The 42,258-nt window shown below is 38.3% G+C and carries 36 protein-coding genes and 1 riboswitch; of the genes, 24 read left to right on the top strand and 12 right to left on the bottom strand.

The genetic code is table 11. From position 1 onward, the window contains the following. Positions 1-89: 89 nt before the first annotated feature. Positions 90-581 (bottom strand): hypothetical protein, encoded by a 492-nt coding sequence (locus J2Z81_RS12300; RefSeq protein WP_226371459.1) that lies wholly within the window; start codon positions 579-581, stop codon positions 90-92. Between the two features lie 150 nt (positions 582-731). On the opposite strand from J2Z81_RS12300, the gene cyoE reads away from it, so the two are divergent. Next, complete coding sequence (gene cyoE / locus J2Z81_RS12295) at positions 732-1,664, top strand: heme o synthase (protein WP_029268829.1); 933 nt, start codon at positions 732-734, stop codon at positions 1,662-1,664. Between the two features lie 77 nt (positions 1,665-1,741). Here the strand turns inward: cyoE and J2Z81_RS12290 are convergent, their stop codons facing one another. Together J2Z81_RS12290 and J2Z81_RS12285 are read right to left on the bottom strand one after the other, a co-directional pair. Then, complete coding sequence (locus J2Z81_RS12290; protein ID WP_226371458.1) at positions 1,742-2,953, bottom strand: MFS transporter; 1,212 nt, start codon at positions 2,951-2,953, stop codon at positions 1,742-1,744. After that, complete coding sequence (locus J2Z81_RS12285; protein ID WP_029268833.1) at positions 2,950-3,378, bottom strand: MarR family winged helix-turn-helix transcriptional regulator; 429 nt, start codon at positions 3,376-3,378, stop codon at positions 2,950-2,952. The genes J2Z81_RS12290 and J2Z81_RS12285 overlap by 4 nt, the downstream gene beginning before the upstream one ends. A 181-nt stretch (positions 3,379-3,559) precedes the next feature. On the opposite strand from J2Z81_RS12285, the gene J2Z81_RS12280 reads away from it, so the two are divergent. The 3 genes from J2Z81_RS12280 to J2Z81_RS12270 all read left to right on the top strand — a co-directional run bounded on the left by J2Z81_RS12280 (position 3,560) and on the right by J2Z81_RS12270 (position 7,458). Next, on the top strand, positions 3,560-5,218 hold the full coding sequence (locus J2Z81_RS12280) for an ATP-binding protein (protein ID WP_226371457.1): 1,659 nt from the start codon (positions 3,560-3,562) through the stop codon (positions 5,216-5,218). Beyond that, positions 5,211-5,912: a response regulator gene (locus tag J2Z81_RS12275; RefSeq protein WP_226371456.1), complete on the top strand. Its 702-nt coding sequence runs from the start codon at positions 5,211-5,213 to the stop codon at positions 5,910-5,912. The genes J2Z81_RS12280 and J2Z81_RS12275 overlap by 8 nt, the downstream gene beginning before the upstream one ends. Positions 5,913-6,129: 217 nt before the next feature. Continuing rightward, positions 6,130-7,458, top strand: coding sequence for a CitMHS family transporter (locus J2Z81_RS12270; RefSeq protein ID WP_029268838.1), 1,329 nt, complete (start codon positions 6,130-6,132; stop codon positions 7,456-7,458). Between the two features lie 42 nt (positions 7,459-7,500). Here the strand turns inward: J2Z81_RS12270 and J2Z81_RS12265 are convergent, their stop codons facing one another. Then, positions 7,501-8,055 (bottom strand): thioredoxin family protein, encoded by a 555-nt coding sequence (locus J2Z81_RS12265; protein WP_029268840.1) that lies wholly within the window; start codon positions 8,053-8,055, stop codon positions 7,501-7,503. Between the two features lie 233 nt (positions 8,056-8,288). Here J2Z81_RS12265 and J2Z81_RS12260 point away from each other — a divergent pair, with 233 nt between their 5' ends. Further along, the gene (locus tag J2Z81_RS12260) at positions 8,289-8,852 is read left to right on the top strand and encodes an AarF/UbiB family protein (RefSeq protein WP_226374365.1); all 564 of its coding nucleotides are present in this window, start codon (positions 8,289-8,291) and stop codon (positions 8,850-8,852) included. Between the two features lie 60 nt (positions 8,853-8,912). Here the strand turns inward: J2Z81_RS12260 and J2Z81_RS12255 are convergent, their stop codons facing one another. Then, complete coding sequence (locus J2Z81_RS12255) at positions 8,913-10,052, bottom strand: MFS transporter (protein ID WP_226371455.1); 1,140 nt, start codon at positions 10,050-10,052, stop codon at positions 8,913-8,915. 143 nt (positions 10,053-10,195) lie between these two features. After that, positions 10,196-10,402: an alpha/beta-type small acid-soluble spore protein gene (locus J2Z81_RS12250; RefSeq protein WP_029268847.1), complete on the bottom strand. Its 207-nt coding sequence runs from the start codon at positions 10,400-10,402 to the stop codon at positions 10,196-10,198. Between the two features lie 197 nt (positions 10,403-10,599). On the opposite strand from J2Z81_RS12250, the gene J2Z81_RS12245 reads away from it, so the two are divergent. The 8 genes from J2Z81_RS12245 to J2Z81_RS12210 all read left to right on the top strand — a co-directional run bounded on the left by J2Z81_RS12245 (position 10,600) and on the right by J2Z81_RS12210 (position 19,405). Further along, entirely contained in the window at positions 10,600-11,772 is a 1,173-nt protein-coding gene (locus J2Z81_RS12245) for a pyridoxal phosphate-dependent aminotransferase (protein WP_029268849.1), read from the top strand. Positions 11,773-12,052: 280 nt separating this feature from the next. Further along, positions 12,053-12,157: riboswitch (TPP riboswitch) on the top strand. 104 nt (positions 12,158-12,261) lie between these two features. Then, complete coding sequence (locus J2Z81_RS12240; protein ID WP_029268850.1) at positions 12,262-13,593, top strand: acetylornithine deacetylase; 1,332 nt, start codon at positions 12,262-12,264, stop codon at positions 13,591-13,593. A 30-nt stretch (positions 13,594-13,623) separates the two neighbouring features. After that, positions 13,624-14,394 (top strand): ABC transporter ATP-binding protein, encoded by a 771-nt coding sequence (locus tag J2Z81_RS12235; protein ID WP_226371454.1) that lies wholly within the window; start codon positions 13,624-13,626, stop codon positions 14,392-14,394. After that, the gene (locus J2Z81_RS12230) at positions 14,391-15,128 is read left to right on the top strand and encodes an ABC transporter permease (RefSeq protein WP_029268854.1); all 738 of its coding nucleotides are present in this window, start codon (positions 14,391-14,393) and stop codon (positions 15,126-15,128) included. Before J2Z81_RS12235 ends, J2Z81_RS12230 begins: the two co-directional genes overlap by 4 nt. Positions 15,129-15,130: 2 nt before the next feature. Further along, positions 15,131-16,120, top strand: coding sequence for an ABC transporter substrate-binding protein (locus J2Z81_RS12225; RefSeq protein ID WP_226981349.1), 990 nt, complete (start codon positions 15,131-15,133; stop codon positions 16,118-16,120). A gap of 104 nt (positions 16,121-16,224) precedes the next feature. Continuing rightward, entirely contained in the window at positions 16,225-16,803 is a 579-nt protein-coding gene (locus tag J2Z81_RS12220) for a biotin transporter BioY (RefSeq protein WP_226374367.1), read from the top strand. Then, on the top strand, positions 16,804-18,288 hold the full coding sequence (locus tag J2Z81_RS12215) for an AMP-binding protein (protein WP_029268860.1): 1,485 nt from the start codon (positions 16,804-16,806) through the stop codon (positions 18,286-18,288). It abuts the gene before it with no gap. Then, on the top strand, positions 18,266-19,405 hold the full coding sequence (locus J2Z81_RS12210; protein ID WP_029268862.1) for a thiolase family protein: 1,140 nt from the start codon (positions 18,266-18,268) through the stop codon (positions 19,403-19,405). Before J2Z81_RS12215 ends, J2Z81_RS12210 begins: the two co-directional genes overlap by 23 nt. Positions 19,406-19,479: 74 nt before the next feature. On the opposite strand, the gene J2Z81_RS12205 is transcribed toward J2Z81_RS12210, so the two are convergent. Next, on the bottom strand, positions 19,480-21,660 hold the full coding sequence (locus tag J2Z81_RS12205; protein WP_029268864.1) for a malate synthase G: 2,181 nt from the start codon (positions 21,658-21,660) through the stop codon (positions 19,480-19,482). A 227-nt stretch (positions 21,661-21,887) separates the two neighbouring features. Between J2Z81_RS12205 and J2Z81_RS12200 the strand changes: the two genes are divergently transcribed. Together J2Z81_RS12200 and J2Z81_RS12195 are read left to right on the top strand one after the other, a co-directional pair. Continuing rightward, the gene (locus J2Z81_RS12200; RefSeq protein ID WP_029268866.1) at positions 21,888-22,112 is read left to right on the top strand and encodes a YdbC family protein; all 225 of its coding nucleotides are present in this window, start codon (positions 21,888-21,890) and stop codon (positions 22,110-22,112) included. A 154-nt stretch (positions 22,113-22,266) separates the two neighbouring features. After that, complete coding sequence (locus tag J2Z81_RS12195) at positions 22,267-23,865, top strand: amidohydrolase (RefSeq protein ID WP_029268867.1); 1,599 nt, start codon at positions 22,267-22,269, stop codon at positions 23,863-23,865. A 58-nt stretch (positions 23,866-23,923) separates the two neighbouring features. Here J2Z81_RS12195 and putP read toward each other — a convergent pair whose 3' ends face one another. Next, on the bottom strand, positions 23,924-25,444 hold the full coding sequence (gene putP / locus J2Z81_RS12190; RefSeq protein ID WP_029268869.1) for a sodium/proline symporter PutP: 1,521 nt from the start codon (positions 25,442-25,444) through the stop codon (positions 23,924-23,926). A gap of 333 nt (positions 25,445-25,777) precedes the next feature. Here putP and J2Z81_RS12185 point away from each other — a divergent pair, with 333 nt between their 5' ends. Continuing rightward, entirely contained in the window at positions 25,778-27,172 is a 1,395-nt protein-coding gene (locus tag J2Z81_RS12185) for an amidase (RefSeq protein WP_226371452.1), read from the top strand. 216 nt (positions 27,173-27,388) lie between these two features. Here J2Z81_RS12185 and J2Z81_RS12180 read toward each other — a convergent pair whose 3' ends face one another. Continuing rightward, positions 27,389-27,811: a PaaI family thioesterase gene (locus J2Z81_RS12180; RefSeq protein WP_051681442.1), complete on the bottom strand. Its 423-nt coding sequence runs from the start codon at positions 27,809-27,811 to the stop codon at positions 27,389-27,391. A gap of 74 nt (positions 27,812-27,885) precedes the next feature. Next, positions 27,886-29,211 carry a phenylacetate--CoA ligase family protein gene (locus J2Z81_RS12175; protein WP_226371460.1) on the bottom strand — a complete coding sequence of 442 codons (1,326 nt, stop codon included), beginning with the start codon at positions 29,209-29,211 and terminating at the stop codon, positions 27,886-27,888. A 346-nt stretch (positions 29,212-29,557) separates the two neighbouring features. On the opposite strand from J2Z81_RS12175, the gene J2Z81_RS12170 reads away from it, so the two are divergent. From J2Z81_RS12170 to J2Z81_RS12150, 5 genes are all read left to right on the top strand, one after another. Further along, positions 29,558-30,139: a TetR/AcrR family transcriptional regulator gene (locus J2Z81_RS12170; RefSeq protein ID WP_029268877.1), complete on the top strand. Its 582-nt coding sequence runs from the start codon at positions 29,558-29,560 to the stop codon at positions 30,137-30,139. A gap of 200 nt (positions 30,140-30,339) precedes the next feature. Further along, entirely contained in the window at positions 30,340-31,809 is a 1,470-nt protein-coding gene (locus J2Z81_RS12165) for an aldehyde dehydrogenase family protein (RefSeq protein WP_226371451.1), read from the top strand. 55 nt (positions 31,810-31,864) lie between these two features. Further along, a complete protein-coding gene (locus J2Z81_RS12160; protein WP_226371450.1) occupies positions 31,865-33,232 on the top strand; it encodes an aminotransferase family protein in 1,368 nt (455 codons plus the stop codon). 361 nt (positions 33,233-33,593) lie between these two features. Then, the gene (locus J2Z81_RS12155; protein ID WP_051681443.1) at positions 33,594-34,970 is read left to right on the top strand and encodes an APC family permease; all 1,377 of its coding nucleotides are present in this window, start codon (positions 33,594-33,596) and stop codon (positions 34,968-34,970) included. Positions 34,971-35,425: 455 nt separating this feature from the next. Then, on the top strand, positions 35,426-36,406 hold the full coding sequence (locus tag J2Z81_RS12150; RefSeq protein WP_029268885.1) for an MBL fold metallo-hydrolase: 981 nt from the start codon (positions 35,426-35,428) through the stop codon (positions 36,404-36,406). Between the two features lie 17 nt (positions 36,407-36,423). Here the strand turns inward: J2Z81_RS12150 and J2Z81_RS12145 are convergent, their stop codons facing one another. After that, entirely contained in the window at positions 36,424-38,043 is a 1,620-nt protein-coding gene (locus J2Z81_RS12145) for a M20/M25/M40 family metallo-hydrolase (RefSeq protein ID WP_226371449.1), read from the bottom strand. A 239-nt stretch (positions 38,044-38,282) separates the two neighbouring features. Here J2Z81_RS12145 and J2Z81_RS12140 point away from each other — a divergent pair, with 239 nt between their 5' ends. The 3 genes from J2Z81_RS12140 (at position 38,283) to J2Z81_RS12130 (ending at position 41,190) form a co-directional block, all read left to right on the top strand. Further along, on the top strand, positions 38,283-39,311 hold the full coding sequence (locus J2Z81_RS12140; protein ID WP_029268889.1) for a DctP family TRAP transporter solute-binding subunit: 1,029 nt from the start codon (positions 38,283-38,285) through the stop codon (positions 39,309-39,311). Between the two features lie 106 nt (positions 39,312-39,417). Further along, positions 39,418-39,903, top strand: coding sequence for a TRAP transporter small permease (locus J2Z81_RS12135; RefSeq protein ID WP_226371448.1), 486 nt, complete (start codon positions 39,418-39,420; stop codon positions 39,901-39,903). Between the two features lie 12 nt (positions 39,904-39,915). Further along, a complete protein-coding gene (locus J2Z81_RS12130; protein WP_029268893.1) occupies positions 39,916-41,190 on the top strand; it encodes a TRAP transporter large permease in 1,275 nt (424 codons plus the stop codon). A gap of 584 nt (positions 41,191-41,774) precedes the next feature. On the opposite strand, the gene J2Z81_RS12125 is transcribed toward J2Z81_RS12130, so the two are convergent. Further along, positions 41,775-41,975, bottom strand: coding sequence for a hypothetical protein (locus tag J2Z81_RS12125; protein ID WP_226371447.1), 201 nt, complete (start codon positions 41,973-41,975; stop codon positions 41,775-41,777). Positions 41,976-42,258: the final 283 nt, after the last annotated feature.

Below are 42,258 nucleotides of genomic sequence, written 5' to 3'. Positions count from 1 at the left end.
ACTTTGTATTCGTCGTTGAAAACATTGTATCACAAGGAGTTAATATGACCCTTTTTGTTTATCCTTTTCTTTTACACAATTATATGGACTTAATCTTTCCGGTTGATAATTCCGCGCAGCAGTTGATATATGTTCTTTTCCGGTTGATAATTCCGCGCAGCAGTTGATATATGTTCTTTTCCGGTTGATATCCCCGCGCAGCGGTTGATACATGTTCTTTTCCGGTTGATATCCCCGCGCACCGGTTGATACATGTTCTTTTCCGGTTGATATCCCCGCACACCGGTTGATACATGTTCTTTTCCGGTCGATATCCCCGCGCACCGGTTGATATATGTTCTTTTCCGGTTGCTATCCCCGCGCACCGGTTGATATATGTTCTTTTCCGGTTGATATCCTCGCGCAGCAGTTGATATATGTTCTTTTCCGGTTGATAATTCCGCGCAGCAGTTGATATATGTTCTTTTCCGGTTGCTATCCCCGCGCACCGGTTGATACATGTTCTTTTCTGGTCGATATCCCCGCGCAGCGGTTGATATATATTCTTCCAGTCGGTTCCACCTCTCTGGTTCAATTTTCATCATCTACAATCGATGTATTCAGTCCTTCATCTCCATAAATGACAAAAATTAGTCATAATAAAATTCGAACAAAGTATGTGCACATGTTATAATAGTCCTAAGTATGGTATCCTATCAATATATGGGGTATTTTAAAATGAACTGCACGAGGTGAACAAAGTGAGTAAAACTTCTACCGATATGATTGGAAAAGTTACTGATTCAAATCAACAACATACAACTTCTATCATCTCCGATATAAAATCACTTGTAAAAGGCATTGTGTTAATATCGAATGTTCTGCCGGTACTAACCGGATTGGCATTAGCGCTCTATTTTACCAATGCTTCTCTTGCGGAGAATTGGAATGTGATTCTACTGACATTAATTGGGAGTACCCTTGTTATGGCTGGAGCATTAATGCTTAATAATTGGTATGAAGTTGATCTCGACAAGGAGATGCAGCGGACAGAGAAGCGACCAACTGTTACAGGAAGCATTCCTCTTAAGATGGTTTTAACAATGGGAATCAGCACAACGATTCTTGGATTCATTCTTCTTTTATTTACAACATTTGAAGCGACGGTATATGCATTTATAGGTTGGTTTACTTATGTTGTATTGTATACGTTCTGGTCAAAACGAAAATATACACTCAATACAATCATTGGTAGTGTTTCCGGAGCAGTAACCCCTTTAATAGGGTGGGCTGCAATTGAATCAGCATATCATGTTGTTCCAATTGTACTAGCTTTGATCTTGTTTATCTGGCAAATTCCACATACGTTTGCCATCGCCATAAGAAGATGTGATGAATATAAAGCGGCTGGGGTACCGATGCTTCCAGTCGTATGTGGTGTCGAAGTGACAAAACGTCAAGCGCTTATCTATATAGCCTGCTTGCTTCCATTACCATTGTTTTTAACTTCGCTTGGCACAGCATTCGTCGTTCTTGCTTCGTTGCTGAATGTAGGTTGGCTGGCGCTTGGAATTAGTGGGCTTTTCACAAAAGATAACTTGAAATGGGCGAACAGGAACTTTTTCTATTCATTAAATTATGTGATCATCCTTTTTGGTATGATGATTGTATTTACCGGATTTTAATCTTAACATATGTACAAAAAAGCTATCTCCAAGGGCAGAGGATTTGTTTTATTGCTCGAAGAGGTAGCCTTTTTAGTTTAGCGAGCTTCTGTTGAGACCATCGTTGATTCCTTATGCTGGCTTGCTTTTTTGCCGTGCAAGAAGTAGTAGACACAGCCTCCTACTAAAGTAAGTCCCGCCATTGATATATATAACCCTTTAAAACCGATGACTGGTATTAAAAATCCAAGAAAGAAAGGTCCGATGCCAAGTCCTGTATCAAGGAAAATATAATACGTTGATGTTGCTAATCCAATGCGATGTTTTGGAGATTCTTTAACCGCAATTGCTTGTGCACTGGACAGAAATGTGCCATACCCAAGGCCAACGAAAATACCCGCTAATAAAATCAAATAACCTTGAATATCAGCAAAGCTTAAAATGAGAAAAGCCATTGCGAATAATAGAAAGGCGGGATACATCACAAAATTCTCCCCTTTTGTGTCAAACCAGCGTCCGACAAAAGGTCTTGAAACTAATGTCGCCACGGCGTAAAAAATAAAGAAGAAGCTGGCGATATCTACTACATCGATTGCGATCGCGTAGGAATTGATAAAAGATAAGATACTTGCATATCCAAGCCCCATAAAACCAGCGATAATGGCAATCGGAATCGCTCTTGGTTCAAGAAAACTACTTCGTTTAAATCCTTTTAAATCCTCCAATTGCTCTTTCGTAATTTCAGATTTAGGGACTGTTAAGAAAAAGGAACAAATAAAACTAAAGCCAAGCAGAATGATACATAGAATAAAGTTGATACTAAAATCCGCGTGCTGGTGGATAAACATACCAAGAAAAGGTCCTACAGCTGCAGCGAGTGTAATACTTAAGGCATAATAACCTATGCCCTCTCCATGCCTTTGTTTTGGAATGATAGATGCAACAATGGTTCCAGTGGCAGTGGATGCGATGCCTAAAGCTGCGCCATTCAAAAGGCGGATAAGATAAAGGAACATCAAACTATCGATCGTAAAATAAAGGAAGTTCGTTAATAATGTAAAAATAAAACCGATATAAAGAATCTTTTTTTGCCCAACGGTATCGACTAACCCTCCGGCAAATATCCTAGCAATCAAAATGCCGATGATAAAAATACTGGAAGCTAGACCTGCCTCACTGGGCGTGGCTTGGAATTGATCTACTGCAAAAACGGATATAGTGGCCATTAATAAATAAAAAGTAAAGTATAGAAAAAAATTGGCAGTTGATACAATGAGGAAATCTTTTGTCCACAATTTTGTGCTAGTCATCTATTTTTCCCCCTTTCTTGAAGCAAATTATCACGGATTTGAGGAATAAAATGAAAAGCAGCAAGTAGCTCTTCTTCAGGAATATCCTTTAAAACTTGATTTTCTAATCTCGTAATCCTCTCCCTGCAAGACTGATATACTACCTCTCCCTTTGATGTTAATTGGATGATTTTCTCCCGTCTATTTTTGCCAGGAATTTGTTCCATCAGCTCTTTCTTTTCTAGACGATGGACACTTCTTGTGATCGAAGGTTTCTCGATATGATAATAATTTGAAATGGTTACAAGTGTTGAAGGACCTTTCTTTTTGACGTAAAAAATAATCTGCCACAAGGAATAAGACAGGTCGTATTCCTTCAGCAGGTCATTTAACTTTGATGTGAGCGGCCGGTATAATAATAAATAACGCTGGAAAAAGCCTTGCATGTTATTCGCTCCTATCGTAACCTTAGATAATAGTTAACAAAGGTAACGATACATAAATTTTATGGAGCTGTCAATGTTTCATGGTAAAAATTCTTATTTCGTTTCCTAAATATGATACACTCTAAACGAGCATTTCCCTTGTATTACATAAACAGGAACGAAATATAGGAGCTATGCATACATGGAAAACTTTGAATCGAACAGGAATAAAAGACAGTTGACATGTCCAAACGTTTCCTTTCAATTTAGTTTAAAATTAAAAATGATCTTGCTTTTCAGCTTGCTGATCATCGGTATTTTTATCATTTTCGGATTATTTTTGCGTTCCTTTATTTCGGCTACTATGGAAGACCAAATCGGAAAAAGGGCGTTAGGTGTAGCGAAAAGCGTAGCAAATACACCTGAAATAAGAGAAGCCTTTGAACTTGAAAATCCAGCAAGGGTGATCCAGCAAATTGTTCAGCCTATCCAGGAAGCAACAGATGCGGAGTTTATCGTTGTTGGAAATGAAGAGGGTATTCGCTATTCCCATCCGGATCCTGATCGTTTAGGAGAAAAAATGGTAGGGGGCGATAATGACAGGGCACTAAATAAGGGTGAATCCTATATTTCCAAAAGCACAGGGTCGCTTGGACGATCCATTCGCGGCAAAGTGCCTATATACGATAACCATAACAATGTCATCGGCTTAGTTTCCGTTGGATTTTTAAACAATGATGTCCAAAGTATTATTCAAAATCAAAGCAAATCTTTGTGGTTTACGTTATTGGGGATTGTGCTTCTCGGAATTGTTGGGGCCATTTTCATTTCCCATTACATAAAAAGGCTTTTGTCTAATATGGAACCGGAGGAAATTAATCATTTATTATTGCAAAAAGAAGCGATTTTGCAGTCGACACATGAAGGGATTATAGCAGTGGATCACAATGGACTAATTACAATGATGAATACTGCTGCACAAAAGACGTTATTTGATAAACAAATACAAAATGCTGCCTATATGGGCAAACCAGTTAAGGATTTATTGCCGCATTCTAACATATATGACGTACTGACATACGGGGAAAGGCATTATGACAAAGAAATGATTCTTGGCAATGATGTCGTTCTCGTCAATCGAACGCCGATCTATCACGAACGAGCGATCACTGGGGCGGTGTCCACTTTTCGCAGTAAAACAGAAGTGGAGCATGTCACAAAAGAATTGCTGCAAATTAAGCAATATGCAAATGCACAGCGTGCGCAAACCCATGAATTTTCAAATAAGCTTTACATTATTTTAGGATTGTTGCAGCTTAATCAAATTCAAGAGGCCATTGATTTTATCAAAAAAGAAAATAATATCCAGCAGGAATGGTCGCGCTTTTTGCTTGAAAATGTGTCTGATCCAACGATACATGGTTTACTGCAAGGGAAATTCAATCAGGCAAATGAACTCGGCATTACCATGTTCATTCAGCCAGCTAGCCAACTGACCTACCCACTTACAGGCAGTAAAAAAGATGCTTTATTGACAGGCCTTGGCAATTTACTGGAAAATGCCATTGAGGCTGTGAACGTTCAAAATCGTTCTCAACGAGAAATTTCTATTTTCTTTACGGATATTGGTGAGGATATTGTCATCGAAATTGATGATTCTGGTCCGGGAATGAAAGGTGAGGGAAATATTTTTGAGCAAGGCTATTCTACGAAAATTGGTTTACATCGCGGTACCGGACTCGTCTTAACAAGACTTCAGCTACGAAAAGTTGGCGGCGAAATCATGCTGGAAGACGGGGAGTTAGGTGGAGCCTGTTTTATTATCATCATACCGAAGGAGGCTGAAAATGAAAATGAGTGAAAAATTCCAAGTCCTTATCATTGAAGATGATTTTAGAATCGCTGATATTCATCATCAATTTGTTGAAAAAATGGGAGATTTTATTGTACTGGAAAAAGTGAAAACCGGGAATGAAGCGTTAACCTATCTTCAAAATACGGAATCGATGCCAGATCTCATTTTATTGGATATTTATATTCCGGACGTTGAAGGTCTGGATTTATTATGGGAGCTCCGGACAACATTTCATCATATTGATATCATGATTGTAACCGCTGCAAATGACGTTGAAAAAGTAGAAGAATCGCTTCGGGCAGGTGTTTTTGATTATATTATCAAACCTGTGGATGTAGCACGTTTTGAGGAGACATTAAAACGATACAAACAACAGCGTCAATGGATTGCATCCAAAGAAGTGATGGAGCAGAGAGATATTGATTTTATCAGGAGGGGAGATGCTCTTGCTCCTTCCACTGACAATGGCAATCATAATTTGCCAAAAGGTATTGATCCACTTACATTAAATGAAATTACAAGTTTACTAAAAAATAATGAAGTGCAGGGAGTAACTGCTGTGGAGCTAAGTAAATTAATCGGTACAAGTCGATCAACTGCAAGACGTTATTTAGAATATTTGGTATCCGTTGAAAAAATCCGTACAACTCTGAAATACGGAAGTGTCGGCAGACCAGAGAGGAAATACGTATTAAAATAAATAACTTGTTCTCCTATCTGTGAAACTTATGAACAAAATGAAGAATAAAGAGGTTAAGCCGTTTATGTTTAGAAGGTTCCCCATGCAATGTATTCATGATATTTTTTAATTAATCTAAAAGTAACGGGTTACCCCCTTTTTTGGATGGAATTGCGAACGCTTTCATTGATGGTATGCTTTAATTCCATCATTTATAAGGCGGAAAGGAGAGACAAAATTGGATTTAAGTTTGATTGCATTTATTACGATATTTATTATTGTGTTACTGCTTATAAGCGGAAGAGTGTCACCAATTATTGCCTTGGTGCTTGTACCAATTATCGGTGCATTTTTTGCAGGTTTTGATATTACCCAAATCGGGGATTTCTTTGATGAAGGTATTGCATCCGTTATCAATGTTGTGATTATGTTTATTTTTGCAATCCTTTTCTTTGGGATTATGCAAGATGTCGGTTTGTTTGATCCACTTATCAATAAATTGATTGCTATTTCACGAGGGAACGTTATCGCGGTCAGTGTTGGGAGTGTTCTAATCGCAATGGTTGCACAATTGGATGGCTCTGGGGCTTCCACATTCTTAATTACCATTCCAGCGCTTCTCCCGCTATATAATCGATTGAAGATGAACCCATATTTACTCCTCTTATTGATCGGTGGAAGTGCAAGTGTGATGAACATGCTTCCATGGGCAGGCCCTTTGGGTCGTAGTGCTTCTGTACTAGAGATGGATGTTACCGAACTTTGGAGACCATTAATACCAATCCAAATCATTGGAATGGTACTTATGATCGGTTTAGCTGTTTTCCTTGGGTATTTTGAACAACGCAGAATTCGAAAAAAATATGGTGATGTACAATCTGCTGCTGCGTTAGAAGAAGAGGCAGATGAAGATCAATCCGCAAATGAACCTCAAAATCGTAAATGGCAGCGACCAAAATTACTATGGGTCAACATCATGTTAGCGATAGCCGTTATTGGTGTTCTCGTATGGGGCATCATTCCGGCAGGTTTTGTCTTTATGATTGGTGTCAGTATCGCACTGCCAATTAATTATCCGAAAATGAGCGATCAAATGGAGCGAATCCGTGCACATGCCCCGAACGCATTAATGATGGCAACGATTATTCTTGCGGCAGGTTCGTTCTTGGGAATATTAAATGGCACAGGTATGCTGGATTCAATTGCTGAAGATACTGTCAAAGTCTTGCCTGCTTTTGTCGCCCCTTATGTCCATTTGATTATAGGATTTCTAGGTGTACCATTTGAATTATTACTAAGTACAGATGCATATTATTTCGCACTGCTCCCTGTCGTTGATCAAATTGCAGCAGGTTTTGATATTGCTTCGTTATCGACTGCATATTCCATGATCATCGGAAGTATTGTTGGTACTTTTATTAGTCCGTTCTCCCCAGCGCTTTGGCTCGGGCTAGGCCTTGCAGGACTTGAGATGGGGAAACATATACGTTATTCCATTTTATGGTTGTGGGCCATCAGCATTATTTTATTAATCGTTGCGTGCTTGATGGGGATCATCACCTTATAAGCATAAAAATAAGACTGCAGGAGCGGATGCACTGCAGTCTTATTATATGTTTGCTAATGATTCTTTTATTTCTTCATAGTTGGCATCCCAAAACTTCGAATCATTTTGGAATGATTTTGTCATGAATTTGATAATTTCTTTAAACTTCTCTTGATAGTTTTCTGCATCTTTCGGTGGAATGCTTGCTTTATGTTTATCAACAAACGCTGCGGTATATACTGATTTTGGTCCCCATTTTGCAACTTCATTCCCGTTCGCATCAATAAATATATAAATTGGAACTGTGCGGGATTTTCCATTGGTCAAATACTGATCCATTAATTCTAAGTTTTCATCGCGTAGTAGAACACGGACTGGCATTTCTGTTTTTTCTGCAAAGCGAAATAAAATCGGCAGATCCATCATACAATGACCGCACCAAGGCTCGGCAAGAACAATTACCCTTAAGTTTTTCTCTTTTACAGACTGAAAGAATGCGTTATCCTCTGGTAACGTAAAGTTTTTATAAACATGATGAAAACCATCTTTTAGTTTATCCAATGTTTTTGTATATTCTTCAGATGTTAATCCCTTATTAAACCAACCATTTAAATCCACTTTCGATCGACTCCTTTTATGATGATAACTATTTTCAGTATAAGCGATTGAATTACTAACGTAAATGGAACTGCTTTAAACAGAGGGTTATGCATTGTTGTTCATTTTCATATATAATAAAACAAAAGAAAATTCTTTTGATCAGCGGGCCGAAAGGAGCAGTTCATTTGAAAACGACTGCCGAATTAGCAAACAGCGTCAAAATAAAAGAATACAAAAACGGAGTATCGATCTTGGAAAAAGATGAGCTTCTAGAATTTATCGGGAAAGGTAGAAGTGCGGTTGTTTTTAAAATGAAACATACAAACAAAGCACTTAAAATATTTTTCCCGACATGTGCACAAATTGCTAAAGAAGAAGCTGACATATATAGAGTACTTGAAGGGAACGTATATTTCCCAAGATTATATGAAGCAGGTGATAATTACTTAGTAATGGACTATATTCAAGGGGTAACATTATTTGACTGTCTGGCCCAGGGGATAGAACTTAACGAGTTAGTCATTCAACAAGTGGACAAGGCCTTACTTTCTGCGAAACGGCTCGGACTTAATCCTTCAGACATCCACCTTAAAAATATTATTTTACTGCCCGAAGGAAAAATTAAAATTATTGATGTTGCCAGATTTAGACAAACGAAAGATTGCCGCCAATGGAAAGATTTAAAGAAAGCTTTTTTTAAGTTTTACAAAAAGAATTTCTTTCCGAAAAAAATTCCTGTATTTTTATTAAATTTCATTGCATTTTTATATAAAAAGGTAAGTTTCTCATTGCCTGTTGTATACACTCTTTTTTAAACAAAAAATGCCGTTTGCACGATTGCTTTATCGTCAAACGGCATTTTTTTGAGGTTGTAATTATTTTTTCTGTGATCCTTTCGAAATAACCCATACAATGAGTGCAATCAATAACATAAGGCCAGCACTAACTAAAAATGGAAGCCCTAATACTTCAGCAACGGTTCCTGAAATAAAAGAACCTGCAACTGCCCCTAGCGAAAAGAAGGCATAAAAAATACCATATGCTTTCCCGCGATCGACTTTGGAAGATGTTTCTGCAACAATTTGATTCATCGAAGGAAAGACAAGTGCAAATCCGCCACCATAAACGATCATAGCGAAAATACTGCTAAGGAAACTAGGGATAAAGCTCAGCATTGCAAGTGCGATAGCGATAAATGCAATACCGGTTAAAACAAGTCCCAGAGATGCGTACCTGTCATAAATTTTATTGATTGGTGTTAAAAAGATAATTAAAGCCACGATTCCAAAAATACTTAAAAGCATTCCGGTTGTTTCGGATGTAAGACCTAAATCATCCACTTTTAAAGGAAGTGCAAAGGCCAACGTGCCATTACTTACCATTAATGCAAAAGCAGCGAGGGAAGCTTGCATCAGGAGCGGATGTTTTAGGAGAGGAATAAAATGTTTCAGAGCAACTTTGTTTCTTTCACTGGAAACGAAGGATTCTTTAATAAATCTTGCTATTAATATAGAAGATATGATAAATAAGCCTGAAATCATTAAAAAAACAGATTCGACGGAAGCCCGTGCTGCCATAATTCCGCCGATAGCGGGGCCTATAATAGCGGCAATCCCAATACTCGCTCCGGTAAAGGCCATTGTTTTTCCTCTTGATTTATTGCTAGACATATCACCAACATATGCAAAAGCAGCCGGAATTAATATTCCTCCCGCAAGCCCGTGCAGGAGTCGGAAAATAAAAAGCTGTTCGCCAGTTTGTGCGTACGGATAAAAAAATAAAACAATGGCAACCGTAACCATCCCGGTAAGCAGCATTCGCTTACGTCCAAATCGATCAATCCAATGGCCGCCAACAACATTTCCAAGCATATTTGTAAGGGAATAAACTGCGACAATCGCTCCTGCTAAAATATGAGAAGCCCCTAATCCGAGTGCATAAGGGGTGATGATTGGCAACTGTACGAATGTATCTAAAAATGCAACAATGATAATGAAATAAAGTAGCTTGTTCATGTAATCGACCTTCTCTTTCTCTATACTTCTTTCATTATAACGCTCCATAAGTTGCCTGTCACTTTATGTATGATAAGATTCATTTTTTTGTAATAAGACTGTCTCATAGGAAGATAATCTCCTTAAAGACAGTCTCATTACGGCTACGAATTGTTCCTATTGTTCATACTTTCTTCGGCGATTTGGATCATTCGTTTGACCATTTCGCCACCTACCGATCCATTTTCACGTGCAGTTGTGTCAGCTCCAAGCTTTACATCAAATTCATTTGCAATTTCTTCTTTCATTGCATTTACTGCATTTTCCGCTTCAGGCACTGACAATGCATTTTTGCTTCTGTCATCCGCCATCGGTAATCCCTCCTTGGGATCGTTGAACAATTGGATGAACAGGATCACCTGTTCATCCTTTATTTTAAGCAGAAAACATTCTTTTATCCGTTCCAAAATATGGGGATATAAAGTAATTTTCAATCAAATTTGAATCTTTACAAAATGAATAGAAATCGCTATGATAGTACCAATTATGGACATTGGGAGTGTTTACGATGTGGACATTTGAGCAATCGAAAACGTTAAAACGTTTACCAGAGCAATTTTTTGCAAAACTTGTTCAAAAAGTGCAGCGCCTGAAGGATGAAGGACATGACGTGATTAATCTTGGGCAAGGAAATCCTGATTTGCCGACGCCGCCTTCAATTGTAAAGGCCTTGCAAAAAGCAGCTGAAGATCCGGTCAATCATAAGTATTCACCATTTAGCGGCCATACATATTTTAAAGAAGCAGTAGCAAAATTTTATCAGAGGGAATATGGAGTGGAAGTAGATCCAAAAAGGGAAGTATCCATCCTTTTTGGAGCAAAAACAGGCTTAGTGGAGATTAGCCAATGCTTATTGAATCCAGGTGATTTGGCATTACTGCCTGATCCGGGCTATCCGGATTATTTGTCTGGTATGGCGCTTGCCGATGCAAAACAAATATTGATGCCATTGTTAAAAGAGAATCATTTTTTACCTGATTACCATGCTATTTCTGAAGAAGACGCAGAAAAGGCCAAACTTCTTTTCTTAAATTATCCAAACAATCCTACGTCAGCAACTGCGACAAAGGAGTTTTTTGATGAAACGGTAGCTTTTGCAAAAAAACATCATCTATGTGTCGTTCATGATTTTGCCTATGGGGCGCTCGGTTTTGATGGGGAGAAGCCGCGCAGTTTTCTCCAATCAGAAGGAGCAAAAGAAATTGGAGTCGAAATGTATACGATGTCAAAAACATATAATATGGCAGGATGGCGCGTCGCTTTTGCAGTAGGCAATCCATCTGTAATCGAAAGCATTGATTTAATCCAGGATCACTTGTATGTAAGTTTATTCGGCGCCATTCAGTATGCGGCGGCCCAGGCACTTCTTGGAGATCAGACTGCTGTAAGAGAACTGGTTCAAACTTATGAGCGCCGGCGCAATCGTTTTATCAAAGCAGTGAAGGAAATTGGCTGGAAAGTGGATATGCCAAAGGGGACATTCTTTGCCTGGCTTCCGGTTCCAAGTGGGTATACTTCACAGGAATTTGCTGATTTACTGCTTGAGAAAGCCCATGTTGCTGTGGCTCCTGGAAATGGATTCGGATGTACAGGTGAGGGATATGTACGGGTTGGACTGCTTGATTCAGAAGAAAGATTAGAGGTAGCTGCCAAACGCATAGGAGAATTAGGTTTGTTTTAGGAAATAAAGGACTTGCGTTAAAGCAAGTCCTCCCTGAATTTAAGTCGAAGGTCGATTTGATTTGCTGTATTTCTTCTCATCTTTTGTTTTCATTGCATTTAACTCTTCTTTGCTTTTGTTTTTTGTTTTCGTTTTATCTTTTGCCAATGAAAATGCCTCCTTTATATTTAGTATGGTACACTTCATAAAAAATAATAGGTTAAAAAATTTTTCCCTTGTTTAATCTTGCAATCCATGTATAATTGTTAATGAATTCAAAATAAAATAATCGATTTAAAATGATCACCTCTAGGGGAGCTTTATGAAGCTGAGAAAGACGCAAACAGTCTTGACCCTTGAACTTGAACTAGTTAGTACTAGCGGAAGGAAGCGGTGTGGTATTTTGTATATTTTTGTATTGGCAACAATACAGATATTTGACGTACGATACATGCTAAAGCCACTTTCTTCGTGAAAGGGCTTTTTTTAATGGAAATGGAGGATTATCAAATGGAAAAAGATATCCAATCGATTATGAAGCAGGTAGATGAGAGGCAAGAAGAACTGCTTGATTTATTAAAAACATTAATTCGTTTTAGGACACCTGCACCACCAGCACGAAACACGGAAGAGGTACAAGCATATATTGCATCATTTTTAAAAAACAAAGGTTTTGATATTGACACGTGGGATGTATATCCGAATGACCCGAATGTTGTCGGAGTATTAAAAGGAAAAGAATCGGATGCTTATCAGAGCCTAATGATTAATGGTCATGTTGATGTTGCAGAAATTGGAGAGGATGAACAATGGGAAGTTGATCCGTTTATCCCGGTTGTGAGAGATGACGTGATCATTGGACGCGGAGCAGCAGATATGAAAGGTGGGCTTGCTGGAGCTTTATTTGCGATTCAACTGCTTTTTGAAGCCGGCGTTGAACTGCCGGGAGATCTGACTTTTCAATCGGTAATCGGTGAAGAAGTTGGAGAAGCAGGTACACTGGAATGCTGCAAGCGGGGTTATGAGGCGGACTTTGCCGTTGTTGTGGATACGAGTGATTTAGAGATTCATGGTCAAGGCGGTGTGATAACAGGGTGGATTACGATTAAAAGTGAGAATACGTATCATGATGCGACCAGAAGAAATATGGTCCATGCAGGTGGAAATTTATTCGCAGCAAGTGCCATTAATAAAATGGTGAAAATTTTAAATGGTCTGGAGGACCTGGAGCGCCACTGGGCTGTGACGAAAAGTTACCCTGGTTATCCGCCTGGAACAAATACGATTAATCCCGCTGTAATTGAAGGGGGGCGACACGCAGCATTTATTGCAGATGAATGCCGCCTATGGATTACAGTTCATTATTATCCAAATGAAACACATGAAACGGTGGCTAAAGAAGTAGAAGAGCACATCCTAAACGTCGCTGCAGCAGACCCATGGCTAAAGGAAAATCCCCCTCTTTTTACATGGGGAGGAACGTCTATGATTGAAGATCGCGGCGAAATTTTCCCTTCTTTGGAAGTGGATGAGAATCACGAAGCAGTGAACCTTTTGGCAAATTCACATCAACATGTTACAGGTGCAGAAGTCATTAAAGGTGTTTCTCAATCTGTAACAGATGGTGGCTGGCTTGGAGATGCAGGTATTCCAACAGCTATTTATGGTCCTGGTGATACATTCAATGCACATAGTGTTAATGAACAGCTTTCCATTTCACAATTGATAGACTACACAAAAATAATGATTAAATTTATTTATGAATGGACACATACAGCTAAAACAAAACAAGGAGTGTCAGCCAACCATGATCCATCAGCAGAAAATGCAAGCTCGATGTAAAAATAGCCTTCAGAATGTGAGGGAAATCAGATGAGCAAAGCCGTACTCGAATTTAAAGATGTGTCTTTTCAATATCAGGAAACGGACAAGTCAATAGATCTGCTTGATTCACTTCACTTCCGGGTTTTTGACGGGGAGTTTATCAGTATTATTGGTGCGAGTGGTTCAGGTAAATCAACGTTGTTCCGTCTGATTACTGGCCTAGAGCAGCCTGTGAGTGGATCGATCCATATAAACGGGGAGCAGCGGCCAAATCGACTAGGCAGTGTTGGTTACATGCCCCAGCAAGATTTACTCATGCCATGGCGCACTATCTATGAGAATGCTGTATTGCCGCTCGAGATAAAAGGTGTTAGCAAGCAGGATGCACATCAGCAGGTTGTGAAAGGATTGAAAGAATTTGGGCTAAGTGGGTATGAGCAGAACTATCCAAGCGACTTATCCGGTGGAATGAAACAGCGCGTATCTTTTTTAAGAGCTGTCTTAAGCGGTTCCAATATCTTGCTGCTGGACGAGCCGTTTAGTGCACTGGATGCGATGACAAAACTGTCGATGCAGGAGTGGTTGCTTGCGCAGTGGGAGAAAAGAGGCCAAACCATTTTATTTATTACCCATGATGTAAATGAGGCATTATTTTTATCTGATCGTATTTTTATTTTAACAGAGAGGCCCGTAAAACAGCTCAAAGAAGCAGTTGTCCCAATGAATCGCCCACGAACCTTAAGTGGTCTTCATGCTCCGGAAGTAACAAAAATGAAGGAGCAGCTAATTGAACAACTTCGAGAGAGGATTAGCCTATGAGAAATTATCTCCCCTCGATTTTATTAATTGCTGTTTTCGTCATCGTTTGGGAGGTTGGGGCAAGGATTGTTAATACGGAATTTATTTTACCAGCTCCTTCAGGAATTGGACTCAAACTTTGGGACTTAAAAGGATTGCTCTTGAAAGAACATCTCACGTCCACATTACTGATTATTGTGATTGGGCTTGCCATTTCCATTGTGCTTGGAATTGCTCTAGCGATTACGATGACGCAAAGCAGCGTAATGGAAAAAACATTTTATCCGATTATTATTACATCACAAACAATTCCAATCATCGCACTTGCTCCAATTTTTGTACTGTGGTTCGGGTATTCGATATGGAGTAAAGTCGTTGTGACAATTTTAATCACATTTTTTCCGATAACGGTTAGCACATACGACGGGCTGCGTTCCAGCAGTAAAGAGCTAAAGGAATTGCTGTTAACCATGGGGGCAAGCAAAAAGGATATATTTTTCAAATTAGATGTTCCTTCTGCTATCCCTTACTTTTTTTCTGGCATGAAAGTGGCTGTACCGCTCAGTGTAATCGGCGCTGCTATTGGTGAATGGCTGGGCGCCCAAGAAGGACTTGGCTACTTCAGCAGAAGAATGATGACGCAGTTTGACGGTGCGGGTGTGTTTGCACCGATTGTCATCCTATCATTATTAGGAATTATTTTCTTTTTAATTGTAATTATGTTCGAAAAAAAGGCATTAAAATGGAGGAAATAACATTGAAAAAAGCATTGGTATTATTTATATCTATAGCTCTAGGAGCTACTCTTACGGCATGTGGGGATAAAGAAGCAACAGGAAAAGCAGATGAATTAAAGGAACTGGACGTTATGCTTGATTGGTATCCGAATGCTGTACATAGCTTTTTATATGTAGCAAAAGAAAAAGGATATTTTGAAGAAGAAGGGCTCGACGTATCGATTCAATTTCCGGCAAATCCGACAGACCCGCTCAATTTAGCGGCTTCCGGAAAAATAGATATCGGATTTTATTATCAGCCGGATGTCATTATGGCAAGAGCAAATGAAGACATCCCAGTAAAGTCAACAGGTGTTGTTGTTCGTTCACCACTAAATCATCTTGTGTTTAAAGAAGATAGTCCTGTACAAACACCGAAAGATTTTGAAGGCAAAAAAGTCGGCTACCCAGGTATTCCTTTAAATGAAGCTATCTTAAAAACAATGGTGAAAAGTGACGGCGGGGATCCAGAAGCAGTTGAAATGGTCAATGTAGAATTTGAATTAGGATCTTCACTTATTGCTGACAAAGTAGACGGTGTGATCGGAGCTTATATTAATCACGAAGTTCCGGTGCTTGAAAGTAAAGGGCATGGGATCGCATATAATAATCCTGTTGATTATGGTGTCCCAAGTTACTATGAACTAGTAGGTGTAACAAGTGACCAAACATGGGAAGACGAGCAAAAAAAGATTGAAGCATTTTGGCGTGCAGCAGAAAAAGGATATGATTTTATGGAAAAAAAGCCAGACGAAGCGTTGGATATTCTGTTAGATAATCAGGACGAGGCTAATTTCCCGCTGGATGAGGAAGTGGAGACAAAAAGCATGGAAATTTTACTGCCAAAAATGGAATCTGAACATGGTTTTGGAAGCCAAAGTGAAGATGCATGGCAAGAGACAGCTGATTGGCTGAAGGAAACAGGATTAATTGAAGAAATACCAGAGATGGAAGATTTGTTTGTAGAATAGCGAAGCTTTAAATCTATCGTAAACGAAATAAAATGAATGTTGACAATCAGCCTCTATACTGTATATTATTCTAGTAATAGAATGATAGAGAATAGAGGTTTTTTATGATGAAGTTACGTGATATGATGTACATTTCTTTATTTGCAGCAATTGTTGGTGTATTAGGTTTCTTCCCTCCAATACCACTTCCGTTCAGTCCCGTACCGATTACCGCTCAAACACTTGGAGTGATGCTAGCCGGAGGGATTTTAGGAGCACGTCGGGGCGGTCTAAGTTTACTCTTATTTATCATCCTTGTTGCCATTGGTACGCCACTTTTATCAGGTGGAAGGGGCGGATTAGGTCCATTGCTTGGCCCTGGCGGAGGATATATTATTAGTTGGCCTATAGCTGCATGGACAATCGGTTATCTTGTAGAAAAAAGTTGGAATAAATTATCATTATGGAAGATACTCTTGTACAATGTACTAGGTGGAATTTTATTAATCTATGCTGGTGGCGTTACTTATTTATCCATTGCAGGAAATCTCCCGTGGCTGCCAACAGCTATCAGCGCACTTGCATTTTTGCCTGGTGACTTAACGAAAGCTGTAGTTTCCAGCTATATTACATGGAAAATCAGCAAAGCATACCCGCTGATAACTCCAAAAAAGCACCAACAACCAATAAAAAGGGTGGGATAAATGGGAATTGGGAAACAGATTGAACAGATCGCACAAGAGCATCCAGACAAAGCAGCGCTTATATTCAAAAATAACTTTATAACGTATGATGCATTTTATCAATCCATATGCCATATACAAAAACACCTATTATATATTGGTGATACGAAAAGGCCTCAAAAAGTTGCCGTTCTTATCGGAAACGAGCCGGCATTTCTTGAAGTATTCTTTGCGGTAGTGACACTTGGATGGACCGCAATTCCTTTTGATCCAAAATGGAGTGAAAGGGAAGCAGCACAGGTAATGAGCAAAGCAGAAGCTGATATCTATTTAAAAAGTAAACAATTTACGGAATATGCTCCGTACATGGTTGACGCAGCTTATGATATCGAAGAAATAAAAGCCACTCCTATCATTGGCGATTCGCTGCCTCCATGGAATGTACATACTTCTGAACATTTTTATCTTGGATTTACATCTGGTTCAACAGGATCTCCAAAAGGATTTATTAGAAACCATACGTCTTGGTTAGAAAGCTTTAAAGCAGGTGAGGAAGCATTTCAATATGGAAGGGATGATGTCATTATGGCACCCGGGCCGTTATGTCATTCCTTATCCTTATTTGGAGCGATCCATGCACTCCATATGGGTGCCACTTTTCATTTGACAACAACTTTTTCTGCATCAAGCATTCTCAGTCATTTAAGAAAAGGATGTACAAGTGTCTTATACGCAGTTCCTACAATGCTACAAAGCCTTATGCAACATCTAACAAAACCGATCAAAAGAAAAATCACCTTTCTTTCTTCAGGCGCAAAACTGGATTCCAGATTGAGACATAAACTAGGAAACGCATTTCCAGAAAGTATTATTTATGAATATTACGGTGCTTCTGAATTAAGCTATGTTTCTTTTTCTTCGGAAGAGCTATCTTCCAAATACCCGGGTAGCGTAGGAAAGCCCTTTCCAGGAGTACAAATAACGGTACGAAATAGCAACGGGGAACCAGTACCAAACGGAAATATTGGAAAAATATATATCGAAAGTGATTTTTTATTTGATGGGTATGTCCATGAACCAGAAGAAACGAAAAAAGTATTAACCGATTTTGGTGCGAATATTGAAGATCTTGGATGGATGAATGATGAAGGTGTTCTTACGATCGTTGGCAGAGAAAAGAACATGATGATCAGTGGAGGGCTGAATGTTTTTCCTGAAGAAATAGAAAAAGTAATGAAAGAAAAGGATACAGTAAAAGAAGCAATTGTAATCGGAATACAGGATGAATACTGGGGGCAAAAGGTGATAGCTTTGATTCAATGGAAAGGGAAAGCATATCCGGATTCTCTCCATTTGCATTGCAAACAGCGATTAGCTTCTTATAAAGTACCAAAAGCTTTTTATGAAATAGAAGCGTTTCCTTATACATCCACTGGTAAAATTGCACGGAAGGAAATTGAAATGAAATGGCGTGATTTGATAAATGAATACACCTGTAATTGTTAAAGCAAAACGGACAGCTGTAGGTAAAGTTGGCGGCATATTTAAAAACGTTGCTCCTGAAAAGTTAGGCGCAGCGGTTATTCAAGCATTGATCAAGGAAAGTAAAATGGATCCGGCAGCCATTGATGAAGTGATCCTTGGAAATGTTGTCGGTCCAGGTGGTAATATGGCAAGACTTACAGCACTTTCAGCCGGACTTCCAGCAGATGTTCCGGGTGTTACAGTCGACAGGCAATGTGGATCAGGTCTAGAAGCTATTCAAATGGCGTGTAGACATGTTCAAGCTGGTGCTGGAGAAATTTATATTGCTGGTGGGATTGAAAGCAGTAGCTTGGCGCCTTGGAAATTGGCAAAGCCTGCTTCCCTGTATCAACCACCGACATTATTCACACGTGCACGTTTTTCTCCTGATACGATTGGTGATCCAGAAATGGGAGAAGCGGCTGAAAACGTAGCAAAAGCGTATCAAATTTCCAGAGAAGAGCAGGATTTATTTGCTTATCATAGCCATCAAAAAGCAATTGCTGCCCAAGAGGAAAATAGATTTACGGAAGAAATCACAGTCGTACAGGGGAAAGATCAGGATGAATGTCCCAGGTCTCGATTAACGATGAAACGGCTTGCTAAGCTGCCTGCCCTTTTTAAAGAAAATGGTACGGTAACAGCAGGTAATGCGTGTCCCGTGAATGATGGGGCTGCTGCTGTTTTAGTCATGTCTGAGAAAAAGTGCCAGGAACTTGGCTTAAAACCAATATTAAAATTTATTGATGCGACAAGTGCTGGAGTAGATCCAAATCTTCTTGGTGTAGGACCCATTCCTGCTGTTCATAAACTGCTGAATCGAACAAATTTGTCAATGAAAGATATTGATGTAATCGAATTTAATGAAGCATTTGCTTCCCAAGTATTAGCATCTGCAAAGGAACTTGCTATTGAGTTTGATCGAATGAATGTTGGCGGAGGAGCACTTGCTTTTGGTCACCCGTACGGTGCTTCGGGTGCCATTCTTGTTACACGCTTATGTACAGAAATTCAAAGGCTAAAAGGAAAACGAGCGCTGGCAACACTTGGAATTGGCGGCGGGCTTGGATTAGCAGCGCTATTTGAGAGGTGTGAATAAACTGGAAAAGGTATCCCAATTATAAAAGGGGATTAAACACGAATATATAGGATAAGGGGGACAGCCCCCTTACCCTATATATTTACACCGCTTGCCATTTGTTGCTTAAGCTCCAGTCTTCGTTGATGGAGGATAGGCTCCGTATACCCGCTTGGCTGATCTCTTCCCTTCAACACGAGATCGCAAGCAGCCTGGAAAGCGATTGATTTTTCAAAGTCATTAGACATTGGCATATAGTCTGGATCGTTTGCATTTTGCTCATCTACAATCTTGGCCATACGCTTCATCGTTTCGATTACTTGTTCTTTTGTACATATTCCGTGGTAGAGCCAATTGGCAATGTGCTGGCTTGAAATTCTTAAGGTAGCACGGTCTTCCATTAATCCAACATTATTTATATCCGGCACTTTCGAACAGCCTACACCCTGATTAATCCAGCGAACAACATAACCTAAGATTCCCTGTGCATTATTATTCAATTCTTCTTGAATTTCATCATTGCTCCAATTTGATTCTTCAGCAATTGGTATTGTCAGTAGATCGTTTTGGAGTGTTGTGATTTGTTTTTCTAATTCGATTTGCTTATCTTTTACATTTATTTGATGATAATGGATCGCATGTAATGTCGCTGCTGTAGGTGATGGAACCCACGCAGTATTCGCACCTGCTTTTGGATGTGCTAGTTTTTCATCAAGCATGTTTTTCATTTTATCGGGAGCTGCCCACATGCCTTTTCCGATTTGTGCATGATTCGAAAAACCTGCACCAAGTCCAGTAAATACATTCGATTTTTCATAGGCAGCGATCCAGGTAGATGCTTTCATATCTTGCTTTCTGATCATTGGGCCTGCTTCCATAGATGTATGAATTTCATCTCCCGTACGATCCAGAAAACCAGTATTAATAAATGCGATACGTTCTTTTACTTCTTTAATAGCGGCTTTCAGGTTGAGAGAAATACGGCGCTCCTCATCCATTAAACCAATTTTTAGTGTATTTCTTTCTAGAGATAGCATATCTTCTACACGGTTAAAAAGCTTGTTTGCAAAAGCTGCTTCTTCTGGACTATGCATTTTTGGTTTCACAATATAGATAGAACCCTTACGTGAATTGTCATAAACGCCCTTTTTCAGCAATGAATGTTTTCCTATTAAACTCGTAATCACAGCATCTAACATTCCTTCGTAAACCTCTGCATTATCTTTGTTTAATATAGCACTATTTGTCATTAAATGCCCTACATTACGTACAAACATCAGAGATCTTCCGAATAAGGAAAATTCTTTATGATCAAGAGATTGATAGATTCGATCTGGATTCAGTGTACGTGTTACTTCTTTCCCACCTTTTTTAAATGATGTGGATAAATCGCCCTTCATTAATCCAAGCCAGTTACGATAAACCTCTACTTTATCCTCCGCATCAACTGCTGCAACGGAATCTTCACAGTCAATAATGGTAGAAAGTGCTGCCTCTAATACAATATCTTTGATTCCAGCATCATCTGTTTTTCCGATTGGATCGGAAGGATCAATTTGCATATCAAAGTGTAAACCATTATTTTTAAATAAGATCGACGTAGGGCTATTTGCATTCCCCTGAAAACCAGTTAGCTTTTCATTTTCTTTTAAACTAGTTACGGTACCATCTTTAAGCGTAACAACTAATTCACCATCAACGATCGAATAGTTCCCGACGTTTTTATGTGTACCCTTTTGGAGAGGGATGGTTTCGTCTAAAAATTCTCTTCCGAATTCAATTACTTTTTGACCGCGGATCGGATTATATTCGGCCGTTTTATCTGCTCCATTTTCCTCACTAATGACATCTGTTCCGTAAAGTGCATCATAGAGACTGCCCCAGCGAGAATTGGCAGCATTTAATGCATAACGCGAATTATTGACCGGAACAACGAGCTGAGGTCCAGCTTGTTTCAACTCGTCATCTACATTTTCTGTTTCAATACGAAAATCTTCCGGAATAGGTTGCAGGTACCCTATCTCTTTTAAAAATTGTTTGTACGAGTGGAAATCATTTGACTTATTTTCTTTATGGTACTGATTCATTTTCTCCTGTAAGTCTTTTCTCTTTTCAAGGATAGCGTCATTTTCAGGTGTTAAATCATTAATCAGTTTTTCAAAATCAATCCAAAACTGTTGTGTATCAGTTTCACTTCCAGGGATTGCCTCTTTATTAATGAATTCATAAAGGTTTTTGGCAACTTTCAGTGATCCTACATCTACATATCCATTCATATTTTAACCCTCCATTAAAAATTGCAGCTTTTGTTATATAACAGAACCTTAGTGAGTATTATAGACAGAAATTTCAAGAAAGTCAATCAGATATGGAAAATAATTCAAGGGTTTTTTAGTTGTGGAAGATAGTTATTCATTATATTAACTGTTTTTTTATAATGATAACGTAATGCATACCTAGGAGGTATGTTAAAATATGAATACAATAATAGGAGGTGGACAGTGTGGCTGACATTAAATACGAAATATTAGAGACCATCGGTGTATTATCTGAATCTCCAAAGGGGTGGACAAAGGAATTAAATTTGATTAGCTGGAATGGGCGGAATCCTAAATATGATTTAAGAGATTGGGCTCCAGATAAGGAAAAAATGGGGAAGGGAGTTACATTATCAAAAGAAGAACTGCAGCAATTAAAGGAGATTTTGCTAACAAAAGAAATCTCGTAAAAAGTTGGCCAATCATATCGAATGGAAGCTATTTCCCTACCGGTTATGTGAAGGGGTTTTTTGTTAATGAACGATTCAGAATTTTATTGACTTTTTTCGAAAGATTCATGTATAGTATCCCTACATGTAGCCGTTAAATAAGGAGAAATCAGCTATGAGAAAAATATTTACAGATGGAAAATTTTATACGTTTGATTCAGTTAAGCCTCAAGTAGAAGCTGTCGTAGTGGAAGATAATCGTTTCATTGATATGGGATCATCACACGAAATGATCATGCAGTGGGACAGCCCGGACACTGAAATTATCAAACTGAATGGCAAGACAGTGACACCTGGATTAATCGATAGTCACATGCATCTATCCGGAGTAGCCGGATCGTTTTTAAATTTAGATCTGACCGGACTGACATCGAAACAAAAGATGCTTGAAAAAATCCAAACAAAAGCAAACACCCTTCAAAAAGGGGAATGGCTAATCGGAAGAGGCTGGGATGAAAATCTGTTTACAGACGGAAAGATACCTACGATTGAGGAATTAGATCGCATTGCACCGCACGTTCCGCTTTTTTTACCTAGAGTTTGCAGCCATGCAGCTCTCGTGAATACAAAAGCGTTGGAAACGTGTCATTATCATCCATCGATTACCGTTCCAGAAGGCGGGACAATTGTGCTTGATGAGGATACGAAGCAGCCGACAGGTTTGTTGCTCGAGTCCGCATCAGACCTGATTAGGAATCATATTCCAGAACCTTCCTATGAAACAATAAAACTTGCGATGCGAAAAGGGATCCATTATGCAATGGAAAAAGGTTTGACAAGTGTACATACGAACGATCCGCTTTTTTTAGGCGGGCTTGAATCGACTTATCACGTGTATGATGAATTATTAAATCAGGAACAGTTAGGGTTGCGATGTAATTTATTAATCGATCATGTTTTCCTGAATGATTTGAAAGTAAAAGGAATGTACGCGGGCTATGGAAACGATACGTTACAAATAGGTGCAGTAAAAATCTTTGCAGATGGCGCACTGGGAAGAAGAACAGCTTTATTATCAAAGCCGTATAGTGATGCACCAGGTGTCTGTGGTGAAGCGATGCAGGATCAACAGTCCCTTTATCAGATTGTTCAGGCAGCACGTGATCTATCGATGCCTGTTGCTGTACATACGATTGGAGATCAGGCGCTAGAGAATGTGCTGGATATTTTGGATCAATTTCCAGCGGCCTCACATCGTGATCGTCTCGTTCATATTCAAATTTTAAGGAACGATTTGATAGAACGAATGGTGAACACGAATAGAATTGCAGATATTCAGCCAAGATTTGTAGTTGGTGACTTTCCTTGGGTAGAGGAGCGCCTTGGTGAGGAAAGAATTAAACTTTCCTATGCATGGAAGTCATTAATGCATGCAGGTGTCATCTGTGCTGGCGGTTCAGACGCTCCTGTAGAACCGGTTGATCCGCTACTTGGAATCCATGCAGCTGTCACGAGAAAGATTCCAGGCCAGGCACATGACGGATATATCCCCAAAGAAAAACTATCGATGACGGAAGCTTTTCAATTATTTACAGTGCTCGGTGCATACCCGACTAATGAGGAAATGAAGAAGGGTACAATTTCAAGGGGAAAACTTGCTGATATGACAGTTTACTCGAAAAATCCATTCCATATGGAAGATGCCGATGAATTATTAGAGACCGAAATTGAAATGACTATTATTGGCGGGAATATGATGTATCGGAAAGGATGAATTTGGAAAAAGCCACTTTTTCGTCTTGTTTTCAAGCGAAAAAGTGGCTTTTTACCATTTATTCTTTTGCTTTTAATATTGTTTTATCAAATTCTTCTGCCATTTCAGGAGTAATCTTGCCCATTAAACTTACGATAATGGTAATGATAAGATTGAATAGAAATCCTGGGAGAATTTCATAAAGATCAAATATTCCTCCTGATAAAAATTCACCCCAAATAATAACCGTTAACGCACCAACGATTATTCCCGCTAGTGCACCATTTCGAGTAATTCGCTTCCAGAATAATGATAATAAAATAATCGGACCAAAAGCAGCACCAAACCCAGCCCATGCATAGCTAACAAGATCAAGGACAGAGCTCTCAGGATTTATCGCAATCAGCGCTGCGATAATAGCAATCACGAGTGTGGCGATTCTTCCAACCCATACGAGTTCCCGGTCAGAAGCCTTTTTTCTGAAAATAGCTTTGTAAAAATCCTCAGCTACAGCGGATGATGATACAAGTAGTTGTGAGTCAATTGTACTCATAATCGATGAGAGGATTGCAGCAAGCAGGATCCCAGCTACTACCGGATGAAAGAGGATTTGTGAGAAAGCAATAAAAATTTTCTCGGAATCTGCAAGCATTTGTACACCGTTTTCCGACATAACATTAATCTCAAACGTTTCTAACACGGAAACATCCTGTGTATTTATAAAAGCAAGACCAATAAAACCTGTGAAAATGGCACCATACAGACCTAAAATCATCCAAGTTGTCCCAATAAAGCGAGCTTTTGGTACATCTTTTGGTGAGCGTAAAGCCATGAAGCGGACAATGATATGCGGCTGTCCAAAATAACCAAGCCCCCAGGCTAAAGAAGAAATGATTGCTAATACACCAACACCTTTTATCATATTCAGATGATCCGGATTAATTTGACCAACGGCTTGGACAGCTTCGTTCCAGCCTCCAATTTGGTTTAGCGCTACCAAAGGAACAACAATTAATGCAAGAAACATTAACGTACCTTGGATAAAATCTGTCCAGGCAACAGCAAGGAAACCACCAAGTAATGTATAAGAGACAACGACAATTGTTCCCACCCATAGTGCTGTTTGATACGAAAACCCAAATGATGCTTCAAACAGTTTAGCACCAGCAACCATTCCGGAAGAAGTATAAAAAGTAAAGAATAATAAAATGACTAATGCAGAAATCACACGAAGGATATTGGATTTATCTTTAAAGCGATTTCCTAAGAAGTCCGGAATTGTAATGGAATCACTAGCCACTTCTGTATATACTCTTAATCTTTTAGCAGTAAATTGCCAGTTCAAATATGCACCAGTTGCTAAGCCAATAGCCATCCAAGCTTCTGACAAGCCAAATGCGTAAATGGCTCCAGGAAGACCAAGTAATAACCACCCACTCATATCGGAGGCACCGGCACTTAAAGCGGCGACACCAGGCCCAAGTTTTCTCCCGCCAAGTACATAGTCAGATAAATCATTGGTTCGCCAGTACATAAATAGTCCAATGACGAGCATTCCAATTAAATAAACAAGAAATGTTACGAAGGTTGCAGTCCCCATTTAATGCCCTCCTTTTTCAGTAAATAAAGTAATGATGGAAAGGATAATTAAAATCGGCATCGGCACAAAAAGCCACAAAATGGTTCCTCCTGAAATAGCGTACTCCATATGTTCAGCTCCTTTCTATTATTCGTATTGTTCCCTTTACTTCTTATGAAGATTGTATGCTTCATAAAATGTTCCTATGTTGGGAAAATTTGCATAAGACAACGATATTATAAAAATATTAAATTTACAAATCATTCCCAATATTATTGACCTTCTTATGTGAAAGCGCTATAATACAGGGAACTTGTACCATTTTTAAAATAAAATGACTAGAGAGGGATACCCATGTTCACAATTAATGACTTAATAGAGGGATATGCAAATAAACAATATTCACCAGTTGAAATAACGCGTGCGTATATTGAGCGTGCCAAGCAAAACTCACATCTAAATGCGTATATCACATTAACGGAAGATACAGCAATCGAACAAGCAAAAATCGCTGAAAAGCGCTGGCATTTAGGTGAGGCAGGGCGCTTGGAAGGAATACCACTATCTTATAAGGATAACTATCATACAAAAAATGTAGCGACTACAAGTGGCTCTAAGGTTGATGCAGATTTTGTTCCGGACGAACACTCGAATCTTGTTCAAACTTTAACAAATGAAGGGGCAGTGATGATAGGTAAGAACAACATGCATGAATTTGCTTTCGGAATTACGAATAACAACCCTTTTTACGGGCCGTCTCGTAATCCTTGGAATACGGATTTGATTTCAGGTGGTTCAAGTGGCGGATCTGCTGTATCTGTAGCTACAAATACCAGTATAGCCTCATTGGGAACGGACACAGGGGGATCAATTCGGATACCTTCAGCTTGTTGTGGCTTAGTCGGATTAAAACCTACCAATGACTTGCTTAGCAAATCAGGGATAACCTTATTATCCTGGAGTCTGGACCATGCAGGGCCTATCACACGTAATGTCTCTGATCTCATTGTGATGATGGAAGCGTTAGTCGGTAGAGAAATATCGGAAACGAAAATTCAATCGACAGATTTGCTCGGTTTAAAAGTAGGAGTACCTTCTAATTTCTTTACCGAACAAATTGAACGGGAAGTGTTAGATGCTTATCATCAAACATTGCAAAAGTTAGAGGAATTAGGTGCTGTTTTAGTCGAAGTAAAAGTGCCTGATGCAGAGGAGGCTTTAGCCTTAACATTTACCTTAGCAACCGGCGAAGCAGGATTTTTACACCGAGAACGAATGGAATCCCGCTTGGATAAATATGGAGAAGATGTTCGCCAAATATTACAATCAAGTCCTTCTCTTATTGCGCTAGATTATATGGAAGCATTGCATAGACAACAGGAGATTTCGAATAGTTTTGATGAATTAATGGAAGAAATTGATGTACTTGTTGCACCAACTTTACCTATTGCTCCAAAGCCAATCGGAAAAGAAATAGTTACGATTAACGGAGGAAATGAGCCAATTTTTAATTGCATGATTCGCTATACTTCTTATTTCAATTTAACAGGACATCCTGTTTTAGCTCTGCCGGTAGGGATAACTTCGGATAGCCAATTACCTGTTGGAGTGCAGTTGGCAGGCAATAAAAGAGATGAAGGGCAATTACTTAAAATTGCCAAAATCTTTGAAAGACATTATTTACATGATTTCTATAAACAGCGAGAAAAGGTATGCAATGCTTCAAAAGCAGATGAAGTTAATTCGTAAGCGGAAAATAAAAGAGGTTGCACGCAGCAATAACGAGTTTTCTTTACAGGCGTAAACGAAAAAATGCTAATATATAAAGAATGGAATGAAAATTTGAATGAACAATAGCAGGGAAATTTGCAAATCATTCCCCTGCTATTGTTCTGTGTTTTAGTAGTGAAATATCAAAGGAAAGAGAGACTAATCTCAGTTGGCTAAGAATGAAATGATAAAACTTTATTTCTCCATAAAGTTTTCCTTTTTTCTATAAACCATTCCTTCCATAGTTGCGATAAGATCATCTGAAGCATTATATACCTTCATTTCATAGGTTGCTATTTTAGGTGTTAATTTCGTTTCCTTTGCAATACAAATGATTTCCTCCCCCTTTTTTCCAGGGGCCAGATAAGACATGTTGACATTTAATCCTACAGCTGTTCTCCCGTGTGAATTACTTGCGACTGCAAAAGCATAATCTGCCAATGAGAAAATAGCTCCACCATTAGCAGCACCATTGAAATTCAGTAAATCTTTCGTAATCGGCATCTTTACTTTTGCATACCCTGCTTCACAATGTTCTAACATGATGTTTAAGTGGTTAGCAAATGGGTCCGATGTGAAAAAATCGATCATTTGCTTATCATTTGTTTTCGTTTCCATGTAAATTCTCCTAACGTGATGTAATTCTTGTATTAATAAAGAAGAGAGGGGGGGGGATTCTCTTCTTTATTTGTTTATTGTGTAATATGTTCTGTTCTTTGATCTACGACGCGTACCGCTTTCCCTTCTGATCTTGGTATCGATTTAGGTGGTAGAATCGTAACATCTACACTTACTAGACACTCATCCTTGATTGTAGATTGAATATAGTCTTTGAGATTACCAATATTCTCATGGTTGATATCTTGCTTGTATTGATGGAAAGTAGGTTCAGATAATTCAACCTGCAATTCAACTGCATCCATTGCTCCGTCTTTTTTAAGATGGATCTGGTAGTGTGGAGAAAGTGCTTTCATTTGTAGCAAGGATCTCTCCATTTCAAATGGGAAAACATTAACACCCCGAATAATCAGCATATCATCAATTCGGCCTTTAACACGAGACATGCGCACGGTTGTACGTCCACAATTACATTTTTTACGTGTAATCGTAGCAATATCTCCGGTCCTATACCTTATAACCGGAAAGGCTTCTTTCGTTAAACTTGTAAAAACGAGCTCTCCTTCCTCACCGTCAGGAACTGTTTCTAATGTGTCAGGGTCAATCACTTCAACGAAGAAATGGTCTTCCTGAATATGCAGACCGTTCTGTTCTTCGTGACATTCAATTGCGACACCTGGTCCGACAACTTCACTCAATCCGTAAATATCCACAGCCTTAATATCAAACTTTTCTTCCAATGTATTTCGCATCTCCTCAGACCAAGGTTCAGATCCAAATATACCATATTTTAAATTGGTCTTTCGTGGATCTTTTCCTTGTTCCTCCATTACCTCGGCGATATGAAGTGCATAGGAAGGAGTGGAACATATTACTTGTGGTTTCAAATCTTCTAGGAGCAAAATTTGCCGATTTGTATTTCCTCCTGATACCGGAACGGTAGTAATGCCTAGCTTCTCACCGCCATCATGTAATCCCAGTCCACCTGTGAATAAACCATATCCATAAGCATTGTGCATCACTTCGTTTTGGCTCCCGCCAGCAGCCGTAATGGATCTGGCAACAATCTCTGCCCAGTTGTCAATGTCATTTTCGGTATAGGCAACAACTGTAGGCTTCCCGCTTGTACCGGATGAAGCATGCAAGCGGATAATATCTTCCATCGGAGTGGCAAAGAGACCGTATGGATAATGATCTCTTAAATCCGATTTTACAGTAAAAGGTAGTTTTTTAATATCTTCTATTGATTTAATATCGTTTGGTTTTAGATGTAATTCATCAAATTTTTTTTTATAAAATTCTACATTTTGATAGACTCGTTCCACTGTTTCTTGCAGGCGACTTAACTGTAAAGTAGCCATTTCACTTCTTTCTAGTGTTTCTATTTCTTTATTAAAAATCAAACTGATTCCTCCTTTAGGTTGAAAGAATGATTGACGTAAAAACGTCTACTTCCTGCTATTTATTCTTCCATTATTGGGAATTATATCCATTGTGATTATCTGATTTTGTAGCAAGCATATAATATAACAGATTAATCAATAACGTGATATTTTCGTTATCATTTATAATAGCGCTTACATATCAGAAAGTCAATATAAGTATGAAAATTATAATAATTATCAACTGAGTTCTATGGACAAATGAAAGGTATGAAAACCCATATACTCTATTAAACTGCTTTCGTTGATGCTATACTTTTTGTAGACGCAGAAATATATATCGCAAAAGTTGCAGGAGGATTTCATGGTTAAATTAACGGAGACTAAAATTAAGGAAAGCGCACTAACACTTTTTATAAAGAAAGGCTATGCAGGCACCTCTCTTACGGATATTGGAAAAGAAGTGGGAATAAAGAAGCAATCCATCTATACGCATTTTAAAAGTAAAGAAGATTTATTTTTACAAGTAATGAACCAGGTGATTCAAGAGGAAATAGCCTTTTTAAACGATTATTTTACCAATCAAAAACATGTATCACTTCACGACATTTTATATCATTTTATCAAAAAACTAAAAGAGCGATTCATATCTGATGGAGAAGAAAATATTAAATTTTTACTTCGAATGATGTTCATTCCGCCAAATCGTATTAAGGAAACGGTAATATCTAAAGCTCTTACCTATTACGATCAGTTAAAGAATCACATCGAACATACTTTTCATCTGCATAAAGATGTTATAAACGTTTCTGTTGAAGCTGGGAAAATTTCCTTTTTAAATTTGTTTGATGGGTTACTGGTTGAACTTATATATATCAATATAAGAAATTTTGAGAAAAGGTTTCAAATTTCTTGGAACATTTATTGGCAAGGAATAAAAAAGTAAATTATTACTTGCAAAAGTTCTGATAATTTTGCACAATAACTTACGAACGGTCGGAAGTTATTGTGCAAATAATCTCATTGAGGAGGATTGGTTCTATAAATCATCATTTTATTGAAAGTTAATTTTTTTACAACGATTGTAAGCGGTAACAATAATGTGAATTATTTGGATTAAAAATATTTTCTTAGAAGGTGAATGGAATGGAACAATCATATCAGTTATTTGTCGATGGGGAATGGATGGATTCGATTTCTAAAGAAACGTTTAAATCGTATAATCCTGCTACTGGCGAGGTAAATGCTGTTGTAGCAAAGGGAGGAAAAGAAGATATTGATTTAGCAGTGAAAGCAGCTAGAAAAGCTTTCCAGTCCGGCCCGTGGGCTGAAATGGCCCCTAGTGACAGAGGCCGTCTATTAAATAAGGTAGCACAGGAATTGTGGAAGAAAGCTGACTACTTAGCGGAAGTGGAAACAAAAGACAATGGACTTCCAATTAATGAAAATAAGATGATTGCAATGCCTTCCATGATTGATGTTTTAGAGTTTTACGCTGGGCTTGCAAATAAAGTACAAGGAGAGACGTTAGCGTCACCTCCCGGAAGATTTAATTATACGTTGAAGGAACCACTTGGAGTTGTTGGTGCAATTATTCCTTGGAATTTCCCGTTGATGTTAGCGATGTGGAAGATTGCCCCAGCTTTAGCTGCAGGAAATACGATTGTACTAAAACCTGCTGAACAAACACCGATCAGTCTGTTAGAAATGGTGAAGATTTTCAAGAAAGCAGGGATTCCTGATGGAGTCATTAACGTTGTTCCAGGGTATGGAAGTGACGCGGGGAATGCATTATCTTCGCATCCAGATGTTGATAAAGTTGCATTTACAGGGTCAACATCTACAGGGAAAATTATCATGCAGGCGGCCAGTAAAAATCTAAAACCGGTAAGTTTAGAACTTGGAGGAAAAAATCCGAATATTGTATTTGACGATGCGAATATCGAAAATGCGGTGAATGGCTCGATGTTTGGTATTTACTTTGGTCAGGGGCAAGTCTGTGCATCCGGCTCCAGATTGTATGTACAAGAAAGTATTTATGAACAATTTATGGAAGCTTTTATCGATAAAGCACAGAAAATCAAAGTTGGAAATCCTTTAGATCCTACTACTCATATGGGGCCACAAGTTTCCGAACAGCAGCTAGAGCGAATTGAACATTTCGTAAAAACAGGGGTGGATCAGGGAGCAAAACTTGTCATTGGTGGAGAAAGAGCAAAAGTTGACAATGGAAACTTCTTCACTCCAACTGTTTTTGAAAACGTTTCAAGCGATATGACAATTGCCAAGGAAGAAATTTTTGGGCCTGTATTATCTGTTATCAAATTTAAGGATGAAGAAGATGCATTGCAAAAAGCGAATGATACACTGTACGGCCTAACTTCCGGTATATGGACGGAGAATCTAAAGCGAGCGCACCGAATGGTGAAAGGTTTACAATCAGGCACCGTATATGTCAATACATTCAGTATGCTTGATAGTGTTGCTCCTTTTGGAGGTACAAAGCAAAGTGGATTTGGAAGAGAACTGGGGATCCAGGCATTGGATATGTATACACAAACCAAAAATGTTTGGATGGACCTTAATGATGAACATCTCAATTGGTATGGCGTGTAGTCATTTCTCAAAAAAGAGAAACTTGTTTCTATAATAAAAAATGGAGGTTTTACGCATGGCAGTAAAAGCAAATGTACAGAAATTATCTGAACTGGACAAAAAACACTTTTTACATCCTTTAACACCACCAAAAATGCAATATGAGCAAGGACCACCAATTATTGTATCTGAGGGTAATGGCATTTATATAAAAGATGAGAACGGTGATACGTATATTGATGGAATGTCGATGCTATGGAACGTAAACTTAGGTCATGGTCAGGAAGAATTGGCAGAAGCAGCAAAAGAACAAATGAAAAAATTAGCGTTTAGCTCGTCATTTAATGGTTATTCTCATGAGCCAGTCGTCCGCTTGTCTGAAAAAATTGCTTCGCTTACACCTGGAGATTTGAATGTTGTATTCTATACATCTGGGGGTTCTGAAGCCAATGATACAGCATTTAAACTAGCTAGGTACTACTGGAAATGTAAAGGACAGCCAAATCGTAATAAGGTGATCAGCCTAAAGCGTGGATACCACGGGGTTGCAGTAGGGTCTACAAGTGCTACAGGAATGCCGGAATTTAATAATTTAGTGAGTTCAAAAGCTCCGGATTACATTCACGCTGAGCCGCATCTTTTAGAATGTGAACGTGGAGATAAGAATGCTGAGCATTACGATAAGAGTGTAAGAGGTATTATTGAAAAAGAAGGGGCAGAAAACATAGCGGCAATTATACTAGAGCCAATCATGGGTGCAGGTGGCGTATTTACTCCGCCTGAAGGTTATCTGCAAGCACTTCGTGATCTTTGTGATGAACATGGTATTTTAATGATTACAGATGAAGTCATTTGTGGCTTTGGTCGTACAGGGAAAAAATTTGGCGTAGATAACTGGAATGTTGTACCTGACATGATGACAATTGCAAAAGGAATTACAAGTGGTTATATTCCTTTGGGCGGTGTCGTCATGCGAGAGAAGATTCGTGATGCACTGATTCAAACGGATGACGTTTTCTTCCATGGATTTACTTATAGTGGACATCCAACTTCCTGTGCTGTAGCATTAAAAAATCTTGAAATTATTGAACGTGACAACATTCTCGATAACGTGAAGAATATGGAGCAAGTATTTAAAGCGGAGCTACAGAAACTGGAAGACAAACATCCACATGTAACAAAGACAAGAGCGATGGGTCTGCTTGGCGCGTTTGAATTATACGCAGATCGTGACAAAGAAGAACCTTTTGCACCCGAAATGGGAGCCGCTTTCCAAGTGGTAGATGAGTGTTTCAAACGTAATTTAATTTTACGATTTATTGACTGGGAAGGTTCCAATATTGTAGCTGTAGCACCACCATTAATTATAAATAAACAAGAAATTGAAGAAATTTTTAAAATCATTGATGAGGCACTCACGGCATTTGAAAATAACTTGAACTAAGTTTTTAACGTACATCAACGATATAGCTAGGAAGGTAGACGGTATTCATTTAAAGAAATAAGCATTTCTAAAAACGAATGAATCATACGTTTACTTTCCTGGCTTTTTTGTAGTTAAAGTTCCAATATATTCGTTTGTGTTATTAAAGATCGAAGTGAAAGGAAAATATGCCTATAATTGACGGAATATTGTGAATATAAAGTACTGAAATCTACAGTTGCGATATTTCTATTAATGATAGAAAAGAGAAGCTGTAGGTAGCAATAAGAAATAAAATTATGCTAGATCAGAAAACGAAATTATAAGTGAACTTTTAATTCCCATATTTAGAATAACGATAAATTTTTTTAGGAGGTTTATCATGCAAACTGAAAAAGTTTTATCAGGTGGCATTAACCCTAAATCTAGTAAAACAGGAGGAGAACTTGGAAAGGTATTAAAAACGAAAGACTTAGTCATTTTTGGTTTGGTTTTTATGGCTCCTGTATCAGCGCAAACATTGTTTGGTGAATTATCTGTACTGTCACAAGGTCATGCAGTTTTATCTTATCTGTTTGCTTTAGTTGCTATGCTTTTTACTGCATCAAGTTACGGTGTAATGGCAGGAACATTTCCAAAAGCAGGTTCAACTTATAGTTACACTTCTCAAGCTATCCACCCCTATGTTGGATTTGTTGCTGGTTGGGCAATTCTTTTAGATTATTTAGTGATGCCAATATTACTCACTAAATTAAGTGCAACTTTTCTAATGGAATTACTACCATTTATTCCTTTGTGGTTCATGTTGCTGTTATTTCTTATTCCAATTACGGTTTTTAATTATTATGGAACAAAACTTACTGCCCGTGTTAATTTATTTATGACAGTAGCGATGCTTCTAAGTTTAGTGCTATTTATCGGATTTGCGATTAAAAATTTAGTATCTGATGGTGGCGCAGGTGCAATTTTTTCATTTCAAGGAGTGATTAATTCGAATACATTTTCTTCTGGGGTTGTTTTATCAGGTGCATCCATTGCAGTATTATCCTATCTAGGTTTTGATGCAGTAACGACGATGGCAGAGGATTCAAAAGTAACAGGCAAAATGGTGGGAACTGCAGCTGTTATCTCCCTATTGTTTGCATCATTTTTTTATATCTTACAAGTTTATTTTGCAACTTTAGTAATGCCAGATTTCACTTCATTTGGTTCACAAGATACAGCTTTTTTTGAAATAGCAACACTAGTTGGCGGAAGTGCATTAGCAACGATATGTACGCTAATCATTGCAGTCTCGGGCATTTCAACTGGACTTGCAGGGCAATCTGCCGGTTCTAGAATTTTATTTGGAATGGGACGTGATAAAGTATTACCCAAATTTTTCGCTCACGTACATGAAAAATATAAAACGCCAAGTAATAGTATCATCATTTTGGCTATACTCGGTTATGTTGGAGCATTATTTTTACCATTAGATTTTATATTTAGTATTATGGTTTTTGGGGCGTTAACTGGTTTTATGTGCGTAAACTTATCTGTTGTCGTTGAATTTTTCTTCAAAAGAAAAATAAGGCAAGGGTCTAAGCTGTTTTTACATTTCATATTTCCTGCATTTGGAATTTTAATTTGCGGGTTTATTATGATCAATATGGATGTAATAGGTTTAATTGCTGGGGTCACTTGGATAGCGATTGGTACGACTTTACTAATTGCTAGAATCAAATACTTTAAGGTAAATGAAAATCTAGACTGGAGTTAATTGTTCATAAACACATACACCGATATCAATAGAGGTCTCACCAGATAGCGTGGAATTAGAAAAAAATTTTTCATGTTCGTATAGAGGTTTAATGCAGGTGAAAAGAAAAAACGATATCCTTAGAAGGAAAATTAATGAGATTTGTATGGGATGCAATCGACTCGACCATCTGAAATAATGATAAAATATCGGGGGAAGCAGAAGGTATATTATTGAACACGAAGTAACACTAGTGATGTCAACGAGGTATTCGACAATTTGACTAAATTTAAAATGAAATAGGGATACTGATGTTTTTAAAAGATTAGTATCTCCCTCTTTCTTTATTTTACCCCTCTATCGAATTACTTTTTTAAGAGGTAGATATTTATTGTATTTTTCACTCACCCGGGGAGGAAAAACAAGTGTCTATTGATGTATAATGATAAATAAATTAGAAAAAGGAGAAGTGAGAGATGAAATTGAAAACGCAAACACCAACGGTATACCCAATTATAGTTCCAACTTCATCAAGCTTAAAATCCTTTAACTTTTATCTTGTCAAGACAAAACAAGCTTTGATTCTTGTTGATACTGGTGTAAATGTTGATAAGTGCTGGAATTATCTTATGAATGTTCTTGAGGATAACGGATTTAGCCTAAATGATATTGATAAAATCATACTTACGCATAATCATAATGATCACATTGGTCTGGTTAATCGCATAAGGTCCCACAACCCTATTCCTGTATATGCACATCGGGATGCGATGCTCCGTTTAAAAAGAGATGAGGCTTTCCTGAAGAAGCGTATTGCATTTTTCCAAACGCTTTATAATGAGATGGGATGTGGGGATAGAGGGGAAAAACAAATTGAAAAATTAAACAAGGCACTAAAAAAGAATAAATCTCAAATAATAGAAGGTGAAATTCTTCCATTAGTAGAGGGAGATGAAATAGATGGTTTTCGGGTAATTGAAACTCCAGGGCATGCCCCGGACCACATTGTGCTATTGCACGAAGACAGTGGTTTATTACTTGCAGGGGATCACTTGATTCAGCATGTATCGAGTAATGCGCTGATAGAGCCTGATAAACAAGGTGAGAAAATATCCTCTCTATTGCAATATGAGCATTCGCTCAAGAAACTAAAAGATTACTCTTTGTCAATTGCTTATCCTGGACATGGGGAGATCGTAAAAAATCCACTTCAACTTATTGACAAAAGAATAGAGGGAATAGAGAAAAAATCAGAGAAGCTGAATAACATTGTTACTGATCAATCGTTGACAGCGGCGGAAATCGCCAAAATCTATTATCAGGAAAAATATGGAAGTGAATTTTCACTTGTCATGTCCGAGATAATTGGACATCTTGATCGATTAGAGTCATACAACCGAGTTACGAAGGAAAAGCAAGATGGAATTTTCTACTATTATACGAGAGAAACGAACTGATTCGGAATAATCCCGAATCAGTTCGTTTCTTGCATTTCATACAGCCTCTCGATCAATTCATCCAATATCTCCGGTGTTTCTTCAAAAGCATTTTTGATATGCAATCGTTCCGTCCGTTTGTGTGCATCCTTTCCAAACGGTCCAATATTTAGGACTGGGGCGTTTAGCTGCTTCATTTCTTGAAAAGGGATTGTATAGCTTTCTCCCCATACTGGTGTGTTTTCTTCAAATGAAATCCAGCCCTCATTCAAGTCGCTGTAATTCACATAACTAAGATCACAAATCCCATTGAAATAATGAATTCTTTCAATAGGTAAACGAAATCGGTGCATTGCCATTTCTTTCACAAATTCGATGCATGTTTCAGTCAATTGATTCGTGCTTGAGTTAACAGCTGGATAATATGGTGGTGCATACAATATAATGATGGCTGGTGCTAATTCTTGACATTGAATCATTAATTGATCAGTGATTCGAAGACTTTTCTCCCGCTCATCCCACGTTTTATTAAACTGAATATCTGCTTTGACTGATTCAATATAAGAAGCTCCAAATTTATCTCGCGCATGCTTTAATAAATCTTTATACTGGATGACTTTAACCTTGCTAGTAGGGTCAACTTTATTGTCTAAACAGACCTTCGTATAAGCTTCATTGCATCGATTTGCGGCTTTTTGTGCCGCTTGTTCAAATAGATGAAATACATCTTGAGCTGTTTGTTTCATTAAAAAAACATTATAAAGGGCTGCGGATCGGTATGGCGTTTGTGTAGAATATTCCAGTCTTAAATCTTTTTGCTGTAATGTTACTGGAAGCGGCGTTCTTTCGTTTAAATACGTTTCCTGAAAATGATGATTCCACTCTACCTCCTGCGTTAAAAAGGAAGCGATGTAAGGGGATGTTAGTCCTCTTAATGGTTCTCCAGCGTGTGTTTCTTTCCCGTAAAAAAGTGCTGCAGGCATAATCTTACCAATGGTTCCAGAATAAATATAATGATGATGAGCATTAGGATCTTGAGAAAAAACGGGTTCACTATTTAGAAATAATTGGTAATTGAGACCGTGTTCGTTTTTTAATTCTAGCAATGTTGGCACGGCATGTCGCATCCCTGAAGAATTAACTTCCTCATCAGGAACGGTTAATAATAAAAGGTTAATCGGCCATTCCTCTATGCTCGCCTTTTCAATTAAACGCATATGTAATGCTAATCCCATTTTCATGTCCATGGTTCCTCTGCCAAATAAATAGTTGCCTGTCTTCAAATCGTGAAGTACATCCTGTGGTAATTCATTTTGTCGTTCCGCTAATACCTTTGTTAATTCCTCTGGTAAAGTAGCCAGTGGTTCAAAATCCCCGTATTCCTCTGTACTTACTGTATCGAAGTGGCTTATTAAACAAATTGTTTTCTTAGCGTCCGGATGTTTATATAAGGCGGTTAAAAAATGTCTTCTTAAATCTGCAGGATGTAAACGGAGTAATTCCGGATGCTTTTGAAAATAAGCAAGTCTCTGTAATTTTGCATGTAATTTCATTGGGAATTGGCGTTCCCCCTCAGATAAAGTAATGCTCTTCCAACTGACAAGTTCGCAAAGCAATTTTCGCAGGTCGCTCGGTTTTTCCCATCTTATTTTACTCAATTTAACTACCTCCACTCGCTGATTTACTGAATATCTCTTTCACCATAGAAAAAATATTATCTTCCGGATTTGAAAATTCGAAATTCAATTGACATTCTGAATAGCAATCTATATTATAAGTTTAACCGCTTTCATATTACAAAAATAGGGGGATAGTAAAAAAATCGTTTTATAAGGAACAAGTATCGTGCAATGATATCGATATCTTCACAAAATTATAACACCTAGGGGGTACATGTATGAAACGCAATAAATATATCATAAATTTCATGGTTTTGATTGCATTATCTATTATATTAGCCGCTTGTGGAAATGATTCGGAAAAAACAGAAGGTAAAGCATCAGGCGGAGATGGGGATTCCATTGTTATTAAAGTTGGTCATATTGCACCAGAAGAACATTCTTATACAAAGGGCCTAGAAGAATTTGCTAAACGTGTGGAAGAAAAAACAGATGGACAGGTCACTTTTGATATGCATGGTAATGGGCAACTTGGTGGTGAACGAGAGGTAGTTGAGCAAGTTCAACTTGGTACGCTTGATATGACAATGGTTACAGCAGGTCCTTTAACTAACTTTGTTCCGGAATTCGCTGTACTTGAAATGCCGTTTTTATTTAGAGATATCGATCATGTTTATGCAACGCTTGACGGGGAAGTTGGGGATGAATTGATGGAAAAAATAGATGAGCAGGGTTTTAAAACGCTTGGCCTATGGGAAAATGGATTCCGTCATCTAACAAACGACAAAAAGCCGATTACATCTCCAAAAGATACGAAAGGAATGAAGATCCGTACGATAGAAAACGATCTTTATATTGATACGTATAAGGCAATTGGTGCCGATCCGACACCGATCGCTTTCCCTGAAACATATACATCGCTTCAGCAAGGGGTTGTAGATGGGATGGATGCTTCCTATGGTGTATTCCATTCTACAAAACTTTATGAAGTTCAAGGGCACCTAAGTGAAGTGGACATGCATTATGCAGCAGCACCGGTAATTATAAATCAGGGCGTTTTTGAAGGCTATCCGGAGGATGTGCAGAAAGTTTTAATGGAGACAGGTAAAGAAATGACGGATGTTCAGCGTGAAATTAATCAGGAAATGGAACAAGAACAAAAAGAAGAATTGAAAGAGCAAGGAGTAGAAATTGTCGAAAAGAGCGATGTAGACATGGAAGCATTTGAGAAAACGCTACAGCCAGTTTATGACAAATATGAATCTGAATTCGGCGATCTTGTAGAACGTATTAAAGCTGTTGAGTAAAAATAAATAAGGTTCCATCAACGTGGAACCTTATTAAATTTCCTAAATCAATAGTAACTTAAAATAGCAAAAAACAGAAAGTGTGAGCAGAATGTGGAAAAAATTCATGGATAGGCTCAATATGACAACAGAATGGCTAACAGCTTTATTTCTTGCTGTGATGGTGCTATTAATCTTTATACAAATCGTATCTAGATTATTTTTTTCTGTATCTTTCTCTTGGACAGAGGAAGTCGCTCGTTATTTAATGATCTGGTCAACCTTTCTCGGGGCTTCCTTTGCATTCAAATACGGAGCACATATCGGAGTTGAGGTGTTTGTAAGGAAGATGCCAAGGATCATCAAGAACATTGTCCAGATTATCGCATCCCTTGCTTCTTTAGCGTTTTTCGTTATCCTGATTTCGATGGGGTGGGAGATTATTGGCTTGTCGATGGTGCAAACGTCACCAGCACTAGATATACCGATGGGCTACGTATATATAATTTTTCCAATAAGCGGTGTATTAATGATTCTTAATTTAATTGATGTAACAATCAAATCTATCTTACACAATGAAAATGATGTTACAAATGAAGTGCCGATGGACTAAGGGGGGATTTCAATGGCCACTTTGCTTTTTATTTTGCTACTTGTATTGATCGTCATTAATGTTCCAATTGCAATTGCACTTGGACTGGCAACCATCGTTGTATTTATTGTTGCTGGAAATGTCCCGCTCGTTATTTTACCGCAAAAAATGTTTGCAGCACTTGATTCATTTCCGCTGATGGCTGCTCCGTTTTTTATCTTGGCTGGAAAACTAATGGAACATGGCGGAATTAGTGAACGTCTCATCGGATTTGCGCAAAGTTTAGTCGGCCAGTTTAAAGGCGGTCTGGCCCATGTTTCGATTGTGGCATGCGTATTTTTTGCAGCAATTTCCGGATCTGCCAACGCAACTACTGCAGCCATTGGAAGCATCATGATTCCAGCAATGGTAAAAGCGGGATATGATCGAAACTTTGCTACAGCTATCCAAGCAGCTGGGGGTACCACGGGAATAGTCATTCCTCCAAGTGTACCACTTGTCCTTTACGGTGTGTCTGCAAGTGTTTCCATCAGCAGCCTTTTTATAGCAGGGATCGTACCGGGGATTCTTTTAGGTGTATCCCTTATGATTGTTGCGTATATCGTTTCTTCTGTTAAAGGGTATGGAAAAGGAGCAGAAAAAACAAACATCAAACGTATTGTGAAAGCATTTAAAGAGTCTATTTTAGCTTTATTCATGCCAATTATTATTCTTGGCGGTATTTACGGAGGATTTTTTACACCAACGGAGGCTTCTGTTGTAGCGGTTGTATACGGATTTATTGTTGGTTGGTTTGTTTATAAAAAGATAAATCTAAAAATTTTACGTAAGATCCTTGTGTCTTCATCTGTTACAACTTCGGTTATTTTATTTATTATTGCAACTGCAGCGTTATTTGGGATGCTCTTGACACGAGAAAATGTTCCGCAAAACATTGCCAATATGTTCCTAGAAGCAGATTTATCACCGTTTGTTATTTTACTTTTACTAAACCTATTTCTGCTAGTGGTAGGGACATTTATGGAAACAATTGCGTCGATTATTATTTTAACCCCGATTTTGCTTCCGGTTGCAACCAGCATTGGCGTGGATCCGACCCACTTTGGAATTATTATGATTACAAATCTTGCCATTGGGTTAATTACACCGCCGGTTGGTGTAGCACTATTTGTTGGTGCCCAGGTTGGAAATGCCAGGTATGAAGGAGTTGTCAAGGCAATTCTGCCATTTTTATTTATGATGATTGTCGATGTGCTCTTAATTACATTTATACCAGGCTTAACGTTGGTAAACATTATGGATAAATAGATTGTTATCATGCAAAAGAAGTAGCAGGAGGATTTGGAGGAGCAGTACATTTCAAATAGTCCCTCTGCTATTTTTTTGGCTTTATTAGTGGGCTGTCAAGGGGATGAACGACCAATATTGGAAAAAGGTTTTCATTCTACATCTCAGTACATAAAACAACGATTGATCATACCTGGATCTAGAATGAAAACGAATTTTTAATTGTGTATTGCATACTAGGAGGATTAAGCCTGATGAATCAATAAAAAGTAGCATGCGAAAAACCTTATGCTTTCACACCCTTAAAACAAAATCAAGGTAAGAGAATGACCGCTTTTTTGCCTGTTTTTTATTACCCGGGAAATATATATCGAAATCTGCATTTTTTTGTTTGTTGTTGTTCGTCTAGCTTTTTGCTAATAAAATAATTAATCTACTCGATTTGCATCAACATATTGACTTATTATGTTTCGATCATGTGGTTTGGTTAGATAGCTGAAAGCGACAAATACAATGATATTGGCAATCAAACAAGAATACCTGCATGGATATCAAATGGAGTATTTGGATGAATCAATTGAAGTATATATTTACTAAAAAACTTGTTAATAAGCCAGCAATAACTCCTGCTGATGTAGCTCTTCTCCAGTAAAGAACACGGTAAACTCCAGGGAAAAACTGAACGATTGATCCATAGGCACTGCTAAGAGTGCAATAAGTCCTTTTCCTCCAAACACTGCTACTAGATAAGCTAATGCCCCTATTACAATGACTGCGCCGCACATGGACCATGAAACAATAATCATTAATACCTGTTTATTGTATCTTATTTAGACTATTCTGGAATGGGGAAGAATCACATAAGAGATAAAACTTTAATTATTATAAATAGTTTGACAAATTAACAGATTTACGGGTAAACTATTGGTACGATGATTAAAAGACCTGCGGTAGTATGAATTTATCATTGTGTAAAAACATGGATGGATGAAATCTATAGACACTTGTTGATTCAAGACCAATTCGCAATTCAGTCACGGATTTCCCTTGAGAAACATATAGGATTTCATCTCTTAATGTGGTGGCGCC

The organism is Virgibacillus alimentarius, from assembly GCF_017874635.1.
Classification (GTDB): domain Bacteria; phylum Bacillota; class Bacilli; order Bacillales; family Amphibacillaceae; genus Virgibacillus_B; species Virgibacillus_B alimentarius.
This window is presented reverse-complemented; position numbering and strand designations above follow the sequence as displayed.

Bases quoted from the DNA above. Each gene is read 5' to 3' on its own strand.
- J2Z81_RS12150 (WP_029268885.1), top strand. From the start codon at position 35,426: ATGAAATTGAAAACGCAAACACCAACGGTATACCCAATTATAGTTCCA.
- J2Z81_RS12205 (WP_029268864.1), bottom strand. From the start codon at position 21,660: ATGAATGGATATGTAGATGTAGGATCACTGAAAGTTGCCAAAAACCTT.
- J2Z81_RS12240 (WP_029268850.1), top strand. From the start codon at position 12,262: ATGGAAAAAGATATCCAATCGATTATGAAGCAGGTAGATGAGAGGCAA.
- J2Z81_RS12280 (WP_226371457.1), top strand. From the start codon at position 3,560: ATGGAAAACTTTGAATCGAACAGGAATAAAAGACAGTTGACATGTCCA.
- J2Z81_RS12135 (WP_226371448.1), top strand. From the start codon at position 39,418: ATGGATAGGCTCAATATGACAACAGAATGGCTAACAGCTTTATTTCTT.
- J2Z81_RS12290 (WP_226371458.1), bottom strand. From the start codon at position 2,953: ATGACTAGCACAAAATTGTGGACAAAAGATTTCCTCATTGTATCAACT.
- J2Z81_RS12160 (WP_226371450.1), top strand. From the start codon at position 31,865: ATGGCAGTAAAAGCAAATGTACAGAAATTATCTGAACTGGACAAAAAA.
- J2Z81_RS12245 (WP_029268849.1), top strand. From the start codon at position 10,600: ATGTGGACATTTGAGCAATCGAAAACGTTAAAACGTTTACCAGAGCAA.
- J2Z81_RS12165 (WP_226371451.1), top strand. From the start codon at position 30,340: ATGGAACAATCATATCAGTTATTTGTCGATGGGGAATGGATGGATTCG.
- putP (WP_029268869.1), bottom strand. From the start codon at position 25,444: ATGGGGACTGCAACCTTCGTAACATTTCTTGTTTATTTAATTGGAATG.
- J2Z81_RS12215 (WP_029268860.1), top strand. From the start codon at position 16,804: ATGGGAATTGGGAAACAGATTGAACAGATCGCACAAGAGCATCCAGAC.
- J2Z81_RS12250 (WP_029268847.1), bottom strand. From the start codon at position 10,402: ATGGCGGATGACAGAAGCAAAAATGCATTGTCAGTGCCTGAAGCGGAA.
- J2Z81_RS12285 (WP_029268833.1), bottom strand. From the start codon at position 3,378: ATGCAAGGCTTTTTCCAGCGTTATTTATTATTATACCGGCCGCTCACA.
- J2Z81_RS12195 (WP_029268867.1), top strand. From the start codon at position 22,267: ATGAGAAAAATATTTACAGATGGAAAATTTTATACGTTTGATTCAGTT.
- J2Z81_RS12125 (WP_226371447.1), bottom strand. From the start codon at position 41,975: ATGATTATTGTTTCATGGTCCATGTGCGGCGCAGTCATTGTAATAGGG.
- J2Z81_RS12255 (WP_226371455.1), bottom strand. From the start codon at position 10,052: ATGAACAAGCTACTTTATTTCATTATCATTGTTGCATTTTTAGATACA.
- J2Z81_RS12185 (WP_226371452.1), top strand. From the start codon at position 25,778: ATGTTCACAATTAATGACTTAATAGAGGGATATGCAAATAAACAATAT.
- J2Z81_RS12275 (WP_226371456.1), top strand. From the start codon at position 5,211: ATGAGTGAAAAATTCCAAGTCCTTATCATTGAAGATGATTTTAGAATC.
- J2Z81_RS12235 (WP_226371454.1), top strand. From the start codon at position 13,624: ATGAGCAAAGCCGTACTCGAATTTAAAGATGTGTCTTTTCAATATCAG.
- J2Z81_RS12210 (WP_029268862.1), top strand. From the start codon at position 18,266: ATGAATACACCTGTAATTGTTAAAGCAAAACGGACAGCTGTAGGTAAA.
- J2Z81_RS12130 (WP_029268893.1), top strand. From the start codon at position 39,916: ATGGCCACTTTGCTTTTTATTTTGCTACTTGTATTGATCGTCATTAAT.
- J2Z81_RS12300 (WP_226371459.1), bottom strand. From the start codon at position 581: ATGAAAATTGAACCAGAGAGGTGGAACCGACTGGAAGAATATATATCA.
- J2Z81_RS12140 (WP_029268889.1), top strand. From the start codon at position 38,283: ATGAAACGCAATAAATATATCATAAATTTCATGGTTTTGATTGCATTA.
- J2Z81_RS12220 (WP_226374367.1), top strand. From the start codon at position 16,225: ATGATGAAGTTACGTGATATGATGTACATTTCTTTATTTGCAGCAATT.
- J2Z81_RS12170 (WP_029268877.1), top strand. From the start codon at position 29,558: ATGGTTAAATTAACGGAGACTAAAATTAAGGAAAGCGCACTAACACTT.
- J2Z81_RS12230 (WP_029268854.1), top strand. From the start codon at position 14,391: ATGAGAAATTATCTCCCCTCGATTTTATTAATTGCTGTTTTCGTCATC.
- J2Z81_RS12155 (WP_051681443.1), top strand. From the start codon at position 33,594: ATGCAAACTGAAAAAGTTTTATCAGGTGGCATTAACCCTAAATCTAGT.
- J2Z81_RS12180 (WP_051681442.1), bottom strand. From the start codon at position 27,811: ATGGAAACGAAAACAAATGATAAGCAAATGATCGATTTTTTCACATCG.